Genomic DNA, 56,766 nt, shown 5'->3' with positions numbered 1-56,766 from the left:
TGGCCATTGGCACCAAGAAGTACCGCAACGAGACCAACATTGGCACGGCGGGACTTGGCACCAAGAAGGCCCCTAGCGGCATCGCCGTCTAACCCCGAGTTTCCCATTGTCCAACATTGACCCCACCAACAACGGTGTGGTCGCGGATGAAGACAGCATTGCCTCGATGTACTCCCGTTTGGAGAGCGAAAGGCAGAACTTTCTCGACCGAGCCAGAGAGAACGCGAAGCTAACCATTCCGTCTCTCATGCCGCCCGAAGGCTACGCCCCAGGCCAGCGGCTCTCGACCCCATTCCAGTCCATCGGTTCCCACGGCGTCAACACGCTGACGGCGAAGCTGGTGATGACCATCCTGCCTGCGAACTCCCCGATGTTTCGGGTGTCGGTCACGGATCAGGTGGTCGAGGAACTGTCCGCTTCAACCATGTTGAGGTCGGGCGTCGAGAAGAAGCTCAATGAGATCGAGCGATCCGTCATGGACGAGATCGAGGGTCTAGGCATCCGCGCCGCACTGGTCGAAGCCATCAAGCAGCTAATCGTTGCTGGCAACGTTCTCCTATACCTGCCCCCCAAGGGCAACCTGCGTGTCTACAAGCTCGACCGCTACGTGGTCCAGCGCGACTACGAAGGCAATCTGCTTCGCACCATCATCAAAGAGACGGTGGCCAAAGAGGTCCTCCCCGAGGACGTCAGGGCACTCGTGTTCAAGCCTTCCGACAACCTCCCATCTGACGCCGCCAAGGTCGAGGAGAAAGAGGTCGACATCTACACGGTGTTCGAGCGCGAAGGCGACCGGATGCACACGTTCCAGACGATCAAGGGCGTCAAGCTCCCGAAGTCTCGTGGTTCGTGGAAGGCCGACAAGACGCCGATCATGCCGCTCCGCTGGAGCTACCTGCATGACGAGCCCTATGGCCGCGCCTACATCGACGAATACATCGGTGATCTGACCGGCGTCGAGAGCCTGTCCCGCTCCATCCGTGAGGGTGCAGCAGCTGCGGCGAAGATGAACCCCATGGTCAATCCTGTGGGCCTCACCCGCGCCCAGGACATCGCCAACGCCGAGAACCTTGAGGTTATCTCGGGTCGCGCCGACGACGTCTCGATGCTCCAGTTCGACAAGCAGGCTGACTTCCAAGTCGCTCAGTCTGTCCTGCAGGACCTGATCAGCCGTCTCACCCACGCCTTCATGATGAACTCGTCCGTCCAGCGTGACGCCGAGCGGGTCACCGCCGAAGAAATTCGGGCCATGGTGTCCGACATCGACACGGTGCTGGGTGGCGTCTACTCGCTGCTCGCCCAGGAACTCCAGCTGCCGCTGGTCATCCGCATCATGGACCGCATGGTCCGCGAGAAGAAGATACCGAACCTTGAGACCATCAAGGGCGCTGACGGCAAGCCCGTCGCCAAGCCCAAGATCGTCACCGGCATTGAAGCTCTCGGTCGCGGCCAGGACTTCAACAAGTACATGACGGCCATGACGCAGATCATCGTGCCGCTCAAGAACGAGTTGGGTCCCGAGATGAACCTGAGGGACTTCGCGGAACGAGCATTCGTCTCCCTGTCCATCGACATCGACGGTCTGTTCAAGACCCCCGAGCAGAAGGCTCAGCAGGCCCAGCAAATGCAGGGCGCTCAGCAGGGCCAGATGGCTCAGCAGATGATGGTCGACGCCGTCAAGGGTGCCACTCCGCACCTCGCTAAGGCCGCTGTCGAAGGCATCGCCAATCAAGACCAAGGACCAGAATAATGTCCACATTCGGTAAAGCGTTCAGCGCTGCACGGAAGGCCGGTAAATCGACCTTCAAGTTCGGCGGTAAGAGCTACACGACCAAGATGGCTGCGGCGACCCCTAAGAAGGGTCCCGTGCCAGGGCCTCGTCCCGACACCAAGACCAAGACCGCATCCGTCGACACCCGCGCCGCTCAGGCCGGGAAGACCGTGGGTGCCCTGGTGAAGCCCAAGGCTGCTCCGAAGACGCCCAGCGTCAAGGACTACCCGGCGAACGCCAGCACCCGCAAGTCGGTCAGCAACGACACCGCTCGGTACAACATGGCCAAGGCTGGCCCTCGGGATACCCCTGGGAAAGCCTTCGCTGGCGTCAAGCCGCTGAGCATTGGCGACCGCATCAAGGGCAGCATCCGCATCGGCCAGTCCGCTGTGGACCGTGGTGCCCGTAGGGACGCCGCAGCTGCAGCCAACAAGGACGCCAAGTCCGCTGCTCAGTCCATGCTCGACGGCATGGGCAAGAAGACCAAACGCAAGTAACCCACACGAACCCCCTGAGGATAAATGACCCAACAGACTGTCACGCTCAACACCGGCGACGAGGGCAACAAAGGCCCCTCCATTGAAGACCAGTACAAGGCCCTCGTTGAGGAAGGCGTAATAGCAGACGACGGGGACATCCCCGGCCAGGAAGCCGAGGCATCGACCGAAAAGGATGCCCCGGCGAAGGACTCGAACGAAGAACGTCCGTCTTGGCTACCCGCGAAGTTTAAGACCGTCGAGGCGTTCCTCAAGTCCCACGAGGAACTCGAGAAGAAGCTCGGCTCAGGCAAGAAGGAGGAGGCTCCCGTTGAGGAAGCAGAAACCCCGAAGCCCCAGGCGAGCGCCGAGGAACGCAAGGCCGCAGAAGATGCGACCAAAAAGGCAGGCCTCGATCTCAGCACCGTGTCCCAGGAGTACCTGGACAAGGGTGGTCTGACGGACGAGACCTATACCAAGCTCGACGCGGCTGGCTATCCGAAGGAGATGGTCGACATCTACATCGAAGGCCTGACCAACCGCCTCAACGCCACGTCCAACGCGGCCTACGAGGTTACGGGTGGCCAGGAAGGCTACGGCGAGATGATCGACTGGGCCATTGCCAACCTCACCGAGGACGAGCAGGGCGCATTCGACCGTGCGGTCAACTCCAACAACAAGGCGACGGTCCTCATGGCCGTCAAGGGTCTCAAGGCCACCATGGACGCTGCGGTGAAAGCCAACGCTTCCGAGGAACCGGCTGAGCAGATCAGCAAGGGCGGTAAGACGCCGACGACCACGTATGAGTCCCTGGACGACTACATGGCTGACCTGAACGACCCTCGCTACGACACGAGCGAGACCTTCCGCCGCAAGGTGATGGATAAGCTCGACCGTTCCAGCATCATGTAAGGCTCACCATGGCGAGAGACTACGACAAAGAGTACGCGGCCTCTCGCCGCCCTGATCGCCGCAAGGACAACATCGAGCGCAAACGCGCCCGTAGGTTGATGATCAAGGAGAAGGGAGCCGCAGCCCTCAAGGGCAAAGAGGTGGATCACATCAAGATGCTCGCCACTGGCGGCTCGAACGCCAGGAGCAACCTGACGATCCTCTCGCGGAAGGCTAACCGCTCCAAACAGCCAAAACGTAAGTAACGGATAGAACCTCCCCCGCCTCTGTAGGGCCATGGTCACCCAGCGTCTCAAGCGCACCGGGGAGGTCTTCCGGTTTCCCAAGTAGTCATAAGGCATGTCCCCGCTCCTCTTTAGGAGGGCGACCCCCCTTAGATTTCGGCATACGAACTTTGCAAAGTAGTTCCGGACCGCTTCGGCGATAATCCCAAATGAAATCCAGAGTTTCCAAGCGAAATCACCTGTCGAGCCCCGGCTCGCTTTTGACTTCTTACGGAAACATTCTCAAATGGCACAGTCCACTTCTGTTAACGCTGGCATCGTTGCTGGCCCGTCGCATAGCGACAACCTCTACCTCAAGGTCTTCTCGGGTGAAACCATGAAGGTCTTCAACACCCGCACCGTCATGAAGGGCCGTCACCGCGAGCGCACGATCTCCAGCGGCAAGTCCGCTCAGTTCGCCGCCATCGGTCGCGCCGCTGCCGAGTACCACACGCCCGGCAACGTGATCCTGGGCCAAGACATCAACCACGGTGAAAAGGTCATCAGCATCGACGACATGCTGATCTCCTCGACGTTCGTCTCGAACTTCGAAGAAGCCATGAACCACTACGAAACCCGCTCGGAATACGCGTTCCAGATGGGTGAGTCGCTGGCTCAGGCCTACGACCAGCACCTGTTCGCGATTGCCCTCAAGGCCGCGAAGGCTGGTACCGCTGGTGCCGTCGCTGAGATGGGCGTGGCGACCGAAGACAAAATTGGCGCGGCTCCGTCGCTGACCAACGTCGTCGACTCGATCTACGCGGCTGCGACCTACTTCGACGCCACCAACATCCCGGCCAACGAGCGCACCGTCTTCGTGACGCCGTCGCTGTACTGGGACCTGATCCAGGATGGCTCGTTCATCAACCGCGACTTCGGTAACGGTGGTGCGAACCAGAACTCGGGTGGCCAGCTGAAGGTTGCGACCTTTGACGTGGTCCCGACGAACAACCTGGCGAAGAACTTCGGCGTCAACACGCTGGTGGGCAAGCGCGCTGGTGCGGACGTCACCGACTACACCGTCGACGGCACGAAGGCTCTGGCCCTCGTCATGCAGAAGCAGGCCCTCGGCACTGTCAAGCTGATGAACCTCTCCACGGAGAAGGAATACCAGACGAGCCGTCAGGGCACCCTGATGGTCTCGCGTATGGCAGTCGGCCACGGCGTTCTGCGCCCCGAGTGCCTGCGTCTGATCTCGGCGCTCGCCTAATCACTACCGACCCTCGGGTCATCAAGGGAGTCTCCTTCGGGGGCTCCCTTTTTTCGTTTCAAAGGATTCCCACATGGTGGCCATCACCCCCAAGACAGAGCTTAGCGCTGTCAACCTCATTCTCCGCAATGCGGGTGAGACCCCAGTGAACTCGCTTTCAGGCGAGCTACCTTTGGAGGCTTCTCAGGCTCGCGAGACCCTGATCGAGGTATCCGAAGACGTCCAGTCCAAAGGCTGGTTCTTCAACACTGAGGTCTTCAAACTTTCCCCCGACAACAACGGAAACATCCTGCTGCCGCCGAACGCCCTGAGCGTTAGGTCCACTGGCGCATCCCGTTCGATCCCGGTCACCACGCGTGGCCGCAAGCTCTACAACATGACGCCCCTGGCATCCGGTGACACCTTCACTGGCGCTATGACCCTCGCCATCGTCTTCGGACTGGACTTCGAGGAACTGCCGTCCGTCGCCCGTCGCTACATCGCCCTCAGGGCCGCTCGGGTCTTTCAGGTCCGTGAGACCGGCGACGAGATGAACGCCCAGGAGGACAACCAAGACGAACAGAAGGCCATGGCCGAACTCCACGCCGAGCAATTGGCAGCGGAGCCGGTGAGCCTGCGCCAGTCCTGGGCAGTCCAAGACGTCGTGTCTCGCATCCCAAGCGGCACGGTTCTCTAAATGTCATTCGTTTCCAGCGCGATCCCCAACCTGATTGGGGGCGTATCCCAACAGCCCCCGGAAATCCGGGCTCTCAACTGCTCGACCGCGCTGACCAACACATGGTCTGATGTGGTCACCGGACTCTCGACGAGGCCCCCGGCGATGTTCCTGGGCAACATTGGTGCGGCTCCTGTACCGGGCTCCACCGTGGCCACCCACGTCATCAACAAGCCGACCGGCGACTACCACGTTGCGATCTACGACGGGTCCGTCAAGGTCGTGAAGACCACCGCCACGGGCACCGTCACGCAGACCGTGATCGTCGAGGGTGGGGCCAACGCCTACCTCGCAGGGGTCACCGACGCTGCCGCCAATTTCGGCTTCGTCACCGTGGCCGACACGACGTTCATCTACAACCGCTCGAAGACCGTCACGAAGACCGTGGGGGCCGAGAGTGGCCTCTCAGGGCGCGTCGACAGTGGCACCGCCCGGTTGAACCCGAACCGCTACGGCACCGCATGGGTGAAGCAGCGTGGTGCTGGCTGGAACAACTACTCGGTCTATTACAACGGGGTCCTGAAGGGGAACCGCAAGACCGACGCCAACACCGCATCGGAAATCGCTGATGCGATCTCGACGAACCTGACGACCAACGGGGTAACCAACAACATCGTCGCTGGCTCGATCATCTCGGTCACGCTCGCCGTCGAAGGCGACTTCATCACCACGAAGGACGACTACGGCGATCAGGCCATGACCGGCTACAACGACTACATCGACGAGTTCACCGATCTCCCGAACATCGACAAGGAGGGCCGACTGGTCCTCGTCAAGGGAGCCATGGAAGACGAGGGTGACGACTACTGGGTCTGGTACCGCAAGGGCCGCTGGGAGGAAACCTACGGGTGGAACCTCTACGAGAAGCCCGACGACACGACCATGCCGGTGATCCTCAAGGACAACAAGGACGGCACGTTCACGCTCAAGTACAACACGTACCCTGGCCGTGAGGTTGGTGACGCGGACAGCAACCCGACGCCGAGCTTCGTAGGCAGCACCATCCGCAGCATGTTCCTCTACAAGGGCCGCATGTGCGTCCTGTCCGACGAGAACTTCATCGCGTCACGCATCAGCAACTTCGAGAACTTCTACCGGCAGACCTGTACGCAGCTGCTCGACGAGGACCCGATTGACATCGCAGCGGCCAACAGCCGTGGCGCTTCCGCGAACTTCGCCAAGGAGTTTGCCGAGGGTCTGCTGATCTTCACCGCGTTCGACCAGTTCCGCATCTCCGCTGACAACGAGGGGCTCTTGTCCCCGAACACCGTCACGATCAAGAAGGTCAACTCCTACAACAACTCCCAGGATGTCGAGCCGAGCTTCATTGGCCCCAACGTCGCCTTCGTGGACGACTACGGGACCCAAGGGTTCGCTTCGATGCGGGAGTACCAGGTGGACAAGACGTTTGGCACCGAGGTTGCCCTGCCGATCACCGACGCCGTGCCCGAGTACGTCCCCACCGGGGTCTACAAGGTCATTGGCTCGTCGACCTACAACAACCTGATGGTGGTCTCCAAGACCGACCGGTCGAAGCTGTGGCTCTACAACTACTACTTCAACAGCGACGGCAAGGTGCAATCGAGTTGGCAGGACTGGGCCTATACCGGCTCCGTCTACAGCATCGACTACAGCCGCGACAAGCTGGTGGTAGCGGTGGCCTACAACGGCTTCCTGAACCTCGTGCAGCACATCTTCGACGCTGGCGCGGACACCAAGCTCGACAAGCGCAGCATCCTGCTCGACATGGGCTGTGACGAGACCAAGGTGACCCGAACCCTCTCGGGGGCCGACACCCTTGTGACCCTCCCGTTCACACCAATTCCTGGGGACCTCTCCAAGTTCGCCCTGGTGGTCTCTCCGCAGAACATGGGTTCCGCTCCGAAGGCGCAGACCTACGTCCCGGCCTCCCTGGCTGGTGCCGTACTGACCTTCAAGAACGTGAACCTGACGAACAGCCAGTTCGTGGTCGGCTTCCGCTACGATTTCTCGTGGGCGCTGAGCCCGATCTATCTGCGCGACAAGAACATGGTGGCCATTCAGGACGGCAGGCTGCAGCTGCGGCGCATCTCGATCCTCTACAACTATTCCGGTCCCTTCACGACCAAGTTCACCCCCACCGCCCGACAGACCTACACCTCGACCTTCTCAGGTTTCCGTGTGGGTGCCTCAGGCGACAACATGGGCACTCTCAGCCTCGACAGCGGTGAGTTCCGCGTTGCCGTCAACGGGGCAGGGGAGCTTCTGAACCTCGTGATCACCGGAACGACGCCGTGGCGTGTCCGCTTCTCCACCCTGGAGTGGGACGGCTCGTACCGCGCCAAGAAACGCAGGACGTAACCCCAAATGAACTATGAGATACGGGGGGTCCGAGAGGGTGACCTCCCGTACCTCGCAGAAAACCTGAGGGCCGCTGATGTCCGTGAGCTTATGGCCACGTATGGACACACGCGGTTCCTCTCCGGTCTGCAAAGATCGGTTCACTTGTCGGAGGAGGCCCAGGTTGGGTGTCCTTCCGGCGAACCCCCGGCGATGCTGTGGGGTATCCGTCAATTCACGCCACGCGCAGCCCTGATTTGGGCATGTGGCACACCGGCAATCTTCAAGTTGCCCAAGGCGCTCACTGAGACCACCCGCTCGACCTTCAAAAGATGGTTCGAGGAGCGGCCCTCGGTCGAGTACCTCATGAATTTCACCCACGAGAGCAATACGGCCCACCACAGGTGGCTGAGATTGTGCGGCGCAGAGCTTCTGCCTCCGCTTCCGATGGGTCCTTTGGGCGAGAACTTCGTGCCCTTCACCATTCGGAGAACCAAATACAATGTGTGACCTCGGTCTCGTATTGGGCATCGGGTCTGGCATCGCCAGTGTCGCCGGTCAGGCCTCCGCTGCGTCCAAGAACCAAGCAATGGTGCAGCAGCAGACCAACCTGGAGTACGCCCAGCAGGAACGTGAGTTCGTTGTCGAGAACAACGCGGCTCTCAAGGACGGCTATCAGGCCCAACTGGAGGGCGACCGCGCCAAGTCCACGGCAGTCGCCTCAGGCGCTGGCATGAACGGCAACACGGCAGGCCTCAGGCTGGCCGAACAGTCCCGTCAGCAGGCCCTATCCATCGCTAACGCTCGCGACCGCGCCGACGCCGCCAAGGCCAACTACGTCATGGCAGGCAAGTCCTCGCAGATCGCCGCGCAGAACAAGATCAACACCCAGGCCGTGAACCCGATGACCGCCTTCATGGACATCGCGACATCCGGCATGAGCAACTATGGAGCCTTCCAGTAATGCCAGCTACACAGCAGAGTGCCGTTCCGACCTACAAGGAAACGGCGAACATCCAGACCAAGCAGGTCGACTGGAACACGTTCGATGACCGGTCGACGCCCGGCGCGGCCCTCGCCAGATTGCTCAACGCGGTGCCCCAGGCAGCGCAGAAGCAGGGGGAGATCGCCAACATGCCGCAGTCCCAAGCTGAGCAGGAACAGCTGGCCTCCCTGGCCTCCATGGGGGCTGAGAAGGACCGCCTGAGGCTCGCCAAGGGCGACAGCGTGTTCGGCCTCCTGACCGGCAAGGAAGGCACCATGGACGCCTACGAGATCAATCGTGGACGCCGTGACGCCGATCTAGCCGCTGGCGCCCTCAGGGACGCCTATGCTCAATCCGGTCTGGCCGACAGCGACGATCCCAAGGCCTTCGCCAAGTTCGTTCAGGACCAGCAGAAGTCCATCTTCGGCAAGCTCCAGGGCTCCGACCAGTCCTACTACCACGGCTATGTCACCCGCATCGGTGGCGTGTTCGAGGAGATGACGAAGTCCCACGCCGGGAACCTCGACCAGTTCATCACCAGCAAGAACAAGATGGCCCTGCAGACCCGCATGGACTCCCGAGTGGCCGTCGAGATGGCGACCAACAAGGAGCGTGGCGCGTTCGGCGCGTTCATGGACAACATCTCGGGCGGCGAGGGCGCTGGCAACTACAACGCCTTCCACAACCACGCAGGCAACCAGCGGGTTCGCTTCACCGAAATGACTGTTGGCGAGGTCCTCGACTGGCAGCGACGGGGTGACTGGAGGCACATGGGTGCCGGTAGCTCCGCAGTGGGCAAGTACCAGTTCATCGAAAGCACCCTGAGGGACACCGTGAGGGCCTCGGGTATGTCGCTGGACACCAAGTTCACCCCCGCCGTGCAGGATCAGCTGATCTTCAACCGGCTCGTCCAGACGCGTGGCATGAAGGACTATCTCGACGACAAGATTTCGGCCGAGCAGTTCCTCGACAGCGGTCTCGCGAAGGAGTTCGCCTCCCTCAAGAAGACCAACGGTCGCGGTGAGTACGACGGCGACGGCCTGAACAAGGGTGGCGTCTCGGCTCGTAAGACCCTGGCGGCTCTCATCGAGTTCAAGCAGGCCTACCTGCAGGACCCGGCGAAGGTCATCAAGGCCGACAGCAAGGGCGGCATCAGCCTCGGGACGATCAACGATGACGCGGACAATGACGAGAGTGCCGATGCCGAGTTTGGCGTGGACACTCCGACTGCCAGGTCTGCCCGTGCCGACAGCATCATCAGGCACCTTGAGGCGAACCCTCAGGAGGCCGAGCGCGACGACATCGAAGACTACATGGCAGCGAAGAAGCTCCCCCAGGCTGACCGTGAGCGCGTCCTGCAGACCCGTGACAAGCTCCGCAATGAGAGCCAGCAACGGGCCGACATGGACGAGCAGAAGGCCACTCAGGAGATCGTCGACTTGGCCGACAAGGCTGTTCGAGGCCGCGACACCGAGGCTCTCGCCACGCTGCGCACCAAGAACTACGACGTCTACCAGAAGCTCCTCGATCTACAGACCAAGCCGGTCGACACCGAGTCCCTCGATAACGATGGGTTCCTCAAGACGGCCAACTACGGAAATCCGCGGTTCGGTCAGGACGCCCTGAAAGCCTACGTCGGCGGTCAGATCGACCAGGAGACCTACGCCCAGGCGATGGACCAGTACACCGTCCAGGCCCAGGCCAAGCCCATCCTCTCAATGCCTGCAGTCAAGCCATCCATCGACAAGATGAAGCTGATGCTGCCGGGCGACGAGAACAAGACGATCTTCGACGCCCAGATGGCGGTTGCTATCGATGACCTGATGAAGGCCAACGACGGCAAGCGCCCCTCGCTTCAAGAAATACAAGCAGCCGCTCAGCAGGTTCAGCAGCACATCCTCGCCCTCCACGCACAGGAGGCGCAGGTGCGAACTGGCCGACCTGAGTACGCGAACATAGGAAATCAATAATGGATCAAACCTCCCCTTGGGTCCCTCAGGAAGATGGGACGCAACTCCCATCCGCCCAACTCGCCAAGGCCTACCGCGAGAACCCCGATCAGTTCCCCAACTTCATCGACGACGCAGTAGCTCTCAGCGGGAAGACCCAAGAGGAGGTGCGGGCCATTGTCGACAACCCCTACGCCGCAGGTAACACGTTCGGCGGCTCTGTCCTCGGTCCCATCGCCAAGATGGTCACCATGCCCGACATCCGTAAGGGTGCGGCAGAGGCCGGTGCGGTCGCGGCCAGCAAGCTCGGCTTCGACGGCGCTGCTCAGACCATGCAGGATTACTCCGACAGCGTGAACCCTGAGTTCTCGACTGAGAAGGAGTTCGGTGAAAACATCGCTGAGGTCGCCGGTCAGGCGGCTCCTGCAGCTGGTGGCGCTCTCGCTGCCGGTGGCGTGGTCCCTGCGGCCATCGTGGGCGCTGGCATCTCGACCCTGACGTTCTCCGACGAGGACAACATCCAGAACCTCGCCAACGACTACGTTGATGGTGCGGTGCCGGACTTCCTCGTGGTGAACCCTGAGGACACCCAGGAAGCCAAGACGGCCAAGAACTTCGCCACCAACCTGATCGTCGACCTCGCGACCGCTGGTCTCTCCCACGCCATCGGCGGGGTGTACCGGGCAGTCAAGGGTGTTCCTGACGGGTTCGTCGACATGAACTCGCTCAAGCAGATCGGTGACGCCAACGGTATCCCCCTGAGGGACACCCCAGCCTCTGCCGAGACTGCCCAGACCGTCGTGAAGGACGTGGCTCGCAAGGCCGCTGACGACATCCCGCCTCCGGTGGAGAGCGCAAGCCTTCGCAAGAAGGTCGCCAAGGACGCCATCATCGCGGACATCACGGAGAAGGACTTCGGCAAGCCGATCATCAAGACGGAAGCTGAGGCCGCTCCTATACCGCAGGACGTGGCGACTGATCTCCGTCAGCGTCTCCTGGGACCCATCAAGGCCCTTGAGGAGCGCGTGGCGCAATACAACACCAAGACCGGTGTGCGCGAGATCGTGGGCGAGGAGCCCGGCCTGAAATACTCGGCTCACGCGGAGCAGGTGGCCTCGGCCATCCACCGCAAGGACACTGACGCGATCATCCGGCTCACCAAGGAGATCGACAAGCTGCCCGCAGCGGCGACCGTCGGTCACGAGTACAAGACCGCTGCCCTGCGCACGGCCCTGGAGGGCGTCGAAGACAACCTCGACGAGATCATCAGGCGCATCCGTGAGGACCCGTCCCTCAAGACCAAGGCAACCTGGAAGTCCCTGTCGGCTGACTACTACCAGTCCAAGGGCGTCCTGGCCGAGATGTACCGAGAGATCGGCACGTCATCGAGCTACGCCTTCCACCTCCGTCAGGGCCGCAGGTTCGACGACCGGACACTCCAGATGTTCGACGAGGCTGAGAAGGAAATGCAGGCCAAGGTCAAGGAAGGCCTGGGCGAGGGGTACCACCTGTTCTCCTCGAAGGCCGAGTTCATCGCGGCCAACGCCTACAAGCTGGAGGAGATGGGTTTCAGCACCCTCGACGTGCTGGACGATCTCTACAAGATGTTCGACGAGTTCGACGCCCAGCGTGCTGGCGTGATCGACAACCTCAACTCCAACCGGCTCGCCCGGCTGAGCAAGAGCGAACGTGAGGCCCTTGAGGGTTCCTTCCTCCGGTACCTGAACGACATGCGGGCCAGCGCCATGCTGGGCCAAGTCTCGACGGCCTCCCTGGAAGCCCTGTCAAACACCATGAACAACGCTCTCCTGCCGATCTCGCAGCACCTCCTCCGAGGTGACGTGAAGCGAGCCTGGAGGGAGTACGCCGGGTACGCCGCTGCCACCGCTCGTGGCTTCAAGGCGATGAAGGATGTCTACGTGACCGGGCGATCCCTGGATCACACCCAGGACCTGTTCGACGGTGCCAACCATGGTGGCGGTAAGGCGATCAAGAAGGACTTCAAGACCCTCGCGGACGACAAGAAGTACGTCCAGTACATGTTCTACCGCATGTGGGACTTCGCGGCGACCCTGGCTCACGCAGCCTCGGAAGGCTCGAAGGTCTGGAGGGCAGCTGGTGTTGCCTACGCGGACGGCTACGATCTCGCCCTCAAGAGCGGCGCGACCCGGCCCAACGCCAAGAAGCTGGCTCGAGACTATGCGGCCAGCATGTTCGACGAGAAGGGTGCGATCTCCAACGCGGCCCTCAAGATCGACGTGGCCTCAACAAGCTGGCAGTCAGCCTTCGACACCCGGTACGGCCTCGGCAAGCTCGCACAGTTCGCGGACAACCTGAGGAACCATCCGAACCCCATCGTCAACGCCTTCGCCCAGGGCTCAATCCCGTTCTGGCGTACCCTGGTGAACATCTCGTCCAACTCGATGCAGACGGTCCAGCCGATCCCGGCCTCGGTCCTGACGCTCCTGGGCAAGACCCGCTGGGGCGCAAAGCTCGTCGGTGGGATGATCAAGGACGAAACCGGCAAGCTGGTGCAGGCTCCTGGCCTCGTGAAGTTCATGTCGGACTTCTCGGGGATCAATGGTCTCGCGGCCAAGCAACGAGCGATCGGTCGGCAGCGCCTCGGGTACCTCACGTTGGGTGCCGGATGGGCTCTCATGGAAAGCGGTCAGATCGACATCACCGGCCCGGCTGGCTACAAAGGCTGGGACGCCAAGATGGCTCAGATGCAGGAGTACCCTGCGTCCTCGATCATCGTTGGTGGCCATGCCGTCGACCTGACACGGCTGCTCCCCTACAGCGCACCCCTGATGCTCCTCGGAGTTCTCAAGGACATGCAGCGGGAGAACGCCCTGCAGATGAAGAACGGCAACTACCTCACCGACAACGACAGCGCCTTCTCCTACGCCACCACCTACGGCTCAGCCCTTGGGTACCTCTCGCTCAACCTCATGTCCGATGCGTCGGGCCTGCGGGGCATTGGGGACCTGTGGGACACCCTGGCCAAGGTTGCGAAGGAAGGGGACCCTCGGGCTCTCCTCACGTTCGCTGAGAACTACGTCAAGGCGTTCACGCCCGGCGCGGTGCGTATGGCTGGCAAGAACCAGGGTGCCGTAACTGGCGACTGGACCCAGGACAGCGCTGAGGGCTTCCTCAACGAGGTACTGGCGTCGGCTGGCTTCCACACCGGCTACACCCGCCTGGACTTCCTGGGGAAACCTGTGGAGGACCCGCTGCGCGGTATGGACCCGCTCAACAGCAAGCCGGTGAAGACGGATGATCCGCTTCGGGCCGAGTACGTTCGCTTGAACAAGCTCGGGGACCTCGGGCTCAGCCTGGATCGACCGGATGGTGTCTTCGACGCCGCCTACTGGAAAGGCCTCGGTGTGCAGCCGAGCAAGCTGGACTGGCTCACGCGTAGTGAAGCTCCGTCCCTGACGAAGATGAAAACGGTCGACGGTGGAAACGCCTGGGACCGCTATCGTGACCTCGTCTACAAGGGCAGGGCCGACAAGGACCTCCTCAAGTCCACCGCCTCGGTTGGCGACCGCATCGACATCGGTAAGGTCCTGATCAAGAAGGGTGAGAACTTTGAGGACACCCTCCGTCGCACCATCGACAGCCAGGGCTACAAGAGCCTAACGCCTGACGCCCAGGTGAAGGTGTTCAAGACGATCTTCGGTGCCTTCACCAAGAACGCCAAGGACTACCTCAAGCACAACCTCGTGGTCGACCCGACCATCTTCACGGACGACCGCTACGGCGTTCGCCTGCCTTCTCCAGATACCCTCGACGTGACCGAAAAGGTCGCCAAGGGCATCGGCGCTCAGGTCCAACGGACCAGGGGCTCCACGCTGGATGACATCTTCGCAATCAAATAGGGCTACATGGCCAACAGCTACGTGTTCTACCCCAGCGCTACGGGGTCGACGACGGACTATTCGGTTCCCTTCGAGTATCTGTCTCAAACGTTCGTGAAGGCTACAGTGAACGGGGCTTCGGTCCCGTTTACGTTCCTCTCGACTTACATGATCCGGTTCACCACGGCCCCGTGGGTGCCCTCAAGATTTATCGCCAGACCTCCAAGGCTCCGGTCAACACCTACATCAACGGCTCGATCCTCGTCGACAGCCAGCTGAATGGCTCGTTCCTGCAGTCCCTCCACGTCTCGGAGGAGGTTGCCGACAACGCCATGCAGGTGGCCACTGACGGTTCCTGGGATGCGACCAACCTCAAGCTCAAGAACCTCGCGGCCCCGACCGTGGGCACCGACGCTACCAACAAAACCTACGTCGACACGCGCTTCGACGCCGACAAGGTACAAGTGGATGCCAGCAAGACCGCTGCGGCCAACTCCGCTGCTGCTGCGCTCGCCAGCCAGAACGCTGCGGCCACCTCTGCCACGAATGCAGCCACTTCGAAAACCGGAGCGGACACTGCGAAGGCTGGGGCTGACACGGCGAAGGCTGGTGCGGACACCTCGGCCACCAACGCGGCCACCTCAGCGACCCTCGCGGGTGACTGGGCCTCGAAGGCGCAAGACGTGCCGGTCACCACCGGGAAGTTCTCGGCTCTCCATTGGGCGGCAAATGCTGCTGCTTCCGCTGCGACGGTCCTCAACGGGCTCGCCGGGTGGATACACGGGGCGACCATCAAGGCAACTCCAGCCGACGCAGACGAGATTGCGATCTCTGACAGCGCAGGAGCCTGGGCGCTCGGAAAGGTGACCGTCGCTTCCATCAGGGCGGGGACGATCCCGGCTCGCCTGGGTACCGTCGCGCAGACCATCACCGACTGGAATAACGCCCTCGACAACGGCTGGTACATGGGCAGCAACGTTGCGAACGCCCCTGACACAAGCTGGTGGCTCGGTAACGTCGAAGCTCACGGCTCTAGCGGGTGGCGCACCCAAACCGTGCATTCGTTCACGGTGGATGGCGCAGCGGACACCAAGGTCTGGCGGCGGGCACAAGACAACGGCACCTGGGGTGCCTGGTACAAGCTCTCGCTTTCACAAGCAGAGCAGGACTCCCGGTTCCTTAGGCTTGCGGCTGACAACGCTCTGTCCGCTGGCGTCACGCAGACTGCCGTCAACGATGGCACCAAGTCGAGCGGCACGTACGCGGTCACGCCGGTTGGTGGCAACTACCGCAAGATCGTCAACGGCGGGGCCTTCACCCTGAGTGCCCCCACGGCGACCGGAAGCTACAACATCGTGATCGACATCACGAACAGCGCCACCGCTGGGGCCGTCATGTTCAGTGGGTTCTCCGCTGGTTTCCCCAAGGGCGACGTCCTGACGACGACCAACGGTGTCAAGTTCAAGCTGCACATCTCGAAGACCGATGTTGGCGTGACTGCGATTCTGGAGTGGGTGCCTTGATCATCCCTCCGTACATCCATCGTGATCCTGACCACTTCGTCACGGACTTTAGCGAGTACATGGTGGGGGCCTTTCCCGCCGACTGGACGCAAAGGTATGGGGTCAACGGAACGCAATTGGTGCAGGCGGTCGCTGGCAGTTTCAGCGGCAAGGCGCTGCGGATCACCAAGGCCAGCACCGTCAAGCAGTTCATGTCGTGGGACACTGTTCCCCTCGTCGCGGACGTGGAAATTCTGCTGCGCCAGCGCAACATCACCGCACCCAGCCTTGCGTTCCCACAAGCCTACATCGGTGCGCGGGCCTTCGGTGCTGCTGGGTCGGAAAGCCTCTACGGCATGGCGATGTTCCAGCACACAAGTTCGCCTACCCTGTACCGGGCGAACATGAACAAGTGGACTGCCGGTGTCTACACCGCCGATGTCATCCCGCCTTACAACGCCCCGGCCCCTAACTGGACCACGGGTGCATGGGTATGGCAGCGGTTCCGCCTGTTGGGCACGACGCTTTCCATAAAGACGTGGCTGGACGGTAACGCGGAGCCGGTCTCTTGGGGTGGCACCGTGGTGAACAGTTCCTTCACGGCGGCTGGGTGGACCGGAATTTACTCAGACAATGTGAACCCAAATACGGAGGTCGACTTCTTCTCCGTCGCTCTCAATGGAAAGACCGCATCGTCGGCAAAAAGGTAAAAATCAATGCTCGCTCTACTGAACGACAACGTCATCAAGACGGAGGTCGCAGAAGGCTCAGGCTTTGCCATCGGCTCCGACTGGGTAATGCCTGCGTATGAGGGGTGGTCCAATGAGGACTACCGGCTCGCCACCATCGTCACCCAAGAGGCCCCCGAGGGCTCCCGTGTCGGCTCCTGGTCACTCCAGCTGCTCGACGGGGTTCCCACGCGGGTCCCTGAAATCCTGCCCCCGCTGACCGAGGCGGAGATTCGTGCGGCCCTGGCCCCGATCACCCCGAGGCAGCTCAGGCTCACCCTCCTGACCATCGGCATCACCGAGGCCCAGGTCGACGCCGCGCTCGTGAATGACCCTGCCGGTCAGATCGAGTGGAAATACGCCACCTACTTCAAGCGGTCCCATCCGCTCGTCGAAGGCCTCGGCGCGATCTTCTCCATCACCCCGGTGCAGATCGACAGTCTGTGGGCCTACGCCCAGGACCTCTAAGTCCCTTACGCCATCCCGAGTTTCCCCTCGGGGTGGCCCTTCGCCCCATCCCAGGCAATCCTGTGACCCCCTCTATCTTCTTCGCAAGTGTCCGCTCGACTGTGTTCGGCGGCTCCCTCACGACTGACCAAGTCAACGGGATCAACCTCATCCTGGCCGAGGCCGACAAGCGTGGCGTGAACACTGAGTTCCTCGCCTACATCCTCGCCACTCCCGCCTGGGAGACGGCCAAGACCATGCAGCCCATCCACGAGCTGGGCAAGCGTTCCTATTTCGACAAGTACGAGCCCGGCACCAAGATCGGCGCTCGCCTTGGCAACACCAAGAAGGGCGACGGCTTCCTATACCGTGGCCGTGGCTACGTGCAGCTGACTGGCCGTGCCAACTACCTGAGAGCCGGAAAGCGCCTGGGCATCGACCTGATCGGTAACCCTGACCTCGCGCTGGACCCTGTGGTCGCCGTTCAGATCCTTTTTGTCGGGATGCTCGACGGCTGGTTCACCGGCAAGGGCCTCAGCGACTATCTCGACGGCATCGACGAGAGTGACGCCGAAGACCTCCGCGAGTTCACCAATGGTCGGCGCATCATCAACGGCACTGACAAGCAGGTCGAGATCGGCAAGATCGCCCTCAAGTTCGAAGCGGCCCTTAGGGCTTCTGGTCGGGCCGAGGGTGGGGCGCCAGCGCCTGCCGAGGTGACCAAGGTGTTGGCTGACGCCCGCATCGTCATCACGCCTCCTGCGCCGCGTGAGGCAACGCCAGAACCCATCACGACCCCCGCTGGTATCAAACAGACCGGAGGGGTCCTCAAGATCATCGTGAAGCTCATCGTCACGCTGCTCCGCATCGTCCTCAAGAAGTAGTTCAATGTTCCTCAAAATCGTAAAGTGGTGCGCCTCCCTGTTCACGGGCGGTGCCCTCGGCAACATCCTCGACACCATCGAACACCACATGGATGACGAGACCAAGAAGGAGGAGATCAAGGCAGACGTCACCAAGACCTACGTGCAGGCCCAGGCCAACCTGATGGTCGGGCGCACTTGGTGGTTCCAGCTGTTCTTCGTGATCCCCCTCGGCATGTGGTGGGCCGCTGTCTGCTTCGACAGCATCTGGCACCTCGGCCTCAACGTCGCGAAGCTCCCTGAGCCGCTCGACGACTGGGCGGCTTACATCATCTCGGCCCTGTTCCTGGTCGACGGCACCAAGGCTGTCCTCGGGAGGTGGAAGCGGTGATCAATCAAGTCAACACAGTCGGCCTCGCCGTCTCGGGCGTCACGTCTCCTGTTTGGGTGACGTGGCTCGCCACGATCAACCCGGCACTCGCCGCCATCCTGACCATCCTCGGCATCGTCCTGACGGTCCTCAAGATCATCAGCTTCGTGAACGGAGGCAAGGAATGAGCGCAGCCGCGAAAGACGTCATGGACCTCCTCCATGCCGCCGTCGCAAAGGAACTGACTGACCGCGTCAAGAGCGGTGAGGCCTCCGCAGCTGACATCTCGAACGCCATCAAGTTCCTCAAGGACAATGGCATCGAAGCAGTGATGGGGAAGGGCGGGGCACTCGACAGCCTCGCCCGGCAGTTCCCGACGTTTAATGACGACGACCATGAGGGAGCGGTGAATTGAACCTAGCTCTCCGTCTCCCCATGCACCTGCTGTCGGCGGGTGGCGTGAATGGCCCTGTGCCACTCGCGTTCCCTGCAGCCAACGCGGTCCACGACTTGGATTTCGCTGGCTTCCAGTATTTCGGTGGCGCACAGCCCGAAACCAACTCCTCCTCCGTTGATGGTCGCTTCTTCCGTGGGTACGTCACTGGCGTCAGCCCGAGCTTCTACGAGGAGACGGACGGCTCCCTCCGCACCTTCACGACCACCTCAGCCTGCCGCAGAACGTCTCGCGGTCTGGCGATCAACCACGACCACACGAACATCGTGGTGGCCCCTCGGGACCTGACGAACGTCGCCTGGGTGAAAGGCTCGGGCGTGACGGCGGCGAAGAACCAGACGGGTCGAACCAAAGTCGCCAACTCGGCCTCCCTGCTGACCTTCACGGCTGACGGGACATGCCTCCAGGCGATCTCCTCGACCTCTGTGGCGCGGCGCATGTACGTCGACATCAAGCAGATCACGGGCACCGACCCGCTCGAACTGACGATGGACGGTACCACGTTCACGGCCAAGACGATCAACGCCCCTCGCTACAACGGCATTGGACGCTACTCCCTGCCAGCGCAGACCCTCGCAACCTACTCGGTGGGCTTCAGGGGCAAGGCTGGCAACTCGTACCTGATCGACTTCGCCAACGTCGACGAGAGTGAATACGAGCAGGACCCTGTATCGATCAACGCCAGAGCGTGGCGCGACCGCGCTGCGGCTTACGTCGTGGATGGCTCGCCCCTCGCGATCTTCGCCGATAACGAGACCACCCAGGTCTACTTCTTCGAGTATGCCCAGCGCCGCGACGGTGCCCTGATTGCCTCCGATGGGGACCTCCAGATCAGCAGCAACGCGGCTGGTGTGTATGCCCTCGGCCTCGGCCCAACGGTCAACAAGCCGGGGTTCTCGGACGAGCGCCTTCTTGTCCTCAACCGCGTCATGGCGTGGCGCAGCCCAACGGCCAGTGGCCTCTGCCTCAATGGTGGTCCTGTGGTCACCGGCCCAGGCTTCACGCCAGACGGCTCGCTAACCCACTGGGACCTCGGCACCAACGGCGCAGCGAACCTCCGCATCGACGGCAGGATCACGCGCTTCTTCACGTCGCGCACCATCCCCTCAGTCGCTCAGGCGCGGCTCTGGACCACACTCCCTTAAGGAAACCTCATGATCCTCGTTACCGCTACCCAGACCGCGTTCAAGCGCGGCTATTACGCCTACCATGCGTCGATGACATCTGGCTCGACCGCAGCGACCATCAGCATCAATGGCCTGACCGCTGTCGCCCTGGCGGAACTCGCGAAGTCCGCGAGCGCCTTCGGCTACATCGCACTGCCTGCCTGCACGATCACTGTGACCCTGACCGGGGACGCCAAGCTCGCTCTTGAGCCAGTCGGTCGCGACCACCGGTAAAATCCGCGGTGCCCTGGGGGTCTAAAGCTCCCAGGCGCTCGCCTCGCGCCCACCCCCGAGTTCCCCCTTGTCAACGCAAACCCTGCTGGCTTCGACTTCGATGTCGAGCCCTGATCCTCTACGCGAGGACCTCCGCAATTTCATCTGGCTGATCTGGCAGCACCTGAGGCTCCCGAGCCCCACGCCAACTCAGTACGACATCGCCCAGTTCCTCCAGCACGGCCCGAACAAGATTTGTATCGAGGCCTTCCGTGGCGTCGGCAAGTCCTTCCTGACTGCGGCGTTCGTCCTGTGGTGCCTCTACTGCAACCCCCAGCTTAAGATCATGGTGGTCTCGGCGTCCAAGAACCGCGCCGACAACTTCGTCATCTTCTGCCAGCAGCTGATCCAGACGGTCCCTGAGCTTGCCTTCCTCAAGCCCAAGGCCAACCAGCGCTCCTCCCGCGTCGAGTTCGACGTCGGCCCGGCTGAGCCCGACCAGACCCCAAGCGTTTTCGCGAAGGGCATCGACAGCCAGCTGACCGGTGGTCGCGCCGACATCATCGTCTCGGACGACGTCGAGGTCATGAACAACTCCATGACGGTCGCGGCTCGCGATCTGCTCATCGAGAAGACCCGCGAATACTCGGCTATCTTGAAGCCCCTGGCTCACGCTCGCGTCATCTACCTCGGCACCCCGCAGACCGAGGACTCGATCTACAACAAGTTGCCTGAGACATTCACCAAGCGCATCTGGCCTTCGCAGGTTCCCACGGTCGACGAGATCGCCGGGTACGGCTTAGACCTGGCACCCCGCATCCTGCGCATGTTCCACAACAAGCAGTACGGAATGCCCACGGACCCTGAGCGGTTCGACATGGACGAACTGATCTCCCGCCGCGCCGAGTACGGGGCCGCTGGCTACCAGCTGCAGTTCATGCTGAACACCAAGCTCTCCGACGAGGAGCGCTACCCGCTCAAGCTCAAGGACCTGATCATCATGCCGGTGCCCCCTCAGAAGGCACCCGTGGACGTCTTCTGGCTCCCCAATCCCGACAGGGAACTCAAGGACCTCCCGAACCACGGCATGGCTGGCGACCGCCTGTATGCCCCAGGAGGGCACTCCAACGAGTTCCTCGACTACCAGCACCGCGTCATGTCGATCGATCCCTCGGGTCGCGGCAAGGACGAGACGGGCTACGCTGTGGGCCTGCACCTCGCGGGCAACACCTGGGTCCCTGAGGCCGGTGGTCTCCAGGGTGGCTACGACGAGGACACGCTCCTCGCCCTGGTCGGCATCGCCAAGCGGCACCGCATCCAGACCATCGTCATCGAGAGCAACTTCGGTGACGGCATGTTCGCCAAGCTCCTCGAGCCCGTCCTGCTCCGCAAGGGCGTGACGGCTGAGATCGTGGAGGTCCGCTCGACCACCATGAAGGAGCAGCGCATCCTCGACATCCTGGAGCCGGTCATCGGTTCCCATAGGCTGATCGTCGACCCCGACGTGTTCGAGAAGGACGATGCCTCGATCCAGAAGTACGAGAGCCTGATCCGCAGCCACAAGTCCGTGTTCCACCAGATGACCCACATCTGCCGGGAGAAGGACGCGCTGCGCTTCGACGACCGCGTGGACGCCCTGGCCATGCTGATCGGACACTTCGTCGAGATGATGAACCAGGATGCTGGGAAGATCGTCGCGAGGGAGCATCAGGAATGGATGGAGGCTCAGATCGCCAAGCTCCACCAGAGCCCCCTCAACCAGCACTTCGGTGGAGAGAGGATGTCCTGGGCTGGGAAGAGAATTGTGTGAGTGAACGAGGGGGGCTACTAGATGTAGTCCCCTTCGATTAGGGACCCATACAGAGGGGAGATACTTCCGTTAACAAAGGTTTCCCCATAAGTTCCCCCCTACTTGGGTTTCCTATCGAACCTTAGTTCTGATCCTCTGCGTGATCCTCGCACCACTGCTTGCACTGGTAGGAGGCTGCTTCAGAATGATCGCTCTGGTCGATGCACTGATTGGTGCAGACCATGATGTGGTTCTCGTAGGTGCCCGCCTGGGACACCTGGGTGGACGCAATGAGGGCGATAGACAGAATAAGCGATTTGATCATTGTTAGTTCCTGGCAGACTTGGATTGAGTATCGACTGTTAGGTCCAGTCCTCTGACCTCGTCAAGAGTGTCCCGGCGCTGTTCCGGCCCGTTCAGAGGAACCAACAAGGTCCCCTAGAGTTAAGATCAATGGACCTTAGCAAAGCGCAGCGACAGGCTATCTCGCGCCTCATTCGCAAGTGGATTACGTCAGAGACGATCCGCCGTCACCTTCGCGAGTTGCTGAAGCTACATGTCGAGACTGAGCTGCCCAGGAGACATCAATCACTGCTTGCCGAGATTGATGAAAAGCGCAACGGCAGAGTAGGCCGCATTGGGCGACAGAAACCTACCGGATTGGACGAAAAAATCGTCGCTGGGTCTGCCTGAAAAAAGCTCTTGACATTGTACAATGGTGGAAGTTGATTTCCGACCGTCGCTGGCTGAAGTTGTGGGCGCTGGCGAATGGTGAGGGTCTTCAACCTCCCGCCCCCACGAGGGTGATGACGATGGGCAGCCAATCGGTGTTGTCGGTTGTCGTTTTGGAAGATGAGGCGCTTATTGCGCTCGACGTTGAACAGTCACTGTGTGATGCCGGCTTCAATGTCTTGGCAGTCCTGTCATCTTGTTCCGAGGCTCTTGAGTGGCTGCAATCAAACTCCCCCGATGTAGCCGTCCTTGATATCGAGCTGAATGATGGAAACTGCGATGCCGTGGCCAGGCTCCTTTACGAGCGGAATATCCCGTTTGTTGTCCATTCGGGAAGCGCGTTCGATCCTCGCTGCTACGACCCGATCTTTCAAAAGGGAACGTGGGTGTCGAAGCCCGCTGGGGAAGGTGATGTGACTAATGCAGTGGCCGCCTGTGCCTCCATGGCTACAGGTTAATGGATCTTCCCTGTGCCTGTTTGTGTGTGCGTTATGCACAGAAAACCTTGGGGGTCCCGCATTGACGAGGCCTACGTTTGTAGGCACATGTAACCATCCGGTGCGGGAATTTCCGTGCAGGATAAGGGTGCCGGTGGGGAACGCTGAGGTTTGGACACCCAGTGTCCCCCTCCGACTAGCGCAGTGTCGCTACCTCCACCCGGTTGGAATCAAGGCTTCATTGGCGCGGTTTCGACTGCACTACCTCCGGTGTAAGGCTTGCAGTGACTCGCTGACAAGGGTCCTAAGTGCAACAACCACAGGTATTTTGAGTTTTCCCCAACCTGCCCTTAAGCTGGATTCTCCTAAGCGTACTTTTTCTTTCCAACAATCTTGGTTCCGCACCAGGGGCAGAAGCTAAGGGTAATGCCGGTGTCACGCGCAAAGCGCCCTTCGTTGGTTACCGGCAACATATAAAAAGTGTTCGATTCCTCGCTGACGAAATTACTGACAAAGATGAACTTCTCCTCGTCGACAGCATCCTTAAGCAGGTCGCAGCAGCTCGGTGCCACGTCCCAATCGAAGTTACCTCCGATGTGATCTTTGTTCTGATCGACGTCGATTCGGTTTGCCATATTTTTCCCTTCCCGCTTCGGGCGATATACGTGCGCGCGTCTAGGAATCGAGTCAAGGATCGTGGTCCTCGAAATCCGGCAGGAGCTTCCCTTCCTCCCGAGCAGCCAACCTAAAGCACCTTCGGACCTCCGAGGGGGTCGCCTGATCTGCCAGTGCTGCCATGCAGACCCTCACGGCCAGGTTCCACTTAGGGCCACGCTTGGTCCACCCGAGGAGAACCTCGGCTGCAGCCTCCACGCTCCCGACGTTGTAGCGGTGCCCCTCAGGCGTCCTCACAGGGACCTTGGGGCTGAACCAAAGTTCTGCCACTGACCATACGGACCTTCAGTGAGTAAATTGAAAAGGGGCACCCTGTTTCCAGGGCACCCCTCCTTCATCAGAACAACCGTCCGAGAAAAGCCATCCACGAAGCCAAGGTGCATTTACACCCAAAGGCCAAGCGATAGGTCGCCCCGTTCGGCTGGCTGGCTTCAATAGTGAGGAACACCGTCATCCGGGGTTCTCCTCTATCCTGCGCGTGTCTCTTGATGAGCCGAACATCGCGCATAAAGACCAGCAAGCGGGGTTTTTGGGTTTTTAAACAGCCACCCGGTGACCCCCACACGCCTCGGCTGTTCGTCGTCGTCGTTACACTTGGGGACCCGACAGTGCTACGTCAAGACTGTGGATTGCCTGGGAGCTTCTTTAGGGGCAAGGTATTTGGAGGCGAGGGACCTGAGCATGGCGACACTTCCATCATCACCGCTACCAGCAGAAAGGGAATCGATTACGAGTGGTCTTAGGAACCCTGCAGTGCAAGGCGAATACACGCCAGCTTTCCGGAAGACCAAATTCAAGTGCCCACGCTGTCCAGTCATTGCTGTCCAAAGTTGGACCATCCCATATCATCGGTATTACAAGAGTTTTGGTAACCGTCCGGCGCAGCAGGTGGAGGGAACTCTCGAAGATCTAGGTCTATCTAAGTGTGACGCATGTGGGCAGCGCTCGCTGTGGTTCGAGGGCAATTTGGTTTACCCAAGCAACTCGACAGACCACCCCGTTCCGCAAGACCTACCAGCCCCGCTAATGAAAGATTTTGAAGAAGCAGCATCAGTCGCGGATGCCAGTCCCCGAGCGGCAGCTGCTTTGCTCCGAATGTGCATTGAGGGTCTCTGCAAGAGCGTCACAAAGAAAGACAACTTCAATGACGCTGTTCACGAACTTGAACTCCGTGGCGTCCCCAAGCAGATAACGGTCGCTATGGATGTCGTTCGACTGACGGGCAACGAAGTGCTTCATGCCGGTCAGCTATACGGACAGGATGACGCAGCGACCGTGGCGACGCTTTTCCGTTTGGCCAATCTCATCGTCCAATGGGCAATAACTGACCAGAACAGCTTGCAAGAGTTGGTCATGAGCATCGGCCCTGAGCGCTTTGCCGCCATTGACGAGACGCGTAAGAAGAAGGAGGCGACAGCCTTCCAGAAGGCCCCCTAAGGTCCTAGGCGGACCTTTTTGCGGAAAATGTATTTCCCCTTACGTATACGCCCAGGGGCCTAGTTCCCCCGTTGCCCCCCTAGAAGACCTGCGATCCGCCCTATACGCGCCATCGCTGGCACAGATCATGGCACAAGCACATGCTAACGCACTGATTTCATTAGTGTACTCATGGGTCATACCATCCTAGCACCGCTAGATTGCCCGAGTTCCCTAGCGTGGAACGCTCATTCCATCTTGGAACATTCGTTCCCTTCTGTGCCCTCCCACCTTTTTGCCCCAAGGGAAACCCGAGGGCTCCTCACGTTTACCGGCGCTGACCTGATCGGCTGGCCATACGTTCAACCCGAGACCCATTAGTTACCATTGGTGACCCTTACGTGCGCGTTCTGATCACTGATCTAAGGCGATCCTATACCGTTCGCATGGTTTCACATGGTGCAAATCAGGCTTTGACCTCGACTAACACATTGATTTGACTCGAGATTTCTTGTGGTTTCATGGGTCTAAAAATCCTCTCCGATAGCGGAAAAGTACCGTTGACGGCAAAGAAAGATAATAACAAAATCAACAACTTATACGATTTATGACTTTTCTTGTTTACCTCCGATAACCGAGAGATTACCTTGAAATCACACCAGAGATTGGTGGCGGCGACGGGGCCTTCGGGGCCTGATGCCGGGAAGGGTGGCCAAGCCGGGCCGCATGTTCTTTGACAATCGAATAGGTCACCTAAGACCATAAACGGGGCGCGGTTGACACGCGATAGGTCAACGGGCGGCAAGCGCAACGTCCTAAGGGGTAGCACCCGATTGCGCTGATCCTTCACCACGACCATCAAGTGGTGGAGCCATACAAACTCAGGGGCTCTCTGGGTTTCTATGGCTTCACGACGGCGAAGCTATGTCTTCACCTCTCCGATAACGGGAACTCTCCGATGTTCAAGTCCAAGACCATTCGCTCAGGCGGCAACGCTAAGACCATCAAGGGCGACAAGTTCGGCCAGTATGAAACGGCCATCATGTACCTAGCGCCAGCATCACAGTCTCTCATGGGCAACGTCTGCCCAATGGCGGGGCAAGCGGGTTGCGAGATGGGTTGTCTCTCCAAGGCTGGCCGCGCTGGCATGTTCTCAAGCATCGTCGAAGCGCGGATTGCCAAGACGCAACGCTACTTCAAGAGCCGCGAGACCTTCATGGCCGATCTGGTCAAGGACATCGCCGCATTCGTTCGCTACTGCGCCAAGAAACAAGTGAAGGCTGCAGTGCGTCTTAACGGCACGAGCGACATCCAGTGGGAAGTGGCGCATCCCTGCAGCCGAGATGGGGTAACCTATACCTCGATCTTCGCGGCCTTCCCTGAGGTGCAGTTCTACGACTACACCAAGATTTACAAGCGGGCCTATCGGTCGCTGCCGAGCAACTACAGCCTGACGCTGTCCTATAGCGAGGCGAACCCGGCCTATGCATCGGCCATCATCAACACCGCGAACGAGACCGGCGCGAATGTCGCTGTGGTCTACCGCACCAAGCATGGCCGCGATGCAATCGTCGGACAGGCACCATGGATGGCCATTGGTGACGAAGTCCTGACCAGCCGTGAAGTGATCGACGGCGACGAGACCGACATGCGCTTCACTGATCCGCGTGGTGTCATCGTCGGGCTCTACGCCAAGGGTCCCGCCAAGCGCGACAACTCGGGCTTTGTCGTCGGCTGATCTCTCCGTTAGCCGGGTGTCTCCGCTAGGGGCACCCACGTCAACCCAAACCTATACCGCGAGCAATCCCATGGCACCGCAAGACATCACCATGTTTGTCAACCGCGACCGCGCCGAGCGCATCGCCCGTCAGTCCATCAAGAGCGCTGAGCGCTTCCACATCCAGCACGGCGTCGTCCGCTGGGCCGATGGCACCGTCGACCGTGGCTACCGCGTGGCCATCAACGATCTCGAAGGCAAAACCCTGAGGTACCTCTGATGCCCGCAACCGAAACCCTAGTCGCCGCTGTCCTGTGGTCTGGCCTGATCACTGGCTGCGCCGTGTTCTTCATCGCAACCCTGAGGTCACCCAAATGAGCTTTCCAGCACACGCCAACGCCACCGAAAAGCGCATCATCAGCGCCATCATCAAGCGAGCCCTCGCGTTGGGCTTCACCGTCTCCGTCTACGACGGCGAGGAGTGGGCCTTGGAGCGCTCGACGGACTTCGAAGCGATCACCGCCGAGGTCCACGCCACCGACGAGACCACGCTGCGCATGAGGGACGAGACCGGCAACATGGTCGGCTCGATCTACCTCGTCCACGGCAACGAAGACGACGTCATCTGCGACCACACTGACAACGAGCGCACCGCCGCTCTCGTGAAGGGGCTTTAGCCATGACCAAGACCGTAACCATCAACGGATCGTGGGGTTCCCTCACGGTCGACGCCAGCACCGGCAACGTCCTGTCCTACGACGACGGGGGCACCCTGCCTGATCCCGATTGCCCACCGGAGCGGGGCTATACGGATTACGTCCGTGTCGATCTCGACGAGTGGCGCAAGACCTATACCGGCCAAGAGCCTGACTGCCTCGACGTCCTCGACGTGGGCTTCTGGTACCTCGACGACGGCGTGGAGAAATACGAGGGGCCTGAGCAGGACTGGCGCGACGAGTACGAGCGGGGAGGCAACCGATGACCGGAGGCACCCCAATCACCACCGAGGAGCGCGAGGCGCTGCTGGCCTTCAAGGCTGAGTATGGCCGCGAGTGGCGGCAGTACCTGCAGGCCGCATGGCTGTCCTACGCCTACAAGGGCGTCCACATGGCAGGCCGCGACACCGGCATCCTGCGCAGCATCCGAAACGAGCGGGGCTGTCAGTGGCTGGAGAGGGTCAAGCTATGATCGTCTACAACGTCAAGCGCCGCTGGTTCACCATGAAGAACGACGCCGAGGCCTATCGCAAGGCCGAGGGTCTTCCTCCGAGCGGAACCTATACCCTTCGCATCGAGAGCCGCGACGATCTCGCCGCGCTGCTCAACGGCTTGTGCGGCATCGACGGCATTCACCGCTACGTCGAGGTCGTCGAGGAGCCTGTGCCCGATGAGGTGCTGGCCCGCAACGAAATCACCAACAGCCCACCAGACTGCGTCCCCTTGTTCCTCGTGAAGGAATGGGGGCAGCGAATGAAAGGCGTCTACAAATGAAGAAGTTCCTCGCTCTCGCCCTGGCCCTCACGGTCGCCACACCAGCAGCTGCAGCATTCACGAGCTTCCGGGCTCCTGTGTTCCGCGCTCCAGCTGTCCGCGTGGCACCTCGGGTGACCCCAAGCTACCGCCCGAGCTATCGCCCGGCACCGCGCCCGTCCTCGCCCATGCCTTACGTGGCACCCCTGGTCCTCGCGCCGCTCCTGTTCCACCACAACGGCCAGCAGCAGACGCACCAGAAGGTCTATCCCAACGAGGGCACCCCGAAGGACGATAGCATCGCGCCCATTGTCGTCATCTTCATCGGCCTGATCATCTTCATGTTCCTGTGTCTCGCCATCATCGCATGACGCAGCGGCTATCGCGAGGTTCCCCCACGATGAACGTCCCAACCTACGTCTGCCAGAGGCTCAACACCTATACCGAGCGGGGCAACAACTGGCTCCTCGGGGTCGAGTACCCTGACGGCGCCAAGACGCTCCTCGGGTTCCACCGCACCCGCAAGGCCTGCAAGACCGTCGCGTCCTTCATGGCTGGCTGGCGCTGCAAGGTTGAGGTCCGCGACAACCCGATCCGTGTCGATGCCTGGAGGATCGAATAGTGCAAATTGTACGACAGCGCGGTACAAAACGTACTTGCGCGGCCAAACCAAATCACCTAGTGTTAGGAGATAATTCCTATGGCTTACAAACTCGTGGCTGCCGCCACCCTTGGGGGACCTATCGTCCTCGCCCTGTGGGCTCTGTTCACCGAATTGAAGGGGAGCAGGCCGTGACCGACACCGACCGCCAAGGCTGGCTCGACCGCTGGCTCGACGACCAATCGTAAGTGTAACCGGAGTAACCTCATGGACAAACAGAAAGTCATCCTGCTGCTCACCGACGCCATCGTGGCTGGCACGATCTCAATCGAGAAGATCGCCAGCGACAAGCCCGATGAGGCTGAGCGAGCCATCAAGAGCGCCTACTACGGGCTCGACAACGCTCTGACGCTGATCCGCCGCGAGATCGTCCGAGAGCCGATCATGATCCCACTTCACAGCGGGTAGACGCCGCACTTCCTGTACCGATTTACCCAGGAGCAGCGAGGGTGGCTCCTGACCCCCCAACAAGAATAACACTTCTCCGGGACTTACCCCAAAATGCGGATTACATTCTACGATGCAGACAACCTCTTCGTTGGCGAGCAACGGGCAGGTACCAATGACCATTGGGACGCTTGTCTGATCGGTCACGCGCTAATTGCCTCGGGGACCTTCCCCGGCGCTGAAGATTTTCAGGTCCACGAGCCCGTCGAGGCTTTCGTGGATTGCTCAAATGCATTACTTACCGCTAACGCGATCTCCCGTTTAGAGGAGGTAATAGCGGCCTAACAGGAAAAGGGGCTACCAATGACCACCGAAGTGTCCGACTTGAAAGCACTAACCGTCATCATGAACGCGCTGAGGCGCTTCAACACACTCGACAGCAAGATGCAGGTGTCCACCATCCTGGCGCTGCTCGAAGTGGCGGTGGCGAACGCTAAACACGAGGACATCTCGGTGCAGGACATCGAGAAGAACGTCGGCATTAAGTCCGGCGCCGCATCCCGCAACGCCTATTATTGGGGCGAAGGCCATCAGGAAATGACCGGTGGCTACGAAATGATCACCATCGGTTTCGGCGAAGATCGCCGGAAGCGCTCACTTGTCCTGACCAACAAGGGCCGAGCGTTCATCGCAGATTTGGTCAGAGGAGTGCAGAGCTATGGCAAGGCAACGGGGTAACCGTTGGCAGGCTGACGTGTTGATAGACGGGGCGCGGAAGCGCGTCTCGTTCAAGACCCAGGCAGAGGCCGAAGAATACGAGACAGCCGTGGCGGGTGGCTTCAAGCCTTCCGCTGCGAACACCCTCCAGGCGTATGTCGACGAGAACTTCTACGACAAGGACCTGTGGCGGGACGCGAAGTCCGCGAAGTACATCCAGGGGAACTGGCGTGTGATCTATCGCTACATCCCGCCCACGACGCCGCTCGACAAGATCGACGAGGCGATGATCGACAAGCTGGTCAACGGTCTACACCGGGACGGCAAGCAGGGTGGCACGATCAACCGCAAGGTTGCGAACATCACCAAGCTCCTCAAGTTCGCCCATCGCAAGAAGGTGATCATGTCGCTCCCGGCGTTCGAGAAGCGCCAGAAGGAGAGCAACGCGAGGGAACTCACGCTGTCCCGCGAGTGGGAGAGGGCCTCGAACCTATACTTCGACCACATCGGCAAGCCGGTAGCGAAGCATTTGTTCAACTTCCTGCTCTACACCGGGTGCCGCATTGGCGAGGCGCTGACCCTCGACCGCAAGCGCGTGACGCCGGGCCGCAGCGTGATCTTCCACCACACGCTGTCCAAGACGTCGTCGACCCGCACGGTGCCGCTCGTCCCCCAGGCTGCAGAAGCATGGGCCGAGGTGTGCAAGCTCACGAACAGCGCCACCCCGTTCGGGGAACTGATGCCCTACTGGACGTTCCGCGACCATTGGGCGGCACTCAAGGCTCACCTCAAGGTCGACGAGGACGAGTTCGTCCCGCACATGCTGCGGCACACCTGCGCCACCCGGCTGGTCATCGCGGGGGTTCCTCTGCCCATGGTCATGAAGTGGCTCGGGCATAAGAGCATCCAGGTCACCATGCGCTACACGAACCTCGTCCCTGACGATCTTGACGTAGCCGCCAAAGCTCTGGCGATGGCAGCGTAATGCCGCAGAAGAAGACAGCTAAGGCCATCCGCCGCCGCATCGATAAGTGGCGAAAGGTCAAGGATAAGGTGGTCGGCACGGTCACAAGCCCAGCCGGTCGCATCGACGGACACGGTGTCAACAAGGATGCCAAGAAGGGCGTATCCTGACCTGTGTCACACTGTGCCACGCTGTGCCAAATCTGTGCCAGCTGTGACAATGCCGCTTGACGTTCCTATACCCTGAACCTATTGGGTTTGCGCGGAACGCAGCGATGGGGCCTCGTGCCAGAGTGGTCATGGAGAGGACTGCAAATCCTTGCACCCCGGTTCGATTCCGGGCGAGGCCTCCAATCGCTTCAACTCCCGCATGCCGGGGGCTTGAGTTCCGGTCGAATGCGCCGCAGTGTCGGCGCGACAAGCGCATTTCAGCGCATTGGCTTTGACGGATTGGTTGGGACATGAGCGCTGATTTCTCCGAACTTCGCGTCAAGATGGTCGACGGCCAGGTCCGCACCACCGATGTGACCGACGCAGCATTGCTCGATGCCATGCTTGCCGTGCCGCGCGAGGCCTTTGTCGGGGCCGGCCAACAGGCTCTCGCCTATATCGACGAGGATATCCGCATCTCCGACGGCGCCGATGGCAGCGGTGCGCGCTACCTCATGGAGCCGTCGCCACTGGCCAAGCTTTTGCAGTTGGCCGAGATCGACGCCGGCGATTCGGTGCTCGATGTCGGCTGCGGCACCGGTTATTCCGCGGCGCTGCTGTCCAGGCTGGCCAAATCCGTCGTGGCGCTGGAAAGCGATACCACACTGGCGGAAGCAGCCAAAGCGGCGCTTTCGGCGCAGGGCTGCGATAACGTCACCGTGGTCACCGGCCCACTGCCGCAAGGTCATGCCGCCAAGGCGCCCTACAATGTGATTCTCATCGGCGGCAGCGTCGAGAAAGTGCCTGCGGCGCTGCTTGACCAGCTTGCCGAAGGCGGCCGGCTGGTGGCTGTGGAAGGGCAGGGCAATGCGGGCGTAGCCCAGCTCTTTTTCAATGCAGGGGGGGTTGTAACCGGAAGACGGGCATTTAATGCGGCAATTAAGCCACTACCCGGATTTGAACGCATTCATGCCTTCGAGTTCTAAGTGATTTTGCCTTGCAGCAAAGACTCTGTCATGTTGGCTTGCGATTGAACAATCGTTGCTGATTGGTTAACCGGGGTTTCGGGAGGCTGTCAGCGGGGGAACGATACATCGACGCGGCGCTGGCCGATCCCTAGGGATGGGCTGGCGTGGCGTGGTTCCCGTGCAAAACGAATGAGGGATATAAAGTGCCGTCCTTAGCCAAGAGTTTGTTTGTTACCGTCCTCATTTCCGCGACAGCGCTTTCGCCGATAGCCGCCTCGGCGGAAACCATTCTCGGCGCGCTTTCCAAGGCCTACCAGAACAATTCCTCGCTGAATTCGGCCCGTGCAGGCGTGCGCGTCACCGATGAGGGCGTGGCGATCGCCAAGTCGGGCTATCGCCCGGTGATCACTGGTTCGGCTGATATCGATTACACCTCCAGGCACCTAAACGGCAGGAACGCGAGCCTGGCATTGACCACCGGCAGCTTCGGCGTTCGGATTGACCAGACGCTGTTCGACGGCTTCCAGACCAAGAACAGGGTCGCGTCGGCCGCTGCACAGGTGAGGGCCTCGGTCGAGGGCCTGCGCAACACCGAAGAGAACACGCTGTTCAACGCGGCGAGCGCCTATATGGACGTGATTCGCGACCGCCAGGTGGCGGTGCTAACCGAACAGAACCTTCAGTTCCTGACCGAGCAAGCACGCGCGGCGCGCTCGCGCTTCGAGGTCGGCGAGGGCACGCGCACAGATGTGGCGCAGGCCGACGCGTCGCGTTCGGCCGCGGTGGCGCAATTGAGTGCTGCCCGTGCGCAGGCTCTGGCCAGTGCGGCAACCTATCATCAGATCGTCGGTGACGAGCCGGGCAAGCTCAAGGCCGCGTCGCCGTTGGCGAAGCTGTTGCCGAGGAGTCTCGAGGCGGCGATCGGTATTGCATCGAACGAGCATCCGGCCATCCTGGCCGCCCTACATTCCGTCGATGCAGCGGGATTTGATGTAAAGACGCAGGAAGGTGCGTTGCTGCCGCAGTTGACTGCCAGTGCCGGCCTTTCCCATGTCTATCAAAATACCGTACCTGGCGCGGGGGATTCGGACGGCGATTCCAATGCCGCCACCGTCGGCGCGACGCTGACCGTTCAGATCTATTCGGGCGGCCGTACCTCCGCCCTCGTTCGTCAGTCGAAGGAATCGCTCAGCCAGGCTCGCATCGAGGTGGATGTCAGCCGTGACTCGGTGCGCCAGGCCGTGACCTCGGCATGGACGCAATACATCGCAGCGCGTGAAAGCGTCGACGCTAATCGGCAGGTGATCGCGGCCGCACAGTTGGCGCTCAACGGCGTCATCGAGGAGCGCAATGTCGGACAGCGCACCACGCTCGACGTGTTGAATGCCCAGAACGCCGTCATCTCGGCAAAGATCGACCTCGCCAGCTCCGAGCGCGATGTGGTTGTAGCGAGCTACGCCATCCTGTCGGCCATGGGCCGCCTGTCGGCCGATCGCCTGGCGTTGAATGTGGTGAAGTACAAGCCTGAAGAGCACTACAGAGCCGTCAAGGACAAATGGATCGGGCTGCGTACGCCGGACGGTCGTTGATCGCGACTGAGCGGTTCAAATCCCGCCAAGATTGAAAGTATCGTAGCGCCGCGCTTCCCAAGGATGCGCGGCGTTTGTCTTTTGTAGCCTAAATTGTTGAAATCCGGCGTCTTCCGAGATTGGGGATTCTCGGATGGCGATCCGTCGGCTACGCTGTCGCCATGATTCGTATCCGGCTTTGCCGGACAGGAATCCAGGAACGGGTCACTACAGCGCCACGCGTCCGATGGATGCGCAAAGGAGGCTGTAGAACTTTGATTTTGCGCCTGATCCTCTTCGAAAATCGAAGATCGATTTTCGGGATCATGCGCGGGGGCGGCGGGTGTGACGATGGCGACGGCAAGCAGCGCACAGCGCGAACCTTCCATGGAAGAAATACTGGCTTCCATCAGGAGGATCATCGAAGACAGCGACACCGGCCGCAAGCTGCCGGGCGACGCCGATGAGTTGCGCCAGGACCTTGTGCCGGCCGCCGGGCCTGTTTCAGATGTCGAGGCCTTCCGCAGCGAATTGCACAGCTCGACCGAAAGCAAGAAGCCGGTGACGCTGACCGAGGTGCAGGCCCAACTGGCCGAGCCGGTGGTTGCGCGGCTGGAGCCGCGCTCCGAGCCGTCGCCAGTGAAGCCTGCCATTGCGGCAAATGCCACGACCGCCGCGCCACCCGCGCATGCTCCGATGACATTGGCGGAAGTAAGCGCCAGGATAGCCAGTGAGCCAGCTCCCGCCGTCAGGGCAGAAGCTGCAGTGCGGGCAAAGGCGGAAACCACCGACTCGATCGTCACCGATTGGCGCCGCGAAATCGCGGCCGTTGGCAATCAGACAAAACCGGCTGAGACAGTACGGCAGCCCGAGATCAGGCAGCCGGAGACCAGGCAGCCAGAGACTGAAAATCGGCAGGCAGCAATCGCGGAGGTCGAGGCTTTCGAAGACGATCTCGCTGCCGAGCCGGCTTTCGAGCCTCATCCTTCGCGCAGCGAGCACGCGCGCCCGGCCGATACAACTCCGGTTCGGCCGGCGATCGTTTCGGAACATACGGGACGGCAGGTCGCTGCGGCCTTCGGCGAGCTCTCCGACGCCTTTGCCAGCCGCAGCAAGAAGACCTTCGACGAGATGGCCGAGGAGATGCTGCGGCCGATGTTGCAGGACTGGCTGGACAACAACCTTCCGACGCTGGTCGAGCGCCTGGTACGCGAAGAAATCGAGCGCGTCGCGCGCGGCGCGCAGTAGGCATTACCACAGCCCGTTCCGGATTAAAGCGCCGCCTTCGGGCGGAGCTTTCGCTGCAGGTCAGCTTCCGGCCGATGTCGCGAACACGATCAGGTTACCGTCGGGATCGCTGACGATGAAGGTGCGGGCATGGCCTTCCCGTTGAAATGACCAGGGCCCCGCCTATCTGCGTTGAAGGACTGAGGCAGCCCTCGCGGTTGACTTGGCCAAAACCTTCCGATTTACACCGGGTCAGCAAAACTCCCGACCGCGCGGACCACTTTCCCATGCTTGAAAAGACCTACGACGCCAAGACCGTCGAACCCAAGATCGCCAAAATATGGGAAGAGGCGGACGCATTTCGCGCCGGCGCAGGTGCGGAAGAGGGGGCCGAGGCCTTTACCATCGTCATCCCGCCGCCCAACGTCACCGGCTCGCTGCATATGGGTCACGCGCTCAACAACACGCTACAGGACATACTCGTGCGCTTTGAGCGCATGCGCGGCAAGAACGTGCTGTGGCAGCCGGGCATGGACCATGCCGGCATCGCCACGCAGATGGTGGTCGAGCGCCAGCTGATGGAAAAGCAGATCCATCGCCGCGATCTCACCCGCGAGGAGTTCATCGAGAAGGTCTGGGAGTGGAAGGCCGAGTCCGGCGGCGCCATCTTCAACCAGCTGAAGCGGCTCGGCGCCTCGGCCGACTGGTCGCGTGAACGTTTTACCATGGATGAAGGCCTGTCCAAGGCCGTGCTCGAAGTATTCGTCAGCCTCTACAAGGAAGGGCTGATCTACAAGGACAAGCGCCTTGTGAACTGGGACCCGAAGCTGTTGACGGCGATCTCCGACCTGGAGGTCGAGCCGCAGGAGATCAACGGCAATCTCTGGCACTTCCGCTATCCGATCGAGGGCGAGATTTTCGATCCGGAAAATTCGGCGACCTTCATTACCGTGGCCACGACACGGCCCGAGACGATGCTTGGCGATACGGCGGTCGCCGTGCACCCGGACGACGAGCGCTACCGGCATCTGGTCGGGAAAAATGTCGTGCTGCCGATCGTCGGCCGGAAAATCCCGGTTGTGGCTGACGAGTATTCCGACCCGGAAAAGGGTTCCGGCGCGGTCAAGATCACGCCGGCGCACGACTTCAACGATTTCGAGGTCGGCAAGCGCCACAAGCTGCCGGCGATCAACATCCTGACCATCGAGGCGGCAATAACGCTCAGGGATAATGAGGATTTTCTCGCCGGGCTCGACGTGACGCCGGAGCGTCAGGCCGTCTGGGACGAGCTCGACGGTCTCGACCGTTTCGTCGCGCGCAAGAAAATCGTCGAGCTGATGGAGACCGGCGGCTTCCTCGACAAGATCGAGCCGCACCGCCACGCCGTGCCGCATGGCGACCGCGGCGGCGTGCCGATCGAGCCGTTTCTGACCGAGCAGTGGTATGCAAACGCCGCCGAGCTCGCCAAGCTGGCGATCGCATCGGTGCGTGAAGGCCGTACCAACTTCGTGCCGAAGAACTGGGAGAAGACCTATTTCGACTGGATGGAGAACATCCAGCCTTGGTGTATTTCACGCCAGCTGTGGTGGGGTCACCAGATCCCGGCCTGGTACGGGCCGGACGGCCGGGTCTTCGTCGAGAAGACCGAGGAAGAGGCGCTGGGCGCCGCGATTGAATATTATCTGGCGCTGGAAGGCCCGTGGAAGGCCTGGGTCGAGGACAAGCTCGAGACCTTCAAGCCGGGCGAGATCCTGAGCCGCGACGAGGACGTGCTCGACACCTGGTTCTCGTCGGCGCTTTGGCCGTTCTCGACACTGGGCTGGCCGGATCACACGCCGGAGCTGAAGACCTATTACCAGACCGACGTGCTGGTGACCGGTTTCGACATCATCTTCTTCTGGGTCGCCCGGATGATGATGATGGGCCTGCATTTCATGCACGAGGAGCCGTTCCACACCGTCTATGTGCATGCGCTGGTGCGCGACAAGAACGGGCAGAAGATGTCGAAGTCGAAAGGCAACGTCATCGATCCGCTCGACCTCATCGACGAGTTTGGCGCCGATGCACTGCGCTTCACGCTGACGGTGATGGCGGCGCAGGGGCGCGACGTGAAGCTCGATCCGGCGCGCATCGCCGGCTATCGCAATTTCGGTACCAAGCTGTGGAACGCGACACGCTTTGCCGAGATGAACGAGGTCGCGCGCAATGACGATTTCTGGCTCAACGACGCCAAGTTGCCGGTCAACCGCTGGATCCTGACCGAGCTGACCAGGGCGTCGCACGCGATCACGGAGGGCATCACCGGCTACCGCTTCAACGAGGCAGCCGGCGCCGCCTACCGCTTCGTCTGGAACCTGTTCTGCGACTGGTATCTCGAACTGCTCAAGCCGGTGTTCATGGGCACTGACGAGGCGGCCAAAGCCGAAAGCCGGGCCTGCGTCGCCTTCGTGCTCGACGAGATCTACAAGCTGCTGCACCCCATGATGCCGTTCATGACGGAGGAGCTGTGGGCGCAGACGGCAGGTGAGGGCAGGACGCGCGCAACGCTGCTGTGCCACGCCGCCTGGCCGTCGCCCGACTTCGAGGACGCCGATGCAGCCGCCGACATCAACTGGCTGGTCGATCTGGTCTCCGGTATTCGCTCCGTGCGCTCTGAAATGAACGTGCCGCCGGCGGCGATCGCGCCGCTGGTGGTGGTCGGCGCCAGCGCCGAGACTCACCAGAGGCTGGAACGCCATGCGTCCGCCATCAAGCGGCTGGCGCGGGTCGGCGACATCTCGCTGCAGGACGCCGCACCCAAGGGCTCGGCCCAGATCGTGCTCAACGAGGCGACGATCTGCCTGCCGCTCGGCAGCCTGATCGATCTCTCCGCCGAGGCGGCGCGGCTGCAGAAGGAACTGGCCAAGGTGACCGAGGAGATCGCGCGGTTGCACAAGAAGCTGTCCAACGAGAGATTCGTCGCCAGCGCGCCGGAAGAGATCGTCGCAGCCGAGCGCGAAAAACTCGGGGAATACCGTGATCAGCAGGAGAAGCTTTCGGTGGCGCTGACCAGGGTGCGCGACGCCGGTTGAGCGCCGGATTCGCGAGACGCTTGCAGCGCTTCGCGAAGGTTCTTTTGCTCGAAAAACAGGCGTTACGTTGCGTTAATATTGACGTAAACGGAAAGTTTCGACCCCATTGTTGCCATAATGTAACAATGGGGCCGAATGCCGGCAAAATAGCCGGTTTTGGTGCCGTTTTGAGCGGTTTTTTCTGATTTGTTCCCCAGTCTGCCGCCCAAATGGTCATTTTCGAACCTACCGGCCAAGCCGCCACTGTGTTCGAAATGCGGTCCGCAAGAGTGTACATGTACGCTATGTGAATTCATTGTTGCACCGTTAACCCGAATTGGTTCTAGCTTGATGCACTGTATTTCGGGGAGGACATCCATGAACAATTTGCGTTTGAAAACACTGCTGGGGGCGGGGTGTTTTTCGCTGGCTTTGATTGGTTCCGCGATGCATCCGGCGCGTGCCGGCGGTCTGGAGCGTGGTGGCTACGACATCGACCTGCTTTTCGACCCAGCGCCGTTTGCGACGGAAGCTGAAGCGACCTATGTCATGCCGGATCGCAAGTTCAAGAATGCGGCCGGTCCGAACGGCGCCAACCTAGGTCTTGGCACGACGGCCGACGGAGCCGAGGGTTACTGGATACCGCACATAGGAATGAAGGTTCAGGTTGTGCAGGGCGTCGACTGCATGGTCGACTATTCGCAGCCTTGGGGTGCGCATACAGCACCTGGTATATGGAACGGTGCGCTTTCCAACACGGAAACCGATATCAAGAGCAACAACTACGCCGGTACATGCTCATATAAATTTGATGCTGGTAAGGGCCAGCTTCGTTTTATCGGCGGGTTGTTTTACCAAGACATAGGGGGCTTCAAAGAAAGCTTGGTAAGCGTTTTCCCGGTATTGACAGGTCGTGTCGATCTGGAGGCTAACGGCTGGGGCTGGCGCGCCGGCGTTGCCTACGAAATCCCCGACATCGCGTTGCGCGCGAGCCTCGTCTACAATTCGAAAGTCAAGCTCGACAATCTCTCAGGTGAACTCGATCTCACCAGTGTCGGCCAAGGCGTTATCCCGATCTACGGCTCAACGCAGTACATGCCTGATACCGTGGAGTTGAAATTGCAGTCGGGTATCGCTCCAGGATGGCTAGCCTTCGGTTCGATCAAGTGGGTGAACTGGAGTGTGCTGCAGAGCGTTCCGATCTGCCCGACGATTGCTCCATCGTCACTTTGCTACACCAATGGTCCGGGAGAGGTCACCTCGCTTGACCTGATGTATCGCGACGGCTGGACCGTTTCAGGTGGCGTCGGCCACAAGTTCAACGATCAGTGGAGCGGTGCGGCCCAGATTTCCTGGGATCGCGGCACCTCGCATGGCTATGGTTCGCAGTCCGATACCTGGACGCTGGGTGGCGGCGTCGCTTATACGCCACAGCCCAACATCGAGGTTCGGTTGGGCGGTGCAATCGGCGTGCTGACCAGCGGTCACTCCGGCATAATGATTGGCGAGAACGGCAAAGTCGTTGGTGCAGACGCAACCTACGACTTTGGCAACGATCTGATCACGGCCATTTCGGGCGGTGTTAAAATTAGGTTCTAAGCTTCTGAAAATACAGGTAAAAGGCCGGGCGTTGCCCGGCCTTTTACGTTTTTCGGACAGAGTTGGCCCTGCGCTGGCGGGCGCGCCAGCGTTGCAGATACGCCGCACTGGCGTCGCCTCTCGCGATTGTGACGTTTTGGCAACAGTTTCTGAACAACCCCCGCGCTACAACTCCGCCAGACCAAATTGCCCATTTCCCGCCATAAACCCGGCGCACCTCGAATTTGTCTCGGGACACGCGCCAGAAGGCTCGGCGATGGGGCAGGCCGCACCGCCCGCGGCAAGGAAGAGTATGGACGCCAGAGTCATTTCCAAGGCCAAGCTGCCGAGCCGCCATGTGACCGTCGGTCCGGCGCGTGCGCCGCACCGTTCGTATCTCTATGCCATGGGCCTGTCTGCCGCCGAGATCGCGCAGCCGCTTGTCGGCGTCGCCTCCTGCTGGAACGAAGCGGCGCCTTGCAACATCTCGCTGATGCGCCAGGCGCAAGTGGTCAAGAAGGGCGTCGCCGCAGCCAACGGCACGCCGCGCGAATTCTGCACCATCACCGTCACGGACGGCATCGCCATGGGCCACCAGGGCATGAAGTCGTCGCTGGTGTCGCGCGATGTCATCGCCGATTCGGTCGAACTCACCATGCGCGGCCATTGCTACGATGCGCTGGTCGGCCTTGCCGGCTGCGACAAGTCGCTGCCCGGCATGATGATGGCCATGGTGCGGCTCAACGTGCCGTCGATCTTCATCTATGGCGGCTCGATCCTGCCGGGCTCCTATCGCGGCCGCCAGATCACTGTGCAGGACGTGTTCGAGGCGGTCGGCCAGCATTCGGTCGGCACGGTCAGCGATGCCGAACTGCTCGAGATCGAGCAGGCGGCGTGTCCGTCCGCCGGCTCCTGCGGGGCCCAGTTCACAGCCAACACCATGGCCACCGTCGCCGAGGCGATCGGCCTGGCGCTGCCGTACTCCTGCGGCGCGCCGGCGCCTTACGAGATGCGCGACCGCTTCAATTTCGCCTCCGGCGAAAAGATCATGGAGCTGATCGCCAAGAACATCCGGCCGCGCGACATCGTCACGCTGAAGGCGCTGGAGAATGCGGCGACCGTGGTCTCGGCCACCGGCGGCTCGACGAATGCGGCTTTGCACCTGCCGGCGATCGCGCATGAGGCAGGCATCAAGTTCGACCTGTTCGACGTTGCCGCGATTTTCGAGAAGACGCCCTACATCGCCGACCTCAAGCCGGGCGGCAAATATGTCGCCAAGGACATGTTCGAGGCCGGCGGCATTCCGCTGTTGATGAAGACGCTGCTCGACCACGGCTATCTCCATGGCGACTGCATGACCGTGACTGGCCGTACTTTGGCCGAAAACATGGAGCATGTTGCCTGGAATGATAGCCAGGATGTGGTCCGTCCCGCCAACCGACCAATCACCCAAACCGGCGGTGTCGTGGGCTTGAAGGGCAACCTTGCCCCCGAAGGCGCGATCGTGAAGGTCGCGGGCATGACGGAGCTGAAATTCTCAGGTCCGGCACGGTGTTTCGATTCGGAAGAGGAATGTTTCGAGGCGGTCACGCACCGCAACTACCGGGAAGGCGAGGTTCTCGTCATCCGTTACGAAGGTCCGCGCGGCGGCCCGGGCATGCGCGAGATGCTGTCGACGACGGCGGCGCTCTACGGCCAGGGCATGGGCGGCAAGGTCGCCCTCATCACCGACGGTCGTTTTTCGGGCGCGACCCGCGGTTTCTGCATCGGCCATGTCGGGCCCGAAGCTGCCGTTGGCGGCCCGATCGGGCTCTTGAAAGACGGCGATGTGATCTCGATCGATGCAACCAAAGGCAGGATCGCGGTCGACCTGTCCGAGGCCGAACTGGCAACGCGGGCGAAGGCCTGGAAGGCGCGCACGACCGACTATCAGTCGGGCGCGATCTGGAAATACGCACAGACGGTAGGGCCTGCCCGCCACGGCGCGGTCACCCATCCGGGCGGTGCCAAAGAAACACATTGCTATGCGGATATCTGAGTTGTTGAGGTCGTCTGTCCTTCCGGCACTGGTCGCTGTTGCGATCTTTGGCGCCGTGGGCCAGGCCATGGCCTTCGACGACAAGGTGTTCGACGACAAGACCGGCGTGAAGCCGCAATCGAGCCCATGGGCCGTGTTCCAGTTCGGCTTCTCCGCTTACAAGAGCGGCCACAAGGAACAGGCGGTCGAGGCCTATAAATACGCCGCCGAGAACGGCCAGATCGGCGCCACCTGGAAGCTCGCGCGCATGTATGCCGAAGGCGACGGCGTGACGCGCGACGACTATGCGGCCTTCAAATTCTTCTCCGAGATCGTCGATCAGGATGTCGAGCCGGGATCGCCGGAGGAAAGCTATGTCTCCGACGCGCTGGTGGCGCTGGGCGACTATCTCCGGACAGGTATCCCCGGCAGCCCGGTCGAGGAAAACGAGGTCGCGGCGCAGGAATATTACATGCGCGCGGCCGCCAATTACCGCAACCCGAACGCCCAGTTCGAGATGGGCCAGATGTTTTTGAAGGGCGAGGGCGGCGTCAAGGCCAGCGTCAAGCAGGCCGGCCGCTGGTTCCAACTCGCCGCCGAAAAAGGCCATGCCGGCGCCCAGGCGACGCTTGGCAATCTTCTGTTCCAGAGCGGCAAGATCGTGCGCGGTCTGGCCATGATGACCGCCGCGCTCGAACGCGCCTCGCCGAGCGACCAGCCGTGGATCCGCGGCATGCAGGAAGAGGCATTTGCCGCCGCCGGCGAAGCCGACCGCCGCACGGCGATTTCGCTTGCCGACGATATTCTCACCAAGGGTGGTGACGACCAGTGAAATTGCCAATCTCCCCTCAAGGGGGGAGATTAGCTCACATCCATCAGTTCTCGGTGAGTTCCGCCGGCGCCGCTCTGTGTACCGGCATCGAGATCGGCGTGACGTGCAGATGCGGCTTCATCGTGGTGTCGGGGCAGCTGTCGTCGATCTTGGTCCATGAGGTGTTGTTGAGCACCAGGTCGCAGCGGGCCATATGGCTCTTGTCTGAAACCGTCAGGCAGGTGACCTGGCCGACCTGGTAGGACTTGCCATTGGCCAGGCACTGCTGGTCGGCAAGTGCCGCTGCAGGGGAAGCCATGGCAAATGCCAGGCCGATCGGGCAAAGGAGGAATCGTAGTGCCATGGAACCCCAGCCGCCATGCTGATCTCTGACTGAATGGCGCGATTGTGGCGATATCAGGGTTTCGGCTGATATCAGGCCGGCAGCAGCGCCAGATCGATCGCCACCGGCACATGGTCGGAAGGCTTTTCCCAGGCGCGCACATGCTTTTCGATCGAGGCCGAGGAAAAGCGGTTGGCCGCTTCGGGCGACAACAGCAGATGGTCGATGCGGATGCCGTTGTTCTTCTGCCAGGCGCCGGCCTGGTAATCCCAGAAGGTGTAGACGTCGGCCGCATCGGTGACGGCGCGCACCGCCTCGGTAAAGCCGAGATTCTTCAGCCGCCGGAAGGCCTGCCGGGTCTGCGGCTGGAACAGCGCATCGCCAAGCCAGTTCTCGGGGAAGCGCGCATCGACCGGCTCGGGGATGACATTGTAGTCGCCGGCCAGCACCAGCGCCTCCTCCAGAAGCAGCCGCTGCTCGGCCCAGCGATGCAGCCGTTCCATCCAGGCCAGCTTGTAGGGAAACTTCTTCTCGTCATCGACCGGGTTGCCGTTGGGCAGATAGAGCGAGGCGACGCGAAGCGCGCCCTGGTCGGTCGAGAACACGCCCTCGATGAAGCGCGCCTGCTCGTCGGCGTCATCACCGGGCAGGCCTCTGATAACCTCGTCGAACGGAAGTTTCGACAGTAGGGCGACGCCGTTAAAGCCCTTCTGGCCATGGGTTTCCACGTTGTAGCCAAGCGCCTCGATCTCGGCGCGCGGGAACTGCTCGTCGACCGACTTGATCTCCTGCAGGCAGACGATGTCGGGCTGGCTTTCGCTCAGCCAGTGGGTGAGGTTGCCGATGCGGGCGCGAATGCCGTTTATGTTCCAGGTAACGATTTTCATGGGCGGCCTCAGGGATGTTCGGGCGAAAGACGTTCGACAAGCCCGATCGTATTGCCTGCCGGGTCCTTTAGAAAGGCCATCCACTCGCTTTCCCCCGCCGTTCCGAACGTGCCTTCGGTGTCGTTGTGGACGAGCGCCGGCGGTGCGGTGAAGGGAACGCCGGACGCTTTCGCCTCGGCGTGGAAGGCTTCGAGCCCGGCTATATCGAGATAGACGGTGCCGGCCGGAACGCCATCGGTGAACAGCAACCTGATATCACCGGCCATGATGAAGGCGATGCCCGGCGGATCGTAGCGGGCGTGAACGTTGAGGCCGAGCACATCGCGCCAGAAGGCCAGCGTCACGTCGAGATCGCGCCCGGCCGACAGTGCGACCTGACGGACCGCGCCGACGCCGGACATCTGCCTAGATGGAGAAACTGGTGCCGCAGCCGCAGGAGGCGACTGCATTGGGGTTGCGGATCTGGAACGATTGGCCCATCAGATCGTCGACGAAGTCGATCACCGAGCCGCCCATATAGACCAGCGACAAATCGTCGATCAGCACGGTGGCGCCGTCCTTTTCGATGGCGACGTCGTCGTCGTTGCGCGTATTGACCAGGTCGAACTTGTAGGAAAAGCCGGAGCAGCCGCCGCCCTCTACGGAGACGCGCAGCGCCGTCTTGCCGGCCTCGCCAGAGACGATTTTCGCGATCCGCCTGGCGGCGGACTCGGTCATCTCGACTTTCATGGCAGTCTTGGCATCAGCGCCCATGGGCGTCACCTTGCTTTCAGTTTCACATGATAGGTATGAAGCGGGAAGGGGCAAGTCAACTGCGGCGGCATCAGCCATGACAAATGAGCTTGGCGACATTGGGTTCGGCTATCGGCCGCGCGCGGCCTATGCCAGCGACCCAGCCAGGTCGCGCGGGCGGCTCTATGACGAGGTCGAGAGCCCGACTCGCACGCCATTCCAGCGCGACCGTGACCGTATCATTCATTCGACTGCCTTCCGCCGCCTGAAGCACAAGACGCAGGTGTTCGTCGCCCATGAAGGAGATCACTACCGCACCCGGCTGACGCATTCGATCGAGGTGGCGCAGATTGCGCGGGCTCTGGCGCGAGCGCTGCGCGGCGACGAGGATCTGGCCGAGGCGGTCGCCTTGGTGCACGATTTCGGTCACACGCCGTTCGGCCATACCGGCGAGGACGCGCTGAACGAGCGGATGGCCCAATGGGGCGGCTTCGACCACAATGCGCAGTCGCTGCGCGTGGTGACGCGGCTGGAGCGGCGCTATGCCGAGTTCGACGGGCTGAACCTGACCTGGGAAACGCTGGAAGGCCTGGTGAAGCACAATGGCCCGCTGACCGACGCCAAGGGAAAAGGGCTCAAAGGCCCGGTGCCGCAGGCGATCCGCGACTATTCCGAGTTGCACGACCTCGAACTCGACCATTTCGCCGGCATCGAGGCGCAATGTGCTGCGATCGCCGACGATATCGCCTACAACACCCATGACATCGACGACGGCCTGCGCTCCGGCTTCCTGACCTTGGACATGCTGGAAACGGTGGCGCTGCCGGGATCGATCCTGGCAAGCGTGCGCGCGCGCTATCCGGGCCTGGACGATGTGCGCACCGGCCATGAGCTGATGCGCCGGCAGATCACGATGATGGTCGAGGACGTCATTGTTTCCACCACCGCCAATCTGGAGCGCATCAAGCCTGACAGCGCCGAAGCGGTGCGGGCGGCGGGCGAGACGATGGTGACCTTTTCCGCAGACATGGCGGCGACCGAGAAGGATTTGAAGACCTTTCTTTACAAGCATCTCTACCGGCATGACGAGGTGATGCGCGTTCGCATTGAGGCCGAGCAGATCGTGCGCGACCTGTTCGATGTCTATTTCGCCGATCCGCGCGCCATGCCGGACGGCTGGCGGGAGGGGCTCGACCGGGCGGAGGACCGCATCAAGGCGCGCAGCGTCGCCGATTTCCTGGCGGGGATGACGGATACCTACGCCTTGAAGGAACACCGCCGTCTGTTTGACCATACGCCCGATTTAAGCTAGGGCGGGCGCGATTTGCCGGCCAATGAGCCGGTTCCCCTGCACAGTCCGCCAGAGCAAGACCCATGAACATCTTCGCCGATTTCAGCGCGCGAATCACAAAAGCCGTCGAAGCGCTTGATTTGAAAGACAGTAATGGCGTTTCGCCCGACCTGTCGCGCATCGCCGTCGAGCCGCCGCGCGACGCCAGCCATGGCGATCTCGCCACCAATGCGGCGATGGTACTGGCCAAGCCGACAGGGCACAACCCGCGGGCGCTGGCCGAGCGGCTGGTGGAAGTGCTGCGCAGCGACGCCGATGTTGCCGAAGCCGACGTCGCCGGTCCCGGCTTCGTCAATCTCCGGCTCAAGGACGCTTTCTGGCAGGCACATCTGACCGCGGTGCTCGGCGAGGGGCAAAACTACGGCCGCTCGACCATTGGTGGCGGCAAGAAGACCAATGTCGAATATGTCTCGGCCAATCCGACCGGGCCGATGCATGTCGGCCATTGCCGGGGCGCGGTTGTCGGCGACACGCTCGCCAATCTGATGGCCTTCGCCGGCTATGACGTCACCAAGGAATACATCATCAACGACGCCGGCGCGCAGATCGACGTGCTCGGGCGTTCGGCCTTCCTGCGCTACCGCGAAGCGCTGGGCGACGACATTGGCGAGATACCGGCCGGTCTCTATCCCGGCGACTATCTTGTGCCGGTCGGTCAGGCGCTGGCTGCCGAATTTGGCCGCAAGCTCTTGCAGATGCCCGACGATCAGTCGCTGGCAATCGTCAAGGACCGCACGATCGACGCCATGATGGTGATGATCCGCGAGGATCTGGCGTTGCTCAATGTGCATCACGACGTTTTCTTCTCCGAGCGCACGCTGCATGCCGACAATGCCAAAAAAATCCGCTCGGCGATCAACGATCTGACGCTGAAGGGCCATATCTACAAGGGCAAGCTGCCGCCGCCCAAGGGCGAGAAGCCGGACGACTGGGAAGACCGCGAGCAGACGCTGTTCCGCTCGACGGCGGTCGGCGACGACATGGACAGGGCGCTGGTCAAGTCCGACGGCTCGTTCACCTATTTCGCCGCCGACGTCGCCTATCTCAAGGACAAGGTCGACCGCGGTTTCGTCGGCCTGATCTATGTGCTGGGCGCCGACCATGGCGGCTACGTCAAGCGGCTGGAAGCGCTGGCGCGGGCGATTGCAGGCGATGATCTGAAGCTGCAACTCACGGTGCTGCTGTGCAATCTGGTGAAGCTGTTTCGCGATGGCGAACCGGTTCGGATGTCGAAGCGGTCGGGCGACTTCGTGACCTTGCGCGAAGCGGTGGAGGAGGTGGGCCGCGATGCGATCCGCTTCATGATGCTTTACCGCAAGAGCGACGCGCCGCTCGACTTCGATTTCGCCAAGGTCACCGAACAGTCCAAGGACAATCCCGTGTTCTACGTGCAGTACGCTTCGGCGCGCTGTCATTCGGTGTTCCGGCAGGCGAGCGAGCAACTGGGCGAGGCCAATTTCGACCGCAACAGCCTGGCCGCGGCCTCGGCGTCGCTCACCGACGAGGGCGAGATCGGCCTGATCCGGAAGCTGGCTGAATATCCAAGGCTGATCGAATCCGCGGCCCTTGCGCTGGAGCCGCACCGGCTGGCATTCTACCTCTACGATCTGGCTTCCAGCTTCCATGGACACTGGAATCGGGGCACCGAGAATGCCGACTTACGTTTTGTTAAGGTTAACGACCGACAATTGACTCATGCCAGACTAGGGCTGGTGCAGGCTGTTTCGGATGTTTTGACCTCCGGCCTGACGCTGATTGGGGCTGATGCGCCCACTGAGATGCGTTAGGTTTAACTAAAACACCTGTCACCATTTGCCCACATTGCGCTGGTAAGGGCCAACCCTACGCGACGTCCATGGCGTCCGAATGAGTGCGAGTTCGGGAACAATAATGGCAGACAGAACCCAGCTGAGAGTAGCCGACAACAACGACATCGCCGAAGATGATCCGTTCGCTGAACTGACCAGGATCATGGGTTTCGATCCGCGCCAGCCGGTCAAGCCGCAGGCGCCAGCCGTCGAGACGGCTGCGGACGAGGGCGATTTCGACATCGACCTCGAGAAGGAGTTGATGGGCGAATTCGGCGATGAAGTCGGTTCCATGGAGGCCAGCCAGCCAGCTCCCGAGGTTCACCAGCCTGCCGCTGAGCCCTACGAACCTGCTGCCGAGATTCGCGAGCCGGCTTTCGAAACCACCGATGCCGCGATGGACGATGCGCTGGCTGCTTCGCTGGAATATGATTTCGTCTTCGACGATGCCGCCGATCTGGATTTCGGCGCTGCCCCGCAGGCTGCGGCTGCTCCCGTTGAACCCTCGTTTGCCGAACCTTCGTTTGCCGAGCCCGCATTCGACGAAGCTGCATTCGACGATGATTTCGACAATGCCGTCGCCAGCTCGCTGGAAAACGTATCGCCGCTCGAAGACGACCTGCCGATGGATGATGACCTTGCCGCTTCGCTCGAGCAGGGGTTGCTGCTCGATGACGGCGCGACCGTCGCCCATGCCGCAGATGTCGCGCAGGTTGCTGCTGCGCCTGCCGACGATCTCGCGTTCGACGATGATTTCGACAATGCCGTCTCGATGTCGCTGGAAGACGAGCTGACGCTGGACGGTCCTGCGCCGGCGCAGGACCAGTATGCCGCGCCAGTAGCCGAGGCGCCGGTCGTCGGAGTCGCCGACCACACTGTTGCCGACGAGGATTTTGCGGGTCATTTCGATGACGCGATGGCCGATGTCGACATGGACTTTGCGGCCCAGGATTTTGCAGACCAGGATTTTGCGGCGGAGGATTTCGAGCCTCGGGCTTTCGAGGCTCAGCCTGTTGAGGCCGAGGATCCGGAAGAGAGCGATCTGCAGGTCAGCGCGCCGGTTGAGATGGATGCGCCGGAAGTGGACGAGACGCCGGCCTGGACCGTGGAGGCCAGCCCCTCTCATGAGACTGCGCACGAAGCATTCGACGATTTCGATCTGAGCATCGATGATGCGCTTGCCGATCACGAGCCGGTGGCCGAGACCGCACCCGCTCCGGTTCAGCTAGCTCCGGTCGCACCAGCCTATGTGGCGCCTACCAATATGGCGACCCCGGCCGCTCCGGTCGCTGACGAACGGACGTTGGAAGATGAACTCAACGCGCTGCTTGGCGCCATGACCACACCACGCCCGGCGCCAGTCGCGCCGATTCCGGTCGTCACCGAGCCCACCAGGGCTGCCGCCATCGAGCCCACCAGGACTTATGAGCCGGTTGCCCCGGTGCAGCAGTCCGTCGCGACGCCGGTCGCTCCGGTCGATAATCTCGACTGGGACCTGGACGAACACGCGCCGGCTCCTCAGGAGGCCCAGGCGAACGATTCCGATTTCGACGATCTGCTTGCCGGCGAACTTGAGGGCCATGAGCCGAGATCGAGTTCAATGATCACGCCTTCGATGCGGCGCTCGCCAAGGGCATCGATCTCGGTAAGGACACGGCAGCACCGGTCGCTGGCGACTGGCGCTCGACGCCGCCGGAGCCGGCGCGTTCGTGGAGCCGCGTGACTCCCACCCCGGCCCAGCCTTCCTTTGCAGCGCAGCCGCAACCTTCTTTTGCAGCGCAGCCGCAAGCTTCTTTTGCAGAAAAGCCGTCCATGCCGCCGGCGGCAGCGCCAAGCTATCGCGACCAGCCGGTTGCCGCTGCTGCCTATGTGGCGCCGACGCCATCGCGCCAGGCGCCGCCTCAGGCCTATGACGAGATGCCGGATGTCGAGACGGTCGATGTGCCGGAGCGTGTGGTGGCGATTGCCGACGACCTCGACATTCCAGAACTCAGCTTCGAGCAAGACGAGCCGGCCGCCTATGACGACATCGACGCCGAATTCGCCGGCATGCTCAACGACATGAACGCGGTGGAAGTGGCGCCGCCCACTGCCGCACGCAGTGCCGGCTATGATGACGATTCCTACAGTTCCGGCTTCAGTTCGGGCCACGAGCTCGACCAGCGCGCCTATGCGGCGCGGCCAGCCGAAGTGCTTGCAGCCACGCAAGCTCACCACGCCGATGCCGCCGGCGGCTTCGACATGGACGATCTGCCCGGCAGCCAGCCGGTTTCGCAGGCCGACGATTTCGCGGTCGACGAACTCGACTACGATCCGGATCTGGACGAGGCAATGGCGGTGCCGGGCCTCGCCGAGCAGGAAGCCGCACGGCCGCGCAGGAGCGGCCTGCTGGTCGCGGGGGTCGTTGCTGCGGTTGCGATTGCCGGCGGCCTTGGCGCCTTCGCCTTGTCGTTCGGCGGCAAGGGCGGCAGCGATGCGCCGGTCATTGTCAAAGCCGACAACAGGCCGATCAAGGTCAAGCCCGAAATCCGGGCGGCGCCGTGGTGCCGAACCAGGACAACAAGGTTTATGATGCGGTCGCCAAGGGCACCAAGCCGGCCGAGCCGGTTCAGGAGAAGCTGGTCACCAACACCGAAGAGCCGGTCGATGTGAAGGCGCAGGAGCCTGAAAGCCGCGTCGTCGATCTGTCGCCCGACGATACCGACGCTGCCCAGGCCCCGACGCTGCCGGCAACCCCGAAGCTGCCGTCAACCCCGACGCGGCTGTCGCGCCGGCGCCAAAGTCCGAGGACCGCATCGCTCAGGTGCTGCAGGAAGCCGACAAGAACCCCGATACGGTCGCCGTTGCCCCGCGCAAGGTGCGGACCATGGTGGTCAAGCCCGACGGCTCGTTGGTGGCCCGCGAGGACTCGACGCCGGCCGCGCCACAGGTTGCGGCGACTGAGCCGCTTGACCCGGCGCCGCAGCACGTCGCCCCTTCGGCCGATGCCGAGCAGACCGGCACCGTGGCGCCTGCCGATCAGGCAAATAGCGACCAGGCAAGTGCCGAGACCGCCAAGCCGGTCAAGCCGGTGAAGCCGGCGGCCACGCCGAAGTCTGAGACCCAGTCCGCCAACACGCCGCAGACGGTTGCCGTAGCGCCGCAGCGCCCGTCCGACCAGCCGGTCGACGTGGTCGGCGAGGTCAAGCCCGACCAGGTTGCCTCCATCCCGGCGACGGCTTCGACATCGGGCGGTTCGTGGTCGATGCAGATCGCTTCGCAGCCGACGGTCGAAAGCGCCCAGGCCAACTACGCCGACCTGCAGCGCCGCTATGGAAATGTGCTCGCCGGTCGCACCGCCAACATCGTCAAGGCGGAGATCGCCGGCAAGGGCACCTTCTACCGTGTCCGGGTGCCTGCGCAATCGCGCAACGATGCGATCAATCTGTGCACCAGCTACAAGGCTGCCGGCGGCAACTGCTTCGTGTCTCGGTAAGGCCGGATCCAATTATCAGAGCCGGTGCGTTCCCAAGGGTCGCGCCGGCTTTTTCATGTGGATGGGCGAGAGGTTGAGGCGCTTGCCGTCCGGGGAGATTCCCTTTGCCGGCGCGAAGCCCTAAACTGGTGGAATGACCGAATCAAAATCCATGATCCTCGGCTGTGCCGGGAAATCGCTGACCCGCGAAGAAATCCGTTTCTATCGCAATGAATGCCCGTGGGGCTTCATCCTGTTTGCGCGCAACATCGGCGAAACCGAGCAGATCCGCGATCTGGTCGCCGAAATGCGCGACTGTATCGGGCGCCCCGATGCGCTGGTGTTCATCGACCAGGAAGGTGGCCGGGTGCAGCGCCTGCGGCCCCCGCTGGCGCCGAACTATCCCGCCGGCGGCGCGCTCGGTGCATTGTGGCGCAAGGACCATGATGCCGGCACCCGCGCTGCCTGGCTGATGGCGCGGCTGCACGCCTTCGACCTGTTACGCTACGGTATCTCTGCCGATTGCCTGCCGGTGCTGGACGTGCCGATCGAGGGCGCCAGCGACGTCATCGGCGCGCGCGCCTATGGCAAGGAGCCGCGCCCGGTCATCGAACTTGGCCGCGCGGCGGCGGAAGGGCTGATGTCGGGCGGCGTGCTGCCGGTCATGAAGCACATTCCGGGTCACGGGCGCGCCTTTGCCGACACGCATTTCGAACTGCCTGTGGTCGATGCCTCGCTGAGCGACCTGCAGCGGCATGATTTCGCCCCGTTCCGCGAGCTTAGCCATCTGCCGATGGCGATGACGGCGCATGTCGTCTACAGCGCCATCGATCCGAACAACCCAGCGACCACCTCAGGCAAGGTCATCGACGAGATCATCCGCCGCGAGATCGGCTTCGACGGGCTGTTGATGAGCGATGACACCTCGATGAAGGCACTTTCTGGGGATTTCCCGACAAAGGCGGCCTCGATCCTTGCGGCGGGCTGCGATCTGGTCCTTCACTGCAATGGCGTTTTCGAGGAGATGGCGGGCATCGCATCGCGAACCACGGGACTTGAAGGGACGTCGCTGGAGCGCGCCAAGCGGGCGCTGACCTATATAAGGGATCGCGACCGGGCCGACGAAACCGAGATACGCGCTGAGTTTGCCACCTATTTCGATGCGGTGGCCTAGAGACGGATGATTTCAGGTCTGTTCGACCTGAAATCTGAATCCGTCTCTAAATTAGATAGAGAGAGCATGATGTCGTCCGAAAACCGCTTCACACTTTTCGGCATCATGCTCTAACCAGAGGTAAAGGAACAAGTGGCGGAGACATTGGACAGCAAGGCTGCGAAGGCCGCACCGATGGACCGTCTGTGGGCCGAGAACGACGATTCACGGGTCACCGGCGACCCGTCGCTTGTCGTCGACGTCGCCGGGTTCGAAGGTCCGCTCGACCTCTTGCTGCATCTCGCCCGCAACCAAAAGGTCGATCTGTCGCGGATTTCCATCTTGGCGCTGGTCGAGCAGTATCTGACCTTCGTCGAGACGGCGAGGGCGCTAAGGCTTGAGCTTGCCGCCGACTACCTGGTGATGGCGGCGTGGCTGGCCTTCCTCAAGTCGAAGCTCCTCATCCCAAGCAGCCCGGCGAGGAAGGCGAAAGCGGCGAGGAACTGGCCGCGGTGCTGCAGTTCCGGCTGAAGCGTCTGGAGGCCATGCGCGACGCCTCGGCAAGGCTGGTCAACCGCAACCGGCTCGGCCGCGACGTGTTTGCACGCGGCATGCCTGAAATGGTCATCGTCGAGAAGCGTAACGCCTATTCGGCCTCGCTCTACGATTTGCTCACCGCCTATGCGCAGCAGCGCCAGAAACAGGCGATCACCAATGTGACAATTGCCCGGCGTGGCGTGTGGTCGCTCAAGGATGCGCGCGATATCCTGACCCGGCTGATCGGCTCGCTGCGCGACTGGACGGCGCTGGACAGCTATCTGATCAATTACCTGACCAGCCCGGACGAACGGCGTACCGCGATTGCCAGCTCGTTCGCGGCGTCGCTGGAACTGGTGCGCGAAGGCAGCATCGAGATGCGACAGGACCAGGTGTTCGCGCCGCTCTATCTGCGCGGCCGCGCGCAACCAATCAAGGCAGTCGAGGTGGCATCATGAGCGAACGCGCCAACGCTTCGGTCATTCCGTTCAAGGTCGAAGAAGAGACCGAGGAGGGCATTATCGCCCAGGACCCGACTGATACCCTGCTTCTGAATCCTGGCGAACGGCTGCATATGGCCGAAGCCATACGCATGGCCGAGGCGATCGTGTTCGCCAGCGCCGAGCCGGTCAGCGAAAAGCAGCTCGCAGCCAGATTGCCGATGGCATCAGCATTGCCGCTGCCATGGCTGAGCTGCAGCAGATCTATGCGCGGCGCGGCGTCAATCTGGTTCGGGTCGGCGATGCCTGGGCGTTCCGTACCGCCGGCGATCTCGCCTTCCTGATGAGCCGCGACACGGTGCAGCAGCGCAAGCTGTCGCGCGCCGCGCTCGAAGTGCTGGCGATCATCGCCTACCACCAGCCGGTGACGCGCGCCGAGATCGAGGACATCAGAGGCGTCGAGACCTCGAAGGGCACGCTGGATACGCTGCTCGAAACGGAATGGGTGCGCATGCGCGGCCGCCGCCGCACGCCCGGCCGTCCCGTCACCTACGGCACGACAGACACTTTCCTCGACCATTTCGCACTGGAGGAGATCCGCGATCTTCCCGGGATGGACGAACTGAAGGGGGCAGGGCTGCTCTCCGGCCGCATGCCGTCGAATTTCGCCATCCCGTTGCCGCCGGCCGATCCGGACGCGCTGACCGAGGACGAGGATGCGTTGACCGACATCGATCTCGAGGAACTCGGCCTGCTGACGCCGCGCGTCACGGAAGATTGACCGCAAGCCGCTGTCAAAAAGCTGCATTGCTGCGGTAGATGCGCCGATTGGTAGCGGGCAGCTTTGCCGAAAATGCGTGACATAAGCCGCGCCTTCATAAACTTTGTCGCTGTTGTGTTTGAATCCCAACGCGAAAACGCATAGATCATCGCCAGGGAAAACATTCGAGAGAGAGTTACAATGGGTTCATTTTCGATTTGGCACTGGATGATCGTGCTGGTGATCGTGCTGCTGGTGTTCGGCCGCGGCAAGATACCCGAGCTGATGGGCGACATGGCCAAGGGCATCAAGAGCTTCAAGAAGGGCATGGCCGATGACGATACCGCCGAAGACAAGCGCACCGTCGAGCACCGCCCGGACGAGACCGTTTCGGCAGTGAAGGAAAAGGCCAGCAAGAGCTGAGCCGAAGGTTGTTGCTTTTGTGCAAGTCGTTGTCCCAAAACCGCTTCGCACTTTTGGGCGACAAGCACTAGTCGGAACTGATTGCCATGTTTGAAGTCGGCTGGACCGAAATGCTGGTGATCGCGATCGTCATGATCGTGGTCGTCGGACCCAAGGATTTGCCCAATATGCTGCGCACCTTCGGCCGCACGACGGCGAAGCTGCGTGCCATGGCCTCTGACTTCCAGAAGCAGTTCAACGAGGCGTTGAAGGAAGCCGAGCTCGACGACGTCAAGAAGTCGGTCGATACGCTGCGCGGCCTCAATCCGGCGGCCGAGATCCGCAAGCAGCTCAATCCGTTCGAACAGGCGGCAGCAGAGGTTCGCTCCGGCGTCGATGCGGTGATTAAGCCGAAGCCCGCCGTCGACCCCGCAACGCCGGCGGCAGAAACACCACAGGCGGCCGAGCCGCTCAAGAACGGCGCGACGGTGATGCCCGGCGTCAACGGACCGGAAACAGCGCCGGCGGCGCCGATCCTTCCGGCGATGACCGACGAGGCGGTGGTGACACCGGCTGCAGCAACAGCAGCGCCACGAAACGCGCGCGCCAAGGGAGCTGCGATATCAAAGGCCCCGGCAACCAAAACAGCGGCAGCCAAGGCAGCACCGGCAAAGCCGGCGCCTGCGGCGAAGGTTGCGGCCAAGCCGTCAGCGGCGCCCGCCAAGGCTGCACCCGGAAAAGCCGCCACCAAGCCGGCTGCTGCACCGAAGGCAGTCACAAAGGCTGAGCCGAAGCCTGCGCCGGCCACGAAGCCCGCGTCCAAGAAGACGGCGGGGGCCGCCAAGTGAGCATTACGGACAGCGAAAAGGACGAGATCGAGAAGTCGTCGGCTCCGCTGATGGAGCATCTGATCGAACTGCGCCGGCGGCTGATCTGGTCGATCGGCGGTTTCTTCGTCGCCTTCCTCGTCTGCTTCTTCTTTGCCAAGAAGCTGTTCAATCTTTTGGTCGTTCCGTTCAAGTGGGCCACGCAGTGGGCCGGGCTCGATCCGCACAAGGTCGAGCTGATCTATACGGCGCCGCAGGAATTCTTCTTCACCCAGGTCAAGCTCGCCATGTTCGGCGGCATGGTCATCGCCTTTCCGCTGATCGCCACGCAGATCTACAAATTCATCGCGCCAGGCCTCTACAAGAACGAACGCAACGCGTTCCTGCCGTTCCTTATCGCATCGCCGATCCTGTTCCTGATGGGAGCGTCGCTGGTCTATTTCTTCTTCACGCCGATGGTGATGTGGTTCTTCCTCGCCATGCAGCAGGCCGGCACCGACGATCAGGTGCAGATTTCGCTGCTGCCGAAAGTGTCGGAATATCTCAGCCTGATCATGACGCTGATCTTCTCCTTCGGCCTGGTGTTCCAGCTGCCGGTGGTGACCAGCCTGATGACGCGCGTCGGCATGCTGTCGTCGAAGGCGCTGGCCGAGAAGCGCAAATGGGCGATCGTCATCGCCTTCGTCGTCGCGGCGGTGCTGACGCCGCCTGATCCGATGAGCCAGATCGGTTTGGCCATCCCGACCATCCTGCTCTACGAGGTGTCGATCTGGGCGGCCCGGCTGATCGAGCGCGATCAGGTCAAGCAGAAGCTGGCGCGCGAGAAGCAGGAAGCCGCCGAAGCCGTGGCCGAAAAGGCGGCGGACGCGTCCTCAAAGCAGGCTCGTTCATAGGCTGTCGCGTTCGGGTATCCGCGTTAGCGGAAAAACGCGACAGCCGCCATCTTGCATCGATGAAGGATGCGGTTTACGCCCTCAGGCCTTAGCTCGAGGACGACCAACCATGCTTGATATCAAATGGATTCGCGACAACCCGAAGGCCCTTGTCGAAGCGCTGGCCAAGCGCTCGTGGTCGGCTGACGAGGCGCAGTCCACGGTCGATGAGCTGATCAAGAAGGACGAAGCGCGGCGCGAGCACGTCACCGAGCTGCAGACCAAGCAGGAACGCCGCAACGCCGCCTCGAAGGAGATCGGCAACGCCATGCGTTCGGGCGACACGGCACTTGCCGAAAAGCTCAAGGCCGAAGTCGGCGATATCAAGACCTTCATCCAGAATGGCGAGGCGCGCGAGCGCGAGCTCGACAAGACGCTGAACGATGCGCTGGCGGTGCTGCCGAATGTGCCGCTCGACGACGTGCCGGTCGGCAAGGACGAGCACGACAATGTCGTCAAGCATATCGTCGGCGAGGTGCCGACTCGGCCGAACTGGGTGAAGGAGCATTTCGAGATCGGCGAAGCGCTCGGCATGATGGATTTCGAGCGGGCGGCAAAGCTGTCGGGATCACGCTTCACCGTGCTGAAGAGCGGGCTGGCGCGGA

60 protein-coding genes, 1 tRNA gene and 2 pseudogenes (2 of these 63 only partly in view) are annotated in these 56,766 nt (G+C 61.6%); 56 read left to right on the top strand and 7 right to left on the bottom strand.

What is annotated here, in order from left to right; genetic code table 11:
* From NLY44_RS10295 to terL, 22 genes are all read left to right on the top strand, one after another.
* Positions 1-92, top strand: partial view of a hypothetical protein gene (locus NLY44_RS10295; protein WP_156941006.1) — the 3' end only. 112 nt of this gene lie to the left of the window's left edge; only the last 92 of its 204 coding nucleotides appear in the window; its start codon lies beyond the left edge, outside the window; its stop codon occupies positions 90-92.
* Positions 93-106: 14 nt separating this feature from the next.
* Entirely contained in the window at positions 107-1,750 is a 1,644-nt protein-coding gene (locus NLY44_RS10290) for a portal protein (protein WP_023805390.1), read from the top strand.
* Positions 1,750-2,268 carry a hypothetical protein gene (locus NLY44_RS10285; protein ID WP_023805389.1) on the top strand — a complete coding sequence of 173 codons (519 nt, stop codon included), beginning with the start codon at positions 1,750-1,752 and terminating at the stop codon, positions 2,266-2,268. Before NLY44_RS10290 ends, NLY44_RS10285 begins: the two co-directional genes overlap by 1 nt.
* Positions 2,269-2,292: 24 nt before the next feature.
* Entirely contained in the window at positions 2,293-3,159 is an 867-nt protein-coding gene (locus tag NLY44_RS10280; RefSeq protein ID WP_023805388.1) for a capsid assembly protein, read from the top strand.
* 8 nt (positions 3,160-3,167) lie between these two features.
* Positions 3,168-3,404, top strand: coding sequence for an HNH endonuclease signature motif containing protein (locus NLY44_RS10275; protein ID WP_023805387.1), 237 nt, complete (start codon positions 3,168-3,170; stop codon positions 3,402-3,404).
* Between the two features lie 265 nt (positions 3,405-3,669).
* Positions 3,670-4,632 (top strand): major capsid protein, encoded by a 963-nt coding sequence (locus NLY44_RS10270; protein ID WP_023805386.1) that lies wholly within the window; start codon positions 3,670-3,672, stop codon positions 4,630-4,632.
* Positions 4,633-4,705: 73 nt separating this feature from the next.
* Entirely contained in the window at positions 4,706-5,308 is a 603-nt protein-coding gene (locus NLY44_RS10265) for a phage tail tubular protein A (protein WP_023805385.1), read from the top strand.
* Positions 5,309-7,687, top strand: coding sequence for a phage nozzle protein (locus tag NLY44_RS10260; RefSeq protein ID WP_156941005.1), 2,379 nt, complete (start codon positions 5,309-5,311; stop codon positions 7,685-7,687). It abuts the gene before it with no gap.
* A gap of 481 nt (positions 7,688-8,168) precedes the next feature.
* Positions 8,169-8,630: a hypothetical protein gene (locus NLY44_RS10255; protein WP_023815431.1), complete on the top strand. Its 462-nt coding sequence runs from the start codon at positions 8,169-8,171 to the stop codon at positions 8,628-8,630.
* A complete protein-coding gene (locus NLY44_RS10250; RefSeq protein ID WP_023805380.1) occupies positions 8,630-10,621 on the top strand; it encodes a hypothetical protein in 1,992 nt (663 codons plus the stop codon). Before NLY44_RS10255 ends, NLY44_RS10250 begins: the two co-directional genes overlap by 1 nt.
* Positions 10,621-14,481 carry a hypothetical protein gene (locus NLY44_RS10245; RefSeq protein WP_023805379.1) on the top strand — a complete coding sequence of 1,287 codons (3,861 nt, stop codon included), beginning with the start codon at positions 10,621-10,623 and terminating at the stop codon, positions 14,479-14,481. The genes NLY44_RS10250 and NLY44_RS10245 overlap by 1 nt, the downstream gene beginning before the upstream one ends.
* 6 nt (positions 14,482-14,487) lie before the next feature.
* Positions 14,488-14,739 (top strand): phage tail fiber domain-containing protein, encoded by a 252-nt coding sequence (locus NLY44_RS32950; protein WP_353654461.1) that lies wholly within the window; start codon positions 14,488-14,490, stop codon positions 14,737-14,739.
* A complete protein-coding gene (locus tag NLY44_RS10240; RefSeq protein ID WP_286457109.1) occupies positions 14,652-15,983 on the top strand; it encodes a phage tail fiber domain-containing protein in 1,332 nt (443 codons plus the stop codon). The genes NLY44_RS32950 and NLY44_RS10240 overlap by 88 nt, the downstream gene beginning before the upstream one ends.
* Entirely contained in the window at positions 15,980-16,672 is a 693-nt protein-coding gene (locus tag NLY44_RS10235; protein ID WP_156941004.1) for a hypothetical protein, read from the top strand. Before NLY44_RS10240 ends, NLY44_RS10235 begins: the two co-directional genes overlap by 4 nt.
* 6 nt (positions 16,673-16,678) lie before the next feature.
* A complete protein-coding gene (locus NLY44_RS10230; protein ID WP_023805376.1) occupies positions 16,679-17,158 on the top strand; it encodes a hypothetical protein in 480 nt (159 codons plus the stop codon).
* 62 nt (positions 17,159-17,220) lie between these two features.
* Entirely contained in the window at positions 17,221-18,021 is an 801-nt protein-coding gene (locus NLY44_RS10225) for a glycoside hydrolase family 19 protein (protein WP_156941003.1), read from the top strand.
* Between the two features lie 4 nt (positions 18,022-18,025).
* Positions 18,026-18,391 (top strand): hypothetical protein, encoded by a 366-nt coding sequence (locus NLY44_RS10220; protein ID WP_023805374.1) that lies wholly within the window; start codon positions 18,026-18,028, stop codon positions 18,389-18,391.
* The gene (locus NLY44_RS10215; protein ID WP_156941002.1) at positions 18,388-18,558 is read left to right on the top strand and encodes a hypothetical protein; all 171 of its coding nucleotides are present in this window, start codon (positions 18,388-18,390) and stop codon (positions 18,556-18,558) included. Before NLY44_RS10220 ends, NLY44_RS10215 begins: the two co-directional genes overlap by 4 nt.
* Entirely contained in the window at positions 18,555-18,785 is a 231-nt protein-coding gene (locus NLY44_RS10210; protein WP_023805372.1) for a DNA packaging protein, read from the top strand. The genes NLY44_RS10215 and NLY44_RS10210 overlap by 4 nt, the downstream gene beginning before the upstream one ends.
* The gene (locus NLY44_RS10205) at positions 18,782-19,969 is read left to right on the top strand and encodes a hypothetical protein (RefSeq protein WP_156941001.1); all 1,188 of its coding nucleotides are present in this window, start codon (positions 18,782-18,784) and stop codon (positions 19,967-19,969) included. Before NLY44_RS10210 ends, NLY44_RS10205 begins: the two co-directional genes overlap by 4 nt.
* Before the next feature lie 9 nt (positions 19,970-19,978).
* Positions 19,979-20,224, top strand: a complete 246-nt coding sequence (locus NLY44_RS10200) for a hypothetical protein (RefSeq protein ID WP_023805370.1) — start codon at positions 19,979-19,981, stop codon at positions 20,222-20,224.
* A 67-nt stretch (positions 20,225-20,291) separates the two neighbouring features.
* A complete protein-coding gene (terL, locus tag NLY44_RS10195; protein ID WP_156941000.1) occupies positions 20,292-22,013 on the top strand; it encodes a phage terminase large subunit in 1,722 nt (573 codons plus the stop codon).
* Between the two features lie 121 nt (positions 22,014-22,134).
* Here terL and NLY44_RS10190 read toward each other — a convergent pair whose 3' ends face one another.
* Positions 22,135-22,317: a hypothetical protein gene (locus tag NLY44_RS10190; RefSeq protein WP_023805368.1), complete on the bottom strand. Its 183-nt coding sequence runs from the start codon at positions 22,315-22,317 to the stop codon at positions 22,135-22,137.
* Between the two features lie 487 nt (positions 22,318-22,804).
* Between NLY44_RS10190 and NLY44_RS10185 the strand changes: the two genes are divergently transcribed.
* Positions 22,805-23,182, top strand: a complete 378-nt coding sequence (locus NLY44_RS10185; RefSeq protein WP_198028977.1) for a response regulator — start codon at positions 22,805-22,807, stop codon at positions 23,180-23,182.
* 344 nt (positions 23,183-23,526) lie between these two features.
* Here the strand turns inward: NLY44_RS10185 and NLY44_RS10180 are convergent, their stop codons facing one another.
* Positions 23,527-23,796 (bottom strand): hypothetical protein, encoded by a 270-nt coding sequence (locus NLY44_RS10180; protein WP_023805366.1) that lies wholly within the window; start codon positions 23,794-23,796, stop codon positions 23,527-23,529.
* A gap of 52 nt (positions 23,797-23,848) precedes the next feature.
* Positions 23,849-24,073: a DUF982 domain-containing protein gene (locus NLY44_RS10175; protein ID WP_084013005.1), complete on the bottom strand. Its 225-nt coding sequence runs from the start codon at positions 24,071-24,073 to the stop codon at positions 23,849-23,851.
* A gap of 789 nt (positions 24,074-24,862) precedes the next feature.
* Here NLY44_RS10175 and NLY44_RS10170 point away from each other — a divergent pair.
* The 21 genes from NLY44_RS10170 to NLY44_RS10070 all read left to right on the top strand — a co-directional run bounded on the left by NLY44_RS10170 (position 24,863) and on the right by NLY44_RS10070 (position 42,556).
* Positions 24,863-25,273 carry a DUF4145 domain-containing protein gene (locus NLY44_RS10170; protein WP_198028975.1) on the top strand — a complete coding sequence of 137 codons (411 nt, stop codon included), beginning with the start codon at positions 24,863-24,865 and terminating at the stop codon, positions 25,271-25,273.
* A 937-nt stretch (positions 25,274-26,210) separates the two neighbouring features.
* On the top strand, positions 26,211-26,990 hold the full coding sequence (locus NLY44_RS10165) for a GP88 family protein (RefSeq protein WP_023805363.1): 780 nt from the start codon (positions 26,211-26,213) through the stop codon (positions 26,988-26,990).
* A 70-nt stretch (positions 26,991-27,060) separates the two neighbouring features.
* Positions 27,061-27,249 (top strand): hypothetical protein, encoded by a 189-nt coding sequence (locus tag NLY44_RS10160; protein WP_023805362.1) that lies wholly within the window; start codon positions 27,061-27,063, stop codon positions 27,247-27,249.
* 94 nt (positions 27,250-27,343) lie between these two features.
* Positions 27,344-27,646, top strand: coding sequence for a hypothetical protein (locus NLY44_RS10155; RefSeq protein ID WP_050588897.1), 303 nt, complete (start codon positions 27,344-27,346; stop codon positions 27,644-27,646).
* A gap of 2 nt (positions 27,647-27,648) precedes the next feature.
* Positions 27,649-27,951 (top strand): hypothetical protein, encoded by a 303-nt coding sequence (locus NLY44_RS10150; protein ID WP_023805360.1) that lies wholly within the window; start codon positions 27,649-27,651, stop codon positions 27,949-27,951.
* On the top strand, positions 27,948-28,157 hold the full coding sequence (locus NLY44_RS10145) for a hypothetical protein (RefSeq protein WP_023805359.1): 210 nt from the start codon (positions 27,948-27,950) through the stop codon (positions 28,155-28,157). The genes NLY44_RS10150 and NLY44_RS10145 overlap by 4 nt, the downstream gene beginning before the upstream one ends.
* Entirely contained in the window at positions 28,154-28,459 is a 306-nt protein-coding gene (locus NLY44_RS10140) for a hypothetical protein (RefSeq protein WP_023805358.1), read from the top strand. The genes NLY44_RS10145 and NLY44_RS10140 overlap by 4 nt, the downstream gene beginning before the upstream one ends.
* Positions 28,456-28,809, top strand: coding sequence for a hypothetical protein (locus NLY44_RS10135; RefSeq protein ID WP_156940998.1), 354 nt, complete (start codon positions 28,456-28,458; stop codon positions 28,807-28,809). Before NLY44_RS10140 ends, NLY44_RS10135 begins: the two co-directional genes overlap by 4 nt.
* A gap of 29 nt (positions 28,810-28,838) precedes the next feature.
* Positions 28,839-29,060: a hypothetical protein gene (locus NLY44_RS10130; protein ID WP_023805356.1), complete on the top strand. Its 222-nt coding sequence runs from the start codon at positions 28,839-28,841 to the stop codon at positions 29,058-29,060.
* A gap of 246 nt (positions 29,061-29,306) precedes the next feature.
* Entirely contained in the window at positions 29,307-29,507 is a 201-nt protein-coding gene (locus tag NLY44_RS10125; protein WP_023805354.1) for a hypothetical protein, read from the top strand.
* A 342-nt stretch (positions 29,508-29,849) separates the two neighbouring features.
* On the top strand, positions 29,850-30,224 hold the full coding sequence (locus NLY44_RS10120; RefSeq protein WP_023805352.1) for a hypothetical protein: 375 nt from the start codon (positions 29,850-29,852) through the stop codon (positions 30,222-30,224).
* The gene (locus NLY44_RS10115) at positions 30,205-31,188 is read left to right on the top strand and encodes a tyrosine-type recombinase/integrase (RefSeq protein WP_084012996.1); all 984 of its coding nucleotides are present in this window, start codon (positions 30,205-30,207) and stop codon (positions 31,186-31,188) included. Before NLY44_RS10120 ends, NLY44_RS10115 begins: the two co-directional genes overlap by 20 nt.
* The gene (locus tag NLY44_RS10110; RefSeq protein ID WP_023805350.1) at positions 31,188-31,337 is read left to right on the top strand and encodes a hypothetical protein; all 150 of its coding nucleotides are present in this window, start codon (positions 31,188-31,190) and stop codon (positions 31,335-31,337) included. Before NLY44_RS10115 ends, NLY44_RS10110 begins: the two co-directional genes overlap by 1 nt.
* Positions 31,338-31,445: 108 nt before the next feature.
* Positions 31,446-31,519: transfer RNA gene (locus NLY44_RS10105), tRNA-Cys, on the top strand.
* Between the two features lie 108 nt (positions 31,520-31,627).
* Positions 31,628-32,302, top strand: coding sequence for a protein-L-isoaspartate O-methyltransferase family protein (locus NLY44_RS10100; protein ID WP_023805349.1), 675 nt, complete (start codon positions 31,628-31,630; stop codon positions 32,300-32,302).
* Between the two features lie 185 nt (positions 32,303-32,487).
* Positions 32,488-33,873, top strand: coding sequence for a TolC family outer membrane protein (locus tag NLY44_RS10095; protein ID WP_023805348.1), 1,386 nt, complete (start codon positions 32,488-32,490; stop codon positions 33,871-33,873).
* 330 nt (positions 33,874-34,203) lie between these two features.
* Positions 34,204-35,100 (top strand): PopZ family protein, encoded by an 897-nt coding sequence (locus NLY44_RS10090; RefSeq protein WP_023805347.1) that lies wholly within the window; start codon positions 34,204-34,206, stop codon positions 35,098-35,100.
* A 266-nt stretch (positions 35,101-35,366) separates the two neighbouring features.
* Positions 35,367-38,150: a valine--tRNA ligase gene (locus NLY44_RS10085; protein WP_023805346.1), complete on the top strand. Its 2,784-nt coding sequence runs from the start codon at positions 35,367-35,369 to the stop codon at positions 38,148-38,150.
* 357 nt (positions 38,151-38,507) lie between these two features.
* A complete protein-coding gene (locus NLY44_RS10080; RefSeq protein ID WP_023667703.1) occupies positions 38,508-39,728 on the top strand; it encodes an OmpP1/FadL family transporter in 1,221 nt (406 codons plus the stop codon).
* A gap of 292 nt (positions 39,729-40,020) precedes the next feature.
* Complete coding sequence (ilvD, locus tag NLY44_RS10075; RefSeq protein WP_023805345.1) at positions 40,021-41,745, top strand: dihydroxy-acid dehydratase; 1,725 nt, start codon at positions 40,021-40,023, stop codon at positions 41,743-41,745.
* Positions 41,732-42,556 carry a tetratricopeptide repeat protein gene (locus tag NLY44_RS10070; RefSeq protein ID WP_023805344.1) on the top strand — a complete coding sequence of 275 codons (825 nt, stop codon included), beginning with the start codon at positions 41,732-41,734 and terminating at the stop codon, positions 42,554-42,556. Before ilvD ends, NLY44_RS10070 begins: the two co-directional genes overlap by 14 nt.
* Positions 42,557-42,599: 43 nt before the next feature.
* Here NLY44_RS10070 and NLY44_RS10065 read toward each other — a convergent pair whose 3' ends face one another.
* The 4 genes from NLY44_RS10065 to erpA form a co-directional block, all read right to left on the bottom strand.
* Positions 42,600-42,854, bottom strand: coding sequence for a hypothetical protein (locus NLY44_RS10065; RefSeq protein ID WP_245263788.1), 255 nt, complete (start codon positions 42,852-42,854; stop codon positions 42,600-42,602).
* Positions 42,855-42,970: 116 nt separating this feature from the next.
* On the bottom strand, positions 42,971-43,765 hold the full coding sequence (gene xth, locus NLY44_RS10060; protein WP_023805342.1) for an exodeoxyribonuclease III: 795 nt from the start codon (positions 43,763-43,765) through the stop codon (positions 42,971-42,973).
* 8 nt (positions 43,766-43,773) lie between these two features.
* Positions 43,774-44,166, bottom strand: a complete 393-nt coding sequence (locus NLY44_RS10055) for a VOC family protein (protein ID WP_023691101.1) — start codon at positions 44,164-44,166, stop codon at positions 43,774-43,776.
* Positions 44,167-44,170: 4 nt separating this feature from the next.
* On the bottom strand, positions 44,171-44,518 hold the full coding sequence (gene erpA, locus NLY44_RS10050; RefSeq protein WP_031199080.1) for an iron-sulfur cluster insertion protein ErpA: 348 nt from the start codon (positions 44,516-44,518) through the stop codon (positions 44,171-44,173).
* 76 nt (positions 44,519-44,594) lie between these two features.
* Here erpA and NLY44_RS10045 point away from each other — a divergent pair, with 76 nt between their 5' ends.
* The 12 genes and pseudogenes from NLY44_RS10045 to serS all read left to right on the top strand — a co-directional run.
* Positions 44,595-45,809 carry a deoxyguanosinetriphosphate triphosphohydrolase gene (locus NLY44_RS10045; RefSeq protein ID WP_023729964.1) on the top strand — a complete coding sequence of 405 codons (1,215 nt, stop codon included), beginning with the start codon at positions 44,595-44,597 and terminating at the stop codon, positions 45,807-45,809.
* A gap of 62 nt (positions 45,810-45,871) precedes the next feature.
* A complete protein-coding gene (gene argS, locus NLY44_RS10040) occupies positions 45,872-47,635 on the top strand; it encodes an arginine--tRNA ligase (protein ID WP_023805341.1) in 1,764 nt (587 codons plus the stop codon).
* Between the two features lie 103 nt (positions 47,636-47,738).
* On the top strand, positions 47,739-49,379 hold the full coding sequence (locus NLY44_RS10035; protein ID WP_286457083.1) for a hypothetical protein: 1,641 nt from the start codon (positions 47,739-47,741) through the stop codon (positions 49,377-49,379).
* Between the two features lie 89 nt (positions 49,380-49,468).
* Positions 49,469-50,308, top strand: coding sequence for a hypothetical protein (locus NLY44_RS10030; RefSeq protein ID WP_286457081.1), 840 nt, complete (start codon positions 49,469-49,471; stop codon positions 50,306-50,308).
* Between the two features lie 151 nt (positions 50,309-50,459).
* Positions 50,460-51,131, top strand: a complete 672-nt coding sequence (locus NLY44_RS10025; RefSeq protein WP_286457079.1) for an SPOR domain-containing protein — start codon at positions 50,460-50,462, stop codon at positions 51,129-51,131.
* 133 nt (positions 51,132-51,264) lie between these two features.
* Positions 51,265-52,284 carry a beta-N-acetylhexosaminidase gene (nagZ, locus tag NLY44_RS10020; protein ID WP_023681654.1) on the top strand — a complete coding sequence of 340 codons (1,020 nt, stop codon included), beginning with the start codon at positions 51,265-51,267 and terminating at the stop codon, positions 52,282-52,284.
* A gap of 174 nt (positions 52,285-52,458) precedes the next feature.
* Positions 52,459-53,258, top strand: a pseudogene (locus tag NLY44_RS10015) (segregation and condensation protein A).
* Positions 53,255-54,021, top strand: a pseudogene (gene scpB, locus NLY44_RS10010) (SMC-Scp complex subunit ScpB). Before NLY44_RS10015 ends, scpB begins: the two co-directional pseudogenes overlap by 4 nt.
* A gap of 180 nt (positions 54,022-54,201) precedes the next feature.
* Positions 54,202-54,423, top strand: a complete 222-nt coding sequence (locus NLY44_RS10005) for a twin-arginine translocase TatA/TatE family subunit (RefSeq protein WP_023681650.1) — start codon at positions 54,202-54,204, stop codon at positions 54,421-54,423.
* Positions 54,424-54,509: 86 nt separating this feature from the next.
* Entirely contained in the window at positions 54,510-55,250 is a 741-nt protein-coding gene (gene tatB, locus NLY44_RS10000) for a Sec-independent protein translocase protein TatB (protein ID WP_023805339.1), read from the top strand.
* A complete protein-coding gene (gene tatC / locus NLY44_RS09995; RefSeq protein WP_023667686.1) occupies positions 55,247-56,122 on the top strand; it encodes a twin-arginine translocase subunit TatC in 876 nt (291 codons plus the stop codon). Before tatB ends, tatC begins: the two co-directional genes overlap by 4 nt.
* A gap of 109 nt (positions 56,123-56,231) precedes the next feature.
* Positions 56,232-56,766, top strand: the start of a protein-coding gene (gene serS / locus NLY44_RS09990) for a serine--tRNA ligase (protein WP_023706002.1). It continues 770 nt past the right edge of the window; 535 of the gene's 1,305 nt are visible here — the first part of the coding sequence; its start codon is at positions 56,232-56,234; the stop codon falls past the right edge of the window.

It is taken from the genome of Mesorhizobium sp. C089B (assembly GCF_030323125.1).
Taxonomy (GTDB): domain Bacteria; phylum Pseudomonadota; class Alphaproteobacteria; order Rhizobiales; family Rhizobiaceae; genus Mesorhizobium.
This window is presented reverse-complemented; position numbering and strand designations above follow the sequence as displayed.

What these genes read in the sequence shown, in the direction of transcription:
- NLY44_RS10220 (WP_023805374.1), top strand. Translation starts at nt 18,026, where the DNA reads ATGTTCCTCAAAATCGTAAAGTGGTGCGCCTCCCTGTTCACGGGCGGT.
- NLY44_RS10185 (WP_198028977.1), top strand. Translation starts at nt 22,805, where the DNA reads ATGGGCAGCCAATCGGTGTTGTCGGTTGTCGTTTTGGAAGATGAGGCG.
- NLY44_RS10130 (WP_023805356.1), top strand. Translation starts at nt 28,839, where the DNA reads ATGAACGTCCCAACCTACGTCTGCCAGAGGCTCAACACCTATACCGAG.
- argS (WP_023805341.1), top strand. Translation starts at nt 45,872, where the DNA reads ATGAACATCTTCGCCGATTTCAGCGCGCGAATCACAAAAGCCGTCGAA.
- NLY44_RS10110 (WP_023805350.1), top strand. Translation starts at nt 31,188, where the DNA reads ATGCCGCAGAAGAAGACAGCTAAGGCCATCCGCCGCCGCATCGATAAG.
- NLY44_RS10005 (WP_023681650.1), top strand. Translation starts at nt 54,202, where the DNA reads ATGGGTTCATTTTCGATTTGGCACTGGATGATCGTGCTGGTGATCGTG.
- NLY44_RS10250 (WP_023805380.1), top strand. Translation starts at nt 8,630, where the DNA reads ATGCCAGCTACACAGCAGAGTGCCGTTCCGACCTACAAGGAAACGGCG.
- NLY44_RS10150 (WP_023805360.1), top strand. Translation starts at nt 27,649, where the DNA reads ATGACCAAGACCGTAACCATCAACGGATCGTGGGGTTCCCTCACGGTC.
- NLY44_RS10135 (WP_156940998.1), top strand. Translation starts at nt 28,456, where the DNA reads ATGAAGAAGTTCCTCGCTCTCGCCCTGGCCCTCACGGTCGCCACACCA.
- xth (WP_023805342.1), bottom strand. Translation starts at nt 43,765, where the DNA reads ATGAAAATCGTTACCTGGAACATAAACGGCATTCGCGCCCGCATCGGC.
- NLY44_RS10260 (WP_156941005.1), top strand. Translation starts at nt 5,309, where the DNA reads ATGTCATTCGTTTCCAGCGCGATCCCCAACCTGATTGGGGGCGTATCC.
- NLY44_RS10230 (WP_023805376.1), top strand. Translation starts at nt 16,679, where the DNA reads ATGCTCGCTCTACTGAACGACAACGTCATCAAGACGGAGGTCGCAGAA.
- NLY44_RS10285 (WP_023805389.1), top strand. Translation starts at nt 1,750, where the DNA reads ATGTCCACATTCGGTAAAGCGTTCAGCGCTGCACGGAAGGCCGGTAAA.
- NLY44_RS10085 (WP_023805346.1), top strand. Translation starts at nt 35,367, where the DNA reads ATGCTTGAAAAGACCTACGACGCCAAGACCGTCGAACCCAAGATCGCC.
- NLY44_RS10100 (WP_023805349.1), top strand. Translation starts at nt 31,628, where the DNA reads ATGAGCGCTGATTTCTCCGAACTTCGCGTCAAGATGGTCGACGGCCAG.
- NLY44_RS10140 (WP_023805358.1), top strand. Translation starts at nt 28,154, where the DNA reads ATGATCGTCTACAACGTCAAGCGCCGCTGGTTCACCATGAAGAACGAC.
- NLY44_RS10190 (WP_023805368.1), bottom strand. Translation starts at nt 22,317, where the DNA reads ATGATCAAATCGCTTATTCTGTCTATCGCCCTCATTGCGTCCACCCAG.
- NLY44_RS10270 (WP_023805386.1), top strand. Translation starts at nt 3,670, where the DNA reads ATGGCACAGTCCACTTCTGTTAACGCTGGCATCGTTGCTGGCCCGTCG.
- NLY44_RS10120 (WP_023805352.1), top strand. Translation starts at nt 29,850, where the DNA reads ATGACCACCGAAGTGTCCGACTTGAAAGCACTAACCGTCATCATGAAC.
- NLY44_RS10035 (WP_286457083.1), top strand. Translation starts at nt 47,739, where the DNA reads ATGGCAGACAGAACCCAGCTGAGAGTAGCCGACAACAACGACATCGCC.
- NLY44_RS10180 (WP_023805366.1), bottom strand. Translation starts at nt 23,796, where the DNA reads ATGGCAAACCGAATCGACGTCGATCAGAACAAAGATCACATCGGAGGT.
- NLY44_RS10030 (WP_286457081.1), top strand. Translation starts at nt 49,469, where the DNA reads ATGCCGCCGGCGGCAGCGCCAAGCTATCGCGACCAGCCGGTTGCCGCT.
- NLY44_RS10160 (WP_023805362.1), top strand. Translation starts at nt 27,061, where the DNA reads ATGGCACCGCAAGACATCACCATGTTTGTCAACCGCGACCGCGCCGAG.
- NLY44_RS10080 (WP_023667703.1), top strand. Translation starts at nt 38,508, where the DNA reads ATGAACAATTTGCGTTTGAAAACACTGCTGGGGGCGGGGTGTTTTTCG.
- NLY44_RS10255 (WP_023815431.1), top strand. Translation starts at nt 8,169, where the DNA reads ATGTGTGACCTCGGTCTCGTATTGGGCATCGGGTCTGGCATCGCCAGT.
- NLY44_RS10145 (WP_023805359.1), top strand. Translation starts at nt 27,948, where the DNA reads ATGACCGGAGGCACCCCAATCACCACCGAGGAGCGCGAGGCGCTGCTG.
- NLY44_RS10245 (WP_023805379.1), top strand. Translation starts at nt 10,621, where the DNA reads ATGGATCAAACCTCCCCTTGGGTCCCTCAGGAAGATGGGACGCAACTC.
- NLY44_RS10280 (WP_023805388.1), top strand. Translation starts at nt 2,293, where the DNA reads ATGACCCAACAGACTGTCACGCTCAACACCGGCGACGAGGGCAACAAA.
- NLY44_RS10125 (WP_023805354.1), top strand. Translation starts at nt 29,307, where the DNA reads ATGGACAAACAGAAAGTCATCCTGCTGCTCACCGACGCCATCGTGGCT.
- NLY44_RS10155 (WP_050588897.1), top strand. Translation starts at nt 27,344, where the DNA reads ATGAGCTTTCCAGCACACGCCAACGCCACCGAAAAGCGCATCATCAGC.
- NLY44_RS10165 (WP_023805363.1), top strand. Translation starts at nt 26,211, where the DNA reads ATGTTCAAGTCCAAGACCATTCGCTCAGGCGGCAACGCTAAGACCATC.
- ilvD (WP_023805345.1), top strand. Translation starts at nt 40,021, where the DNA reads ATGGACGCCAGAGTCATTTCCAAGGCCAAGCTGCCGAGCCGCCATGTG.
- NLY44_RS10275 (WP_023805387.1), top strand. Translation starts at nt 3,168, where the DNA reads ATGGCGAGAGACTACGACAAAGAGTACGCGGCCTCTCGCCGCCCTGAT.
- NLY44_RS10170 (WP_198028975.1), top strand. Translation starts at nt 24,863, where the DNA reads ATGAAAGATTTTGAAGAAGCAGCATCAGTCGCGGATGCCAGTCCCCGA.
- tatB (WP_023805339.1), top strand. Translation starts at nt 54,510, where the DNA reads ATGTTTGAAGTCGGCTGGACCGAAATGCTGGTGATCGCGATCGTCATG.
- erpA (WP_031199080.1), bottom strand. Translation starts at nt 44,518, where the DNA reads ATGGGCGCTGATGCCAAGACTGCCATGAAAGTCGAGATGACCGAGTCC.
- NLY44_RS10070 (WP_023805344.1), top strand. Translation starts at nt 41,732, where the DNA reads ATGCGGATATCTGAGTTGTTGAGGTCGTCTGTCCTTCCGGCACTGGTC.
- NLY44_RS10200 (WP_023805370.1), top strand. Translation starts at nt 19,979, where the DNA reads ATGATCCTCGTTACCGCTACCCAGACCGCGTTCAAGCGCGGCTATTAC.
- NLY44_RS10065 (WP_245263788.1), bottom strand. Translation starts at nt 42,854, where the DNA reads ATGGCTTCCCCTGCAGCGGCACTTGCCGACCAGCAGTGCCTGGCCAAT.
- NLY44_RS10265 (WP_023805385.1), top strand. Translation starts at nt 4,706, where the DNA reads ATGGTGGCCATCACCCCCAAGACAGAGCTTAGCGCTGTCAACCTCATT.
- NLY44_RS10090 (WP_023805347.1), top strand. Translation starts at nt 34,204, where the DNA reads ATGGCGACGGCAAGCAGCGCACAGCGCGAACCTTCCATGGAAGAAATA.
- NLY44_RS10115 (WP_084012996.1), top strand. Translation starts at nt 30,205, where the DNA reads ATGGCAAGGCAACGGGGTAACCGTTGGCAGGCTGACGTGTTGATAGAC.
- NLY44_RS32950 (WP_353654461.1), top strand. Translation starts at nt 14,488, where the DNA reads ATGGCCAACAGCTACGTGTTCTACCCCAGCGCTACGGGGTCGACGACG.
- NLY44_RS10045 (WP_023729964.1), top strand. Translation starts at nt 44,595, where the DNA reads ATGACAAATGAGCTTGGCGACATTGGGTTCGGCTATCGGCCGCGCGCG.
- nagZ (WP_023681654.1), top strand. Translation starts at nt 51,265, where the DNA reads ATGACCGAATCAAAATCCATGATCCTCGGCTGTGCCGGGAAATCGCTG.
- NLY44_RS10055 (WP_023691101.1), bottom strand. Translation starts at nt 44,166, where the DNA reads ATGTCCGGCGTCGGCGCGGTCCGTCAGGTCGCACTGTCGGCCGGGCGC.
- NLY44_RS10210 (WP_023805372.1), top strand. Translation starts at nt 18,555, where the DNA reads ATGAGCGCAGCCGCGAAAGACGTCATGGACCTCCTCCATGCCGCCGTC.